This is a genomic window from Neobacillus sp. K501, assembly GCF_053749995.1.
This window is the reverse complement of record NZ_JBSLYA010000001.1, coordinates 692059-749729: the sequence shown is the minus strand read 5'-3', so window position 1 is coordinate 749729 and position 57671 is coordinate 692059. Positions and strand designations below refer to the sequence as shown.

General features: G+C 37.8%; 59 protein-coding genes and 1 pseudogene (2 of these 60 only partly in view). 34 read left to right on the top strand and 26 right to left on the bottom strand.

Features of this window, described 5'->3' with window-relative positions; all coding sequences use genetic code 11:
* Positions 1 to 966: the 3' portion of a lipoate--protein ligase gene (locus tag ACWM35_RS03710; protein WP_454815592.1), read on the top strand. Its footprint begins 21 nt before the window's first position; 966 of the gene's 987 nt are visible here — the last part of the coding sequence; its start codon lies off the left edge, out of view; the stop codon is at positions 964 to 966.
* A gap of 207 nt (positions 967 to 1173) precedes the next feature.
* A complete protein-coding gene (wecB, locus tag ACWM35_RS03705; protein WP_454815834.1) occupies positions 1174 to 2253 on the top strand; it encodes a non-hydrolyzing UDP-N-acetylglucosamine 2-epimerase in 1080 nt (359 codons plus the stop codon).
* A gap of 88 nt (positions 2254 to 2341) precedes the next feature.
* Here wecB and ACWM35_RS03700 read toward each other — a convergent pair whose 3' ends face one another.
* From ACWM35_RS03700 to ACWM35_RS03680, 5 genes are all read right to left on the bottom strand, one after another.
* A complete protein-coding gene (locus tag ACWM35_RS03700) occupies positions 2342 to 3238 on the bottom strand; it encodes an NAD-dependent epimerase/dehydratase family protein (RefSeq protein WP_454815590.1) in 897 nt (298 codons plus the stop codon).
* Positions 3239 to 3240: 2 nt separating this feature from the next.
* On the bottom strand, positions 3241 to 4068 hold the full coding sequence (locus ACWM35_RS03695; RefSeq protein WP_454815588.1) for a dTDP-4-dehydrorhamnose reductase family protein: 828 nt from the start codon (positions 4066 to 4068) through the stop codon (positions 3241 to 3243).
* The gene (locus ACWM35_RS03690) at positions 4065 to 5051 is read right to left on the bottom strand and encodes a polysaccharide biosynthesis protein (RefSeq protein ID WP_454815586.1); all 987 of its coding nucleotides are present in this window, start codon (positions 5049 to 5051) and stop codon (positions 4065 to 4067) included. The genes ACWM35_RS03695 and ACWM35_RS03690 overlap by 4 nt, the downstream gene beginning before the upstream one ends.
* 197 nt (positions 5052 to 5248) lie before the next feature.
* Positions 5249 to 6307 carry a CotH kinase family protein gene (locus tag ACWM35_RS03685; RefSeq protein ID WP_454815832.1) on the bottom strand — a complete coding sequence of 353 codons (1059 nt, stop codon included), beginning with the start codon at positions 6305 to 6307 and terminating at the stop codon, positions 5249 to 5251.
* Positions 6308 to 6384: 77 nt separating this feature from the next.
* On the bottom strand, positions 6385 to 7131 hold the full coding sequence (locus tag ACWM35_RS03680) for a sulfotransferase domain-containing protein (RefSeq protein WP_454815584.1): 747 nt from the start codon (positions 7129 to 7131) through the stop codon (positions 6385 to 6387).
* Positions 7132 to 7383: 252 nt separating this feature from the next.
* Here ACWM35_RS03680 and ACWM35_RS03675 point away from each other — a divergent pair, with 252 nt between their 5' ends.
* The 7 genes and pseudogenes from ACWM35_RS03675 (at position 7384) to ACWM35_RS03645 (ending at position 13695) form a co-directional block, all read left to right on the top strand.
* On the top strand, positions 7384 to 8400 hold the full coding sequence (locus tag ACWM35_RS03675; protein WP_454815582.1) for a glycosyltransferase family 4 protein: 1017 nt from the start codon (positions 7384 to 7386) through the stop codon (positions 8398 to 8400).
* Positions 8401 to 9114, top strand: a complete 714-nt coding sequence (locus ACWM35_RS03670; protein ID WP_454815580.1) for a glycosyltransferase — start codon at positions 8401 to 8403, stop codon at positions 9112 to 9114.
* A complete protein-coding gene (locus tag ACWM35_RS03665; protein WP_454815578.1) occupies positions 9111 to 10136 on the top strand; it encodes a glycosyltransferase family 4 protein in 1026 nt (341 codons plus the stop codon). Before ACWM35_RS03670 ends, ACWM35_RS03665 begins: the two co-directional genes overlap by 4 nt.
* Positions 10137 to 10308: 172 nt before the next feature.
* Positions 10309 to 11493, top strand: coding sequence for a sulfate adenylyltransferase (gene sat / locus ACWM35_RS03660; protein ID WP_454815576.1), 1185 nt, complete (start codon positions 10309 to 10311; stop codon positions 11491 to 11493).
* Positions 11490 to 11717 (top strand): annotated as a pseudogene (locus ACWM35_RS03655) (PHP domain-containing protein); the annotation flags it as partial. The gene sat and the pseudogene ACWM35_RS03655, both read left to right, overlap by 4 nt.
* A gap of 585 nt (positions 11718 to 12302) precedes the next feature.
* Complete coding sequence (cysC, locus tag ACWM35_RS03650; protein WP_454815830.1) at positions 12303 to 12950, top strand: adenylyl-sulfate kinase; 648 nt, start codon at positions 12303 to 12305, stop codon at positions 12948 to 12950.
* Complete coding sequence (locus ACWM35_RS03645; RefSeq protein ID WP_454815574.1) at positions 12928 to 13695, top strand: sulfite exporter TauE/SafE family protein; 768 nt, start codon at positions 12928 to 12930, stop codon at positions 13693 to 13695. Before cysC ends, ACWM35_RS03645 begins: the two co-directional genes overlap by 23 nt.
* A 144-nt stretch (positions 13696 to 13839) precedes the next feature.
* Here ACWM35_RS03645 and ACWM35_RS03640 read toward each other — a convergent pair whose 3' ends face one another.
* Positions 13840 to 14247, bottom strand: coding sequence for a hypothetical protein (locus tag ACWM35_RS03640; protein ID WP_454815572.1), 408 nt, complete (start codon positions 14245 to 14247; stop codon positions 13840 to 13842).
* Between the two features lie 268 nt (positions 14248 to 14515).
* Here ACWM35_RS03640 and ACWM35_RS03635 point away from each other — a divergent pair, with 268 nt between their 5' ends.
* From ACWM35_RS03635 to ACWM35_RS03610, 6 genes are all read left to right on the top strand, one after another.
* Positions 14516 to 14839: a hypothetical protein gene (locus ACWM35_RS03635; RefSeq protein ID WP_454815570.1), complete on the top strand. Its 324-nt coding sequence runs from the start codon at positions 14516 to 14518 to the stop codon at positions 14837 to 14839.
* 120 nt (positions 14840 to 14959) lie between these two features.
* Positions 14960 to 15841 (top strand): glycosyltransferase family 2 protein, encoded by an 882-nt coding sequence (locus tag ACWM35_RS03630; protein WP_454815569.1) that lies wholly within the window; start codon positions 14960 to 14962, stop codon positions 15839 to 15841.
* Between the two features lie 201 nt (positions 15842 to 16042).
* On the top strand, positions 16043 to 17599 hold the full coding sequence (locus tag ACWM35_RS03625; RefSeq protein ID WP_454815567.1) for a fatty acid--CoA ligase family protein: 1557 nt from the start codon (positions 16043 to 16045) through the stop codon (positions 17597 to 17599).
* A gap of 126 nt (positions 17600 to 17725) precedes the next feature.
* Positions 17726 to 18457: an AzlC family ABC transporter permease gene (locus ACWM35_RS03620; protein WP_454815565.1), complete on the top strand. Its 732-nt coding sequence runs from the start codon at positions 17726 to 17728 to the stop codon at positions 18455 to 18457.
* Positions 18447 to 18755 (top strand): AzlD domain-containing protein, encoded by a 309-nt coding sequence (locus ACWM35_RS03615; RefSeq protein ID WP_454815563.1) that lies wholly within the window; start codon positions 18447 to 18449, stop codon positions 18753 to 18755. The genes ACWM35_RS03620 and ACWM35_RS03615 overlap by 11 nt, the downstream gene beginning before the upstream one ends.
* Positions 18756 to 18855: 100 nt before the next feature.
* Complete coding sequence (locus tag ACWM35_RS03610; RefSeq protein ID WP_454815561.1) at positions 18856 to 20136, top strand: M48 family metallopeptidase; 1281 nt, start codon at positions 18856 to 18858, stop codon at positions 20134 to 20136.
* A gap of 22 nt (positions 20137 to 20158) precedes the next feature.
* Here the strand turns inward: ACWM35_RS03610 and ACWM35_RS03605 are convergent, their stop codons facing one another.
* On the bottom strand, positions 20159 to 22321 hold the full coding sequence (locus ACWM35_RS03605; RefSeq protein WP_454815559.1) for a glycosyltransferase: 2163 nt from the start codon (positions 22319 to 22321) through the stop codon (positions 20159 to 20161).
* A gap of 13 nt (positions 22322 to 22334) precedes the next feature.
* Positions 22335 to 22628: a hypothetical protein gene (locus ACWM35_RS03600; protein ID WP_454815558.1), complete on the bottom strand. Its 294-nt coding sequence runs from the start codon at positions 22626 to 22628 to the stop codon at positions 22335 to 22337.
* A gap of 225 nt (positions 22629 to 22853) precedes the next feature.
* Here ACWM35_RS03600 and ACWM35_RS03595 point away from each other — a divergent pair, with 225 nt between their 5' ends.
* From ACWM35_RS03595 to ACWM35_RS03585, 3 genes are read left to right on the top strand one after another with little or no spacing between them, the layout of a single operon-like run.
* A complete protein-coding gene (locus tag ACWM35_RS03595; RefSeq protein ID WP_454815556.1) occupies positions 22854 to 24119 on the top strand; it encodes a nucleotide sugar dehydrogenase in 1266 nt (421 codons plus the stop codon).
* Entirely contained in the window at positions 24116 to 25084 is a 969-nt protein-coding gene (locus tag ACWM35_RS03590; RefSeq protein ID WP_454815554.1) for an NAD-dependent epimerase/dehydratase family protein, read from the top strand. The genes ACWM35_RS03595 and ACWM35_RS03590 overlap by 4 nt, the downstream gene beginning before the upstream one ends.
* 29 nt (positions 25085 to 25113) lie before the next feature.
* Entirely contained in the window at positions 25114 to 25977 is an 864-nt protein-coding gene (locus ACWM35_RS03585; RefSeq protein WP_454815552.1) for a glycosyl transferase family 2, read from the top strand.
* 86 nt (positions 25978 to 26063) lie between these two features.
* Here the strand turns inward: ACWM35_RS03585 and ACWM35_RS03580 are convergent, their stop codons facing one another.
* The 4 genes from ACWM35_RS03580 to ACWM35_RS03565 all read right to left on the bottom strand — a co-directional run bounded on the left by ACWM35_RS03580 (position 26064) and on the right by ACWM35_RS03565 (position 31415).
* Complete coding sequence (locus tag ACWM35_RS03580; RefSeq protein WP_454815550.1) at positions 26064 to 27599, bottom strand: glycosyltransferase; 1536 nt, start codon at positions 27597 to 27599, stop codon at positions 26064 to 26066.
* Between the two features lie 18 nt (positions 27600 to 27617).
* On the bottom strand, positions 27618 to 29534 hold the full coding sequence (locus ACWM35_RS03575) for a glycosyltransferase (protein WP_454815548.1): 1917 nt from the start codon (positions 29532 to 29534) through the stop codon (positions 27618 to 27620).
* Positions 29535 to 29572: 38 nt separating this feature from the next.
* Positions 29573 to 31054, bottom strand: a complete 1482-nt coding sequence (locus ACWM35_RS03570; protein ID WP_454815547.1) for a glycosyltransferase — start codon at positions 31052 to 31054, stop codon at positions 29573 to 29575.
* Between the two features lie 127 nt (positions 31055 to 31181).
* Complete coding sequence (locus ACWM35_RS03565) at positions 31182 to 31415, bottom strand: IDEAL domain-containing protein (protein ID WP_454815545.1); 234 nt, start codon at positions 31413 to 31415, stop codon at positions 31182 to 31184.
* A 188-nt stretch (positions 31416 to 31603) separates the two neighbouring features.
* Here ACWM35_RS03565 and ACWM35_RS03560 point away from each other — a divergent pair, with 188 nt between their 5' ends.
* Positions 31604 to 32173 carry a competence protein ComK gene (locus ACWM35_RS03560; RefSeq protein WP_454815543.1) on the top strand — a complete coding sequence of 190 codons (570 nt, stop codon included), beginning with the start codon at positions 31604 to 31606 and terminating at the stop codon, positions 32171 to 32173.
* A 15-nt stretch (positions 32174 to 32188) separates the two neighbouring features.
* Here the strand turns inward: ACWM35_RS03560 and ACWM35_RS03555 are convergent, their stop codons facing one another.
* Positions 32189 to 32551: a hypothetical protein gene (locus tag ACWM35_RS03555; RefSeq protein ID WP_454815541.1), complete on the bottom strand. Its 363-nt coding sequence runs from the start codon at positions 32549 to 32551 to the stop codon at positions 32189 to 32191.
* A 286-nt stretch (positions 32552 to 32837) separates the two neighbouring features.
* Here ACWM35_RS03555 and ACWM35_RS03550 point away from each other — a divergent pair, with 286 nt between their 5' ends.
* The 5 genes from ACWM35_RS03550 to addA all read left to right on the top strand — a co-directional run bounded on the left by ACWM35_RS03550 (position 32838) and on the right by addA (position 42487).
* On the top strand, positions 32838 to 33797 hold the full coding sequence (locus ACWM35_RS03550; protein ID WP_454815539.1) for an LCP family protein: 960 nt from the start codon (positions 32838 to 32840) through the stop codon (positions 33795 to 33797).
* 45 nt (positions 33798 to 33842) lie between these two features.
* Positions 33843 to 34508 (top strand): TVP38/TMEM64 family protein, encoded by a 666-nt coding sequence (locus tag ACWM35_RS03545; protein ID WP_454815537.1) that lies wholly within the window; start codon positions 33843 to 33845, stop codon positions 34506 to 34508.
* Positions 34498 to 35052: a signal peptidase I gene (gene lepB, locus ACWM35_RS03540; RefSeq protein ID WP_454815535.1), complete on the top strand. Its 555-nt coding sequence runs from the start codon at positions 34498 to 34500 to the stop codon at positions 35050 to 35052. Before ACWM35_RS03545 ends, lepB begins: the two co-directional genes overlap by 11 nt.
* Before the next feature lie 180 nt (positions 35053 to 35232).
* A complete protein-coding gene (gene addB / locus ACWM35_RS03535) occupies positions 35233 to 38715 on the top strand; it encodes a helicase-exonuclease AddAB subunit AddB (protein ID WP_454815533.1) in 3483 nt (1160 codons plus the stop codon).
* A complete protein-coding gene (gene addA / locus ACWM35_RS03530) occupies positions 38708 to 42487 on the top strand; it encodes a helicase-exonuclease AddAB subunit AddA (protein ID WP_454815531.1) in 3780 nt (1259 codons plus the stop codon). The genes addB and addA overlap by 8 nt, the downstream gene beginning before the upstream one ends.
* Before the next feature lie 40 nt (positions 42488 to 42527).
* On the opposite strand, the gene ACWM35_RS03525 is transcribed toward addA, so the two are convergent.
* From ACWM35_RS03525 to ACWM35_RS03500, 6 genes are all read right to left on the bottom strand, one after another.
* A complete protein-coding gene (locus ACWM35_RS03525; protein WP_454815529.1) occupies positions 42528 to 42746 on the bottom strand; it encodes a spore germination protein in 219 nt (72 codons plus the stop codon).
* Positions 42747 to 42809: 63 nt separating this feature from the next.
* Positions 42810 to 43190 carry a spore germination protein GerPE gene (locus ACWM35_RS03520; RefSeq protein ID WP_454815527.1) on the bottom strand — a complete coding sequence of 127 codons (381 nt, stop codon included), beginning with the start codon at positions 43188 to 43190 and terminating at the stop codon, positions 42810 to 42812.
* Positions 43191 to 43201: 11 nt separating this feature from the next.
* Entirely contained in the window at positions 43202 to 43372 is a 171-nt protein-coding gene (locus tag ACWM35_RS03515) for a spore gernimation protein GerPD (protein ID WP_454815526.1), read from the bottom strand.
* Positions 43369 to 43980 carry a spore germination protein GerPC gene (gerPC, locus tag ACWM35_RS03510; protein ID WP_454815524.1) on the bottom strand — a complete coding sequence of 204 codons (612 nt, stop codon included), beginning with the start codon at positions 43978 to 43980 and terminating at the stop codon, positions 43369 to 43371. The genes ACWM35_RS03515 and gerPC overlap by 4 nt, the downstream gene beginning before the upstream one ends.
* Before the next feature lie 29 nt (positions 43981 to 44009).
* Positions 44010 to 44228, bottom strand: coding sequence for a spore germination protein GerPB (locus tag ACWM35_RS03505; RefSeq protein WP_454815522.1), 219 nt, complete (start codon positions 44226 to 44228; stop codon positions 44010 to 44012).
* A gap of 17 nt (positions 44229 to 44245) precedes the next feature.
* Entirely contained in the window at positions 44246 to 44470 is a 225-nt protein-coding gene (locus tag ACWM35_RS03500; RefSeq protein WP_454815520.1) for a spore germination protein, read from the bottom strand.
* A 168-nt stretch (positions 44471 to 44638) separates the two neighbouring features.
* On the opposite strand from ACWM35_RS03500, the gene ACWM35_RS03495 reads away from it, so the two are divergent.
* The gene (locus tag ACWM35_RS03495) at positions 44639 to 44995 is read left to right on the top strand and encodes a YisL family protein (RefSeq protein WP_454815518.1); all 357 of its coding nucleotides are present in this window, start codon (positions 44639 to 44641) and stop codon (positions 44993 to 44995) included.
* Positions 44996 to 45152: 157 nt separating this feature from the next.
* Here the strand turns inward: ACWM35_RS03495 and ACWM35_RS03490 are convergent, their stop codons facing one another.
* Positions 45153 to 45716 carry a DUF2777 domain-containing protein gene (locus ACWM35_RS03490; RefSeq protein ID WP_454815516.1) on the bottom strand — a complete coding sequence of 188 codons (564 nt, stop codon included), beginning with the start codon at positions 45714 to 45716 and terminating at the stop codon, positions 45153 to 45155.
* Positions 45717 to 45886: 170 nt separating this feature from the next.
* On the opposite strand from ACWM35_RS03490, the gene asnB reads away from it, so the two are divergent.
* Together asnB and ACWM35_RS03480 are read left to right on the top strand one after the other, a co-directional pair.
* A complete protein-coding gene (gene asnB, locus ACWM35_RS03485; RefSeq protein ID WP_454815514.1) occupies positions 45887 to 47734 on the top strand; it encodes an asparagine synthase (glutamine-hydrolyzing) in 1848 nt (615 codons plus the stop codon).
* 65 nt (positions 47735 to 47799) lie between these two features.
* Entirely contained in the window at positions 47800 to 49329 is a 1530-nt protein-coding gene (locus ACWM35_RS03480; RefSeq protein WP_454815512.1) for an alpha-amylase family glycosyl hydrolase, read from the top strand.
* Positions 49330 to 49374: 45 nt separating this feature from the next.
* Here ACWM35_RS03480 and ACWM35_RS03475 read toward each other — a convergent pair whose 3' ends face one another.
* On the bottom strand, positions 49375 to 50244 hold the full coding sequence (locus tag ACWM35_RS03475) for an SDR family oxidoreductase (protein WP_454815510.1): 870 nt from the start codon (positions 50242 to 50244) through the stop codon (positions 49375 to 49377).
* 141 nt (positions 50245 to 50385) lie between these two features.
* A complete protein-coding gene (locus ACWM35_RS03470; protein ID WP_454815508.1) occupies positions 50386 to 50877 on the bottom strand; it encodes a YajQ family cyclic di-GMP-binding protein in 492 nt (163 codons plus the stop codon).
* Positions 50878 to 50998: 121 nt separating this feature from the next.
* On the opposite strand from ACWM35_RS03470, the gene ACWM35_RS03465 reads away from it, so the two are divergent.
* A complete protein-coding gene (locus ACWM35_RS03465; RefSeq protein WP_454815506.1) occupies positions 50999 to 51862 on the top strand; it encodes a CvfB family protein in 864 nt (287 codons plus the stop codon).
* 70 nt (positions 51863 to 51932) lie between these two features.
* Positions 51933 to 52064 carry a DUF3941 domain-containing protein gene (locus ACWM35_RS03460; RefSeq protein WP_454815504.1) on the top strand — a complete coding sequence of 44 codons (132 nt, stop codon included), beginning with the start codon at positions 51933 to 51935 and terminating at the stop codon, positions 52062 to 52064.
* Positions 52065 to 52131: 67 nt separating this feature from the next.
* Here the strand turns inward: ACWM35_RS03460 and ACWM35_RS03455 are convergent, their stop codons facing one another.
* Entirely contained in the window at positions 52132 to 52992 is an 861-nt protein-coding gene (locus ACWM35_RS03455; RefSeq protein ID WP_454815502.1) for a DegV family protein, read from the bottom strand.
* Between the two features lie 115 nt (positions 52993 to 53107).
* On the opposite strand from ACWM35_RS03455, the gene ACWM35_RS03450 reads away from it, so the two are divergent.
* Positions 53108 to 53953 (top strand): YitT family protein, encoded by an 846-nt coding sequence (locus tag ACWM35_RS03450; protein ID WP_454815501.1) that lies wholly within the window; start codon positions 53108 to 53110, stop codon positions 53951 to 53953.
* A 48-nt stretch (positions 53954 to 54001) separates the two neighbouring features.
* Here ACWM35_RS03450 and ACWM35_RS03445 read toward each other — a convergent pair whose 3' ends face one another.
* The 3 genes from ACWM35_RS03445 to ACWM35_RS03435 all read right to left on the bottom strand — a co-directional run bounded on the left by ACWM35_RS03445 (position 54002) and on the right by ACWM35_RS03435 (position 55268).
* Complete coding sequence (locus tag ACWM35_RS03445; RefSeq protein WP_454815499.1) at positions 54002 to 54187, bottom strand: DUF3813 domain-containing protein; 186 nt, start codon at positions 54185 to 54187, stop codon at positions 54002 to 54004.
* Between the two features lies 1 nt (position 54188).
* Positions 54189 to 54341 carry a hypothetical protein gene (locus tag ACWM35_RS03440; protein ID WP_454815497.1) on the bottom strand — a complete coding sequence of 51 codons (153 nt, stop codon included), beginning with the start codon at positions 54339 to 54341 and terminating at the stop codon, positions 54189 to 54191.
* 114 nt (positions 54342 to 54455) lie between these two features.
* Entirely contained in the window at positions 54456 to 55268 is an 813-nt protein-coding gene (locus ACWM35_RS03435) for a Cof-type HAD-IIB family hydrolase (RefSeq protein WP_454815495.1), read from the bottom strand.
* Positions 55269 to 55475: 207 nt separating this feature from the next.
* On the opposite strand from ACWM35_RS03435, the gene ACWM35_RS03430 reads away from it, so the two are divergent.
* The 4 genes from ACWM35_RS03430 to ACWM35_RS03415 all read left to right on the top strand — a co-directional run.
* Positions 55476 to 56246 carry an alpha/beta fold hydrolase gene (locus ACWM35_RS03430; protein ID WP_454815493.1) on the top strand — a complete coding sequence of 257 codons (771 nt, stop codon included), beginning with the start codon at positions 55476 to 55478 and terminating at the stop codon, positions 56244 to 56246.
* Positions 56247 to 56264: 18 nt separating this feature from the next.
* Positions 56265 to 56573: a metal-sulfur cluster assembly factor gene (locus tag ACWM35_RS03425; protein ID WP_454815491.1), complete on the top strand. Its 309-nt coding sequence runs from the start codon at positions 56265 to 56267 to the stop codon at positions 56571 to 56573.
* A gap of 2 nt (positions 56574 to 56575) precedes the next feature.
* The gene (locus ACWM35_RS03420; protein ID WP_454815489.1) at positions 56576 to 56914 is read left to right on the top strand and encodes a DsrE family protein; all 339 of its coding nucleotides are present in this window, start codon (positions 56576 to 56578) and stop codon (positions 56912 to 56914) included.
* A gap of 187 nt (positions 56915 to 57101) precedes the next feature.
* Positions 57102 to 57671 carry the 5' portion of a TIGR04053 family radical SAM/SPASM domain-containing protein gene (locus tag ACWM35_RS03415; RefSeq protein WP_454815487.1) on the top strand. Its footprint extends 555 nt past the window's final position, so only the first 570 of its 1125 coding nucleotides appear in the window; its start codon is at positions 57102 to 57104; its stop codon lies off the right edge, out of view.

Sequence of the window (57671 nt, the reverse complement as noted above, 5' to 3'; positions counted from 1 at the left end):
GGGATAAATGATCCTCGGATTAACCTTGCGATTGAAGAATATGCGTTGAAAAATCTTGATATTAATGAAACGTATCTACTTTTTTACATAAATGAGCCATCCATTATTATTGGCAAAAATCAAAATACGATTGAAGAAATTAATACTGAATATGTTGATAAAAATGGAATTCACGTTGTTCGTAGATTGTCCGGTGGAGGGGCTGTTTATCATGACCTCGGAAATTTAAATTTTAGTTTCATTACAAAAGATGATGGCAATAGCTTTCATAATTTCCGCAAATTCACTGAGCCGGTGGTAGAGGCTCTGAAAAAGCTGGGGGTAAATGCGGAGCTTAGCGGTAGAAATGATCTCTTGGCAGAAGGAAGGAAAATTTCTGGCAATGCTCAATTCTCTACAAAAGGCAGAATGTTCAGCCATGGAACCCTTCTTTTTAATTCAGAAATGGACCATATTGTTTCTGCCTTAAGAGTTAAGAAAGACAAAATTGAATCAAAAGGAATCAAGTCTGTCCGCAGCCGTGTTGCGAATATTTCTGAATTCTTGACAGATAAAATCTCGATTGAGGAATTCCGTTCGTTACTATTAAAATACATTTTTGAAGGCAATGAGATTACTGAATATGTTCTCACTGCCGAAGATTGGGAGAAGATCCACCAGCTTTCCAAGGAGCGTTATCAAAATTGGGAATGGAACTATGGAAAGTCACCAAAGTTTAACCTCCAACATTCACACCGTTTCCCAGTAGGACAAATTGATGTCCGTTTGGAAGTAAATAAAGGAATCATTGAGAATTGTAAAATTTATGGTGATTTCTTTGGTGTTGGTGATGTAAGTGAGATCGAGGATAAATTAATGAATGTCCGTTATGAGAGAAGTGAGCTTGAAGCGGCATTAAAAGATGTTGATACAGCCTATTACTTTGGTAATATTACGAATAAAGAATTTCTTAACTTGATTTATTAGTGAGTAGTGCGGTGATGAAAATCACCGCATTTTTAATTTCTTATCAACAGTATTCTTATATATTTGCTTTTAAAAAATGTAAATTATGGTAAAGGATTAATTAATTCCTCATTGGTCGCATAAAATTAGTATTGCTTGTTGAAGGTTCTTTTAATATTGTATCTTTTTTTAGGCACAAGGGAAAGGAGATGAAATTTATTGAAAGTCATGACAATTCTAGGAACACGTCCAGAAATTATTCGATTGAGTTTAATTATTAAAAAATTGGACGTTCTAACAAATCACGTCCTTGTTCATACCGGACAGAATTACGATCGGTCTCTCAGCGATGTGTTTTTTGAACAATTAGGTATCCGACAGCCTAATTACAAAATTACACTTAGTTCTCATACCTTTGGGAAACAGGTAGGTTATATGTTTTCAGAAATGGAAAAAATCATTTCTCAAGAAAAACCAGAAAAGATACTTCTGTTAGGCGACACAAACAGTGCTCTTTGTGCATTACTTGCTGAAAGAATGGGAGTACCTGTTTATCATATGGAGGCAGGAAATCGCTGTTTTGATACCTCGGTACCTGAAGAGATTAATAGAAAAGCAATTGACTCCATTTCATCATTTAACTTACCTTACACATTGTTTAGTCGCGAAAATTTAATACGTGAAGGTGTTGCAAATCATCGTATCTGGGTTTCCGGTAATCCAATTTATGAAGTACTTCAATACTATAAAGAGGAAATTGACAAAAGTGAAATATTATCTAAGCTGAGTATTACAGCCAATGGATATATGATTGTAACAGCTCATCGTGCAGAAAATGTAGACAATGAAACACGACTCCGCCATATCGTAAATGCACTTCATCTAATTGCCGATCAACATAAGATTCTGATCATTTGCAGTGTCCACCCAAGAACTCGTGAACGGATGAAACAATTTACAATCAATACTCAACATCCACTTCTTCACTTCAGTGAACCATTTGGTTTTTTTGATTTTGTGCAGCTCCAAAAACATGCGCGGTGTGTGATAACGGACAGTGGTACTGTTCAGGAGGAAAGCTGTATCCTTGGGGTTCCTTCTGTGACGATAAGGAATAGTACGGAAAGACCTGAGACCGTTATTTGTGGCAGCAATGTGGTATCAGGTGTTCAATCCAATACTATTTTGGAAAGCGTAAACTTAATGCTTCAATCAAATCGTTCTTGGAAATTGCCTGAAGGGTATGATGATCCAAATGTATCAAATAAAGTGGTTAATATGGTTTTAGGGGGACTTCATCACGTTTAAGCGTCAAGATAACCTAAAGAAAACGCCTTTTAACTACCTAACGAGTAGTGGGAAAGGCGTTTTTTATGAAAACCAACAAACTATAAACCTATTGGTTTGCACGGTAAAATTGTAGTGTATCCTCCAATGACTTCTCAAAAGGAATAAGCGGTTCCCAGTTTAAAGCTCTCATCTTATCATTCTCCATTATAGGGCTAAATTGTTTTGACACAGTTTGTCCATTCTCTATCACCAACATGGTTTCTGTCAGTGATTGAAAGGTTTTTATAACCTCTCCCAATGAACGGGGAATGCCTGTACAGATCTCGTATTCATCTGCTGTGGTTTTCATTTTTAACAAGTAATCGTACGCACGCACTGCATCTCTTACATCTATAAAATCCCTTTTTGCTGACAGATCTGATACGTTAAGAGTGGGGGCGATTTTTCCTTGCTCTATTTCAGAAATTTTTTTAGCAAATACTGAACAAACTCCATTAGAAAGCCCTGGCCCGATGAGGTTAGATGGTTTAGCAATCGTGATATCCAACTTAAACAAATCTTTCCAGGAATCTGCCACCAAAGCTTGTAGTCCTTTGCTGACGCTATAAGGGTGAAGGGGACTCGATTTACTGCATGGATTAAATTGCAGAGCCGAACCTACAATTAGGGTTTTAGAGTCTGAACAATGTTTTCGAAGTGCCTCTAGCAAGTAAAGGGTAGACATAGTATTTGTCAAAATATAATAAGCTGGACTATTCCATGATTCTTCAACGGAATTCTTACCAGCTAGATGGAGGATAAAATCCGGCTTTATGTTTTTGATAAGATTGTTTACAGCCCGCTCATTTGTTAAGTCACATTTTTCAATAGAATGGTTTAAAGTCTTCTGGAATACAGTTTTGGTTCTAACAACAGCTATAACATCCAAACCTTTATTTGAAAAATAATCAATTGCATGCCGGCCGGTGAATCCATTCGCTCCAGTTATTAAAATTTTGGGCAAATTCACTCCTGATCCAACCAATCTCGTAATTCAACCAGCATTTGTTTGTAAACGGGAACATGATATATAAAGTCTTTGCGCGTATTTTTTAGCGTTTTATCAGATTTAATTGTTTCATCAGGAGTAATGACAACATCTTCCTTTTTAAACACTATTTTAAATAACTCCAGCAATTCATATTTTGATATTTTTTGAGGAGCAGTAAGATGGTATAAGCCTGTAATATTCTGCTCAATCATCTTATGAATCGCTTTAGCAAGCTCTAATGTAGTAACGCCATTCCAAAACACATTCACATATCCTTTAATTTCACCGTTTTGCTGCATAAACCAATTCATTAAACCGATCCCATTTCCTCTAATTTCGGGACCGACAATCGATGTTCGAATTGTTAAATGATTTGATCCTATTACTTCACCCAATGATTTCGTTTTGGCATAAACAGTTTGTCCGTCTAGAGGATCATTCTCCGCATAATCTCCTTTTATGCCTGAGAAAACACAGTCTGTGCTGATATGAATTAACCGCCCCCCGTAACGATCCATTAACTTTGCTAAAGTATGTGGTAATAAACTATTAACAAGAAGGGCACTTAATGGATTTTGACTTGCTTGTTCATTTAAAATTCCAACACAATTTATCACAACGTCTGGTTTTATAGAATCAATTATTTCTTCTAACATTCTTTGATCTCTGACATCCAGTAAAAACGTATCTGGTATAGAACTATCACGACTAGTTGAAAAAACTGTATATGTTGAACAATTTTTAAAATATTGTGCGATGATATGTCCAGCCATCCCGTTTCCACCTAGTACTAAGATCTTCATTCAATAAAGCCTCCTTTAATTAAGAGGTCTTTAATTTCGTCTTTAGACATCAGTGATTGATTGGAATGGTAATCTTTCATTGTAACAATCTGATAGTTTGCATAATGTTGCTTTAATTGCGGTATCTCAATGGTCGGAAGAATAACATAATAATCATTATCAAAATAGATTGTGTATTGACTTTCATATTCAGAAAATAGAATTTCATGAATTTTTTCTCCCGGTCTAATCCCAAGTTCAACAAATTCAACATCTTTTTTACCCATCAATTCAATCAGGACCTGTGCTAAATCGATGATTTTACACGTTGGCATTTTCATGACAAAGATTTCCCCGCCTACACTTTCATAAGTAGCCTTAAATAGAAGATTAATAGCATCTTCTAAGGTGAGAAAAAATCTTGTCATCTTGCTATCCGTTATCCCAACTTGATTTTTCAGCATAATTTGATCTTTAAATACATGGATGACACTTCCGTTTGTCCCCAGAACATTACCGCCACGTACACAAACAAATTTGGTACCAGATGAAAGCGTATTTGCGTGGATAATCAGTTTTTCCCCAATGGATTTGGTCATCCCATAAAAATTTGAAGGACTTGCCGCTTTATCAGTTGAAATATATATCACTGATTTCACTTGATTAACAAGTGCAGCATCGATGACATTTTGGGTACCAATTACATTCGTTTTTAATGCTTCAATTGGCTGGGCTTCACAGACAGGCACATGCTTTAAGGCAGCCAGATGAAAAATGTAATCGACACCTATACATGCCTTCGTTAGATCTTCCTTTTCTTTAATGTCTCCAATGATAAATGTTAATAATTTATTATCAAATTTCCTCTTCATTTCTACCTGACTAAATTCATTTCTGGAAAAGATTCGGATTTCCTTAGGGTTTTTGTTAAGTAGTTGTTTGACCAACTCATACCCCCAGGAACCTGTCCCTCCAGTAATAAGAATTGTCTTATTTTGAAACAATTTTATTCCTCCTCTTCCTTTTTTAAAAGAATTTTTAGTAGAGTTGTAGTTGGTTCACTAATTCAATTAGTATAATTTATGCTTATTGGAAGTGATGGTTCTAGACAGTTTTATTATTCTGAAAAAATATTTAAAAAGAATATTACGAGGTTGGGAATGAGGTGAAAAAAACCGATTTGATCGGGTCCATCGCTGTTCTATTTATCGAATTTTGTTAGCTGTTTTTTCAAATAACTGCTGCGGTTACGGATAAACTCCAAAATAAATTCAGGTTCACGATCGAATATACTGATTTTTTTCTGTTTATAAGGATCAACTAAAAAGGAAGGCCGTATAGCTTGTTGCAATGCAATAATTTTATTTTCTAAATAGTTAACTGTAAATCGCACCTCTAAAATTTCTTCCATTATATTACGGTATAGTTTGCGAAATTCAGGCACCTGCAAGATAAGAAATGTAAGATAATTCCCTGGAGGACCTTCTATGGGAACATAGTCTGAAAGCATAATACCCCCATTGACCTTCCGCCCCCAAGTTCCATCATAATCCCAAGGGATCACTTCATATAACCCGGTCTGACTATTGCGGTATAAAGCATAGTTGTGTGTGAACCCATCATTATTCATGGTACAAACTGCTCCACTAAGCCAGCGAAAATACTTTTCAATATTTAAATGCTCACTAATGGTTTGTGGAAATTTTAATAGCGGGGTTGTGTTTATTTTATCAATGAATTCACCAAGCTTTGCATCATCCTCCCAACTCCCGATTTTTCGTTCATAACCGGAGAGTTGTGACACTTTTAACTTATTGTCTCTCATTAAGGAAAAATTAGCATCATTGTTGACTGCATAATAAATCGGTCCGGGGGGGAGGCCTCTCTTTTTAAAGAACAGATCATCTACTGATTCCAATTGTAGATAGATACCTTCATGTTTGTCGTTTAGTGATAGATTTATATACTGGCTCTCCGGGGATAGGACTCCAATATCTTGGAAAAAATCGAGAGAAAGTTTATTGCGTATAAGCGAGGGGTCTTTAAATTCGGCATTTAAATGAATTTCCCGATAACCGTTAAAATATCTTGGTTCAACAAATTGAATCAAATATGGTTTTTTGCGGAATTTCCGTGTATAGGAACCTCTGTACGAAATACCAATATCATAAGTGTTTTTTTCTACTTTCAAAAAAGCGGGTACAGGCATATCATTCCACACATCATTCCGAAGATCCTCTAAATCCCTACTTTCTATCATTAAGTAATATGTTGGGATAACATTCGACACATATAATTGCTCCTCTCTTGTTTTTCATGTTAGGAAGGGTGCGTATATTACCAGTCGAAATCCTTTTCATAACCAAAATCAATTAATAATTTACCAGCTGCTTTTTTAAAAGCTTGCTTGATTTCAGAATCGAACTCGTCTCGCCATGAACCGATTTTTCCCTTGCGGAAAGTATTTGAGCTGTTAGGGTCAATATTACTCTCCATTTTTTTAGTTAAACTTTCAATAGATTCCGGCAAGGGTAATCCATCCCAAAGATAATTGATGATTTTAACCAAGGCAGCTTGTCTCGTTTCCTTTGAAAGCATTAGTTCTTCAAAAGAAATGGCTAAAATATTCGGTACCTCGATCCATTTATAAAATGGCCGATTCCAAGCATCGAAATTTGGCCATTTACCATCTACGCCTTGTATCAAAGCCATGATTCGTTGTTTATGGGTGACCTTTTCTTGATTAAAATCATGGTAAAGTGGATGTTCTTGCCACTTTGCAGGAATAAAATATGCCAAAGAAATTAGGACATCGCGTGGATCGCGATATATAAAGATATGCTTAAGGTCCAGTCTTTTTAACATATAAGCGTATGTTTCGGAGTAGAACATATGGCCAACCCCAAATTCGTTTGGCTGTAACAAACCTAGACGGTAAAAATGGTCTTTAAAAATCGTGATATCCTGAACAGGATGATCAATGAAGAATTTCTTTTCGGCATTCCAAATATCATTGTGAACATTTGGGAGTCCATTAAGAATTTGATGCATTAAATGGGTTCCGCTCTTAGGAACCGTCGACATTAGGAATGGTGGTAATGATTGATTGATCTTTTTCAGGTAGTATCCCTCCCTTTTTGGTCAGTCTGGCAAATTTAATTATCAATGTACAGGCACCAAACTCATTACTAGTATACGAAGAGCAACAAGAAATGTTTTTGATTTAATAAAATATGGGTTAGGACACAAAAAGTTTTTTGTGGGCAGAGCACCATACACAGATAAAATAATTCCCATATAATAATTGGAAATCGAAAAAAAGGTAGGAGGAGAGTCATGAAAGTGGTCATTCCCGTAGGAGATTTGCATATTGGCGGGGGATGCAAGGTACTTGTTGACATAGCTAATGCGTTGAAGGCCCGTGGTCATGAAACAGAAATTGTTATGCCCGAGACTGGTACTGTGAAATATGATGTCCATTGTAAATTAACCATAATTCCAGAATTGTCTAAGGAGTACATTCCCTATGGAGATATTATTCTCTCTAATTTTTACACAACGGTTCCACCAGCGTTTGAGGCTTGGCCGAATCAAACAGTACGCTTGAGTCTAGGATTTGAACCCTATTGGGTTCCTGACAGAGACGGAGCACTCAGCACCTATCAATATGATATTCCTATTATTAGTATATCAAACTGGTTAGATGAGCAAATTTTTAACCATGTCAACAAAAGGAGCAAAGTGATCAACCTTGGAATTGATCCTGATATCTTCTATCCCAAAACAGAGCCAAAGGAATTTGATCGAAACACCCCAAAGGTGATTCTATATATTGCCCGAGACCCAGGGGATTATCAATTAAAGGGGTTTCAGGATTTTGCTGACGCCATGGAAATTGTCAAGAAAGAGTATCCTTGGCCTTTTATTGTGCACTTAATTTGTCCAGAAAGAGAGCTTTCCTTATCAGGTATTCCTTATAAAACTTTTTCCTCTCAAGATGAAAAGGAGATGGCCGAGCTATATCGTAATGCAGATTTATTTGTTTCTTCTTCTTGGTTTGAAGCCTTTTCCTTACCACCGCTTGAAGCGATGGCATGTGGAACGCCTGTTATAACGACAGACTCTGGCGGTGTGTTAGACTTCTGCAATGACTTAGAAAGTGCCTTCATCACATTACCAAAAAATCCACAATCACTTGCATCAGGTATTCTATCCGTCATGTTCAGTGATATATTAGCAAAAAAACTGATTGAGGGTGGTTTACAAAGTTCTCGAAAATATACAAAGTCACGATATTTACAGGCAATCATAGAGAAATTAGAATTTATTTATCAAAAAAGGACGGAATCATAAATGAAAAAAGTATCCATTATTATACCAGTTTATAATTGTCCTTTTGTTGATCAAGCAATAGAAAGTGCCTTGAGGCAAACCTATCCAAACATTGAAATCATCGTAGTCAATGATGGATCAACGGAACATCTAGAAAAATTTGAACCATACCGAAATAAGGTTCATCGTTTTATTGATAAATCAAATGGTGGTACAGCCAGTGCATTAAATACTGGAATCCAAAATGCAACGGGTGATTACTTCTCATGGCTTAGTTCTGATGACATGTATGAACCGCAAAAAATTGAAAAACAGCTAATGTTTATGAAAGAACACAAAGCCAAAGCAAGTTATACTAATTATGTTTATATTGATACGAACAATACCATTTTAAGTGGAACGGTAGGCTTGAATTATCCAAACCGAGTTCATTTCCTTGAACAAATGAAAAAAGGCTGCTTTATAAATGGATGTACGGTTATGCTTAAAATGAAGATTTTCTCCAAGGTTGGTTTATTTGATGAATCTCTTCCCTATACACAGGATTATGATATGTGGCTGCGTGTTCTGAAAGAATGTCATTTTCTTTATTTGGAAGAACCGCTTGTTTTATATCGTGTCCATGAGGGCATGGGGACAAAAAAACATGAACAAGAAATCCTAAAGGAGATTGAATTAGTTAGACAGAAGCACCGGACAGCATTAGATCAATTGATTTTGGAGGAGTTACAATGAGAATTACTTTTCCGATTTTAACACTTTGCAAAGGTGGTGCCCAGCGAATGCTGGCGGAATTGGTAAATGGCTTAGTAAAGAAAGGTCATAAAGTAACCATTCTTATGCCGCCACATGGTGATCTTGAGTATGAGATTCAAGGGAAAATTATTCGAACGGCTTCATACGAAATTTTAGAAACAGATTATCCTAAAGGTGATCTCATAGTTTCTAACTTTTATACTCTTGTTCCAACTGCTCAAAAGGCAAGTGAAAATGGGAAGGGAATTCATGTCCGTTTGAGCTTGTGTTATGAGCCAACATTTCTACCAAATAATGATATTACCTTTCGAACCTATCATATGCCTAACCTATTAGTATTATCTAAATGGCAGCAGCAAATCATCTATTTAAACCATGGAGTAAAAGGGCATATTGTTCCAGTAGGTGTCAGTTCAGCATTTAGAAATCTGCACATTCGCAATCCCAATCATCCCCTGCAAATATCAGCAATCGTAAGGATACCAGAAGGGGGTTACTCCTGGCATCGCGAACAGGAGTATTTGATTGAGCAGTTAAAATTAGTAAAACAGCAATACCCTCAGGCGATTATCAACTTATTTTGTCCTCCAAAAGAATTAGCATCTTCCTTAATTTTGCAGAAATTAAAAAACAGCGGTATCTTTCGTTTTTTTACTCCGGGAAATGACACTGAGTTATGCTACCACTATAACCATACTGATATTTTTGTGATATCGTCAACGTATGATACGGCCAGCCTGCCAGGTCTTGAAGCGATGAGATGCGGTGCAGCTTTGGTAACCACCTATGCCGGGGGTAATCTCGATTATTGTCGTCATGAAGAGAATTGCCTGCTATCCTATCGTTATGAGAATCGTTTGTTCCAGGATATTATACGCCTTATTAACGACAATGCCTTAAAGAGCAGATTAGCACTTGCAGGTGAACGGGAGGCAGCTAATTGGACGTGGGAAAAAAGCGTAGCCGCATTTGAAGAAGCTATAACAAAAATTCAAAACTAAAAAAGGGGTGGGGAAAATCTAATCGTTTTTCCCCTGCTTTTTTTAGCATTTTGCCTATTTTCTTTTGAATTAGTCACTAACCCTTTCTTATATCTCCTTTTTGAATAATTTAATATAGTAAAAATCGAACTCTAGTAAAATTTCCTCCAAAAAATGAAAGGAAGTGTATTATGTGAATCAATATATTCCACCACGGGGCAATCTAGTGAATCTGGAATTATCTCTGGAAGAAAAGAAAGAAATTGAGAAAAGACTTGTAAAAAGTAAAAGCCTTGTTGTTGACAGTAGGGTTCAGACCGATTTACTTCTTCTTGCGACAGGTGTATATAGTCCTTTAAAAGGATTTATGGGGAAAGCAGATTATTTGCACGTAATAAATGATATGCATCTAAGTAATGGCACCCTGTGGAGTCTGCCAATCACTTTACCCGTTGATATAGAGACAGCTAATTTACTCATTGAAGGTGAAGAAATAGGTTTAACCGACGAGAGTGGGAAGCTCCTCGGTATTTTATATTTAGAAGAAAAATATCTGTACGATAAAGTAAGAGAAGCTGAGCTTGTTTATCAAACAACAAATGAAAAGCATCCTGGAGTGGCCAGATTGCTAAGTCAGGGCGAAGTGCTCCTCGCTGGAGAAATCAGACTTATTGAACGCCCACCCTCCCCGTTCCCCAGTTATTACTGCGATCCCGTAGAAATGAGACGGATAATAGCAGAGAAGGGATGGAAAACAGTAGTAGCTTTCCAAACCCGTAATCCGATCCACCGAGCTCATGAATACATCCAGAAATGTGCACTTGAGCTTGTGGATGGTCTCCTCATACACCCTCTCGTAGGGAATACAAAGGCGGATGATGTCCCAGCCAATGTTCGGATCCAAACCTACGAAGCACTTCTACAGCACTACTATCCGTTAGAACGGACTCTGCTCTCTATCTTCCCCGCCTACATGCGGTATGCTGGTCCTCGTGAGGCAGTTTTCCACGCCATTTGCCGAAAAAATTACGGTTGCACTCATATCATTATTGGTCGCGACCATGCTGGGGTTGGCAATTTCTATGGAACCTACGATGCCCAGAAGTTACTCTTATCGTTCCCCCTAGAGGAGCTGGGAATCATCCCACTTTGTTTCGAACATTCTTTCTATTGCCAGGCATGCGGAAGTATGGCTTCAAGTAAAACATGTCCGCATTCAACGGATCAGCGGCACATACTAAGTGGAACGAAGGTTCGCGAGATGCTTCGCAGTGGTCAGGAACTGCCTGCCGAGTTCACCCGGAGGGAAGTTGCCGAGATCCTCAGACAAGCCTACAGTAACGGGCACAGTTCAAAGGAAAGGGATGATGTTGGATGAAAAAGGACTTATTACAAGTTATAAAGACAGGTTATTTTGACCTTCATCTTCATACAACGGCTTCCGACGGAATATATTCTCCTCGTGATCTCATAAAAATGGCAAAAGCTGCTGGATTAAAAACGATTGCCATTACGGATCACGATACTCTCGAAGGGATCGAAGAAGCGCGGCAAGCAGGACTTGAGTACGGTGTTAACATCATTGCTGGAATTGAATTAAGTACAAAATTTAAAGGGAGAAACGTTGATATCCTTGGCTACTATGTGACTGAGAACAAGGAATTAACGGAGCATTTATCCCGTATGCGCGAAGGTAGGGAGAAAAGAGCACTCCGTATGATTGAAAAGTTCACGGAATTAGGAATGCCATTTTCTTTGGAAGATGTAAAACAATTTAGTAAGGGTAATGTCATTGGAAGACCACATATTGCCAAGGCTGTCGTTCAAAAAGGTTATGTATCAGATTACCAAACTGTATTTAATGAATATTTGGCGGACGGGAAGCCTTGCGCTTTGGACAAGTTGACTCTTTCCGTCGAGGAAGGAATCGGTCACATTCATAGGGCAGGCGGTATAGCTGTATTGGCGCATCCAAAGTTGCTGGGTGATGATGAAATCGTACGTGAATTATTGAAATTTCCATTTGATGGAATCGAAGTGTGGCATCGGAAGCAGAACAACGATGACAATGCCAATTATCAGCAGATAGCAAATGAATTTAAGCTAATCATGACAGGCGGCTCTGATTTTCATAATGATGAACATTCATTAGGGCAATTCGGATTTGTTTGGCAAACAGTAAATCATGTGGAATCAAAGCCTATTAATGTCATGTGGCAAAAAACGAAAATTGAGAAGGTAGACCGTAACCAACTTAATGGTCATAAAAGCTTTATCATATGGCTTACAGGGTTATCTGGAGCAGGAAAATCGACACTAGCTATAGAGATTGAGAAGGAATTATTTCAGCGCTCGATTCGGTGCGTTTTGCTTGATGGCGATAATATCCGCCATGGATTAAATAAAAACCTTTCCTTTAAACCCGAAGATCGAACTGAGAACATTAGACGCATCGGGGAAGTGTCCAAGTTGTTTGTGGAAGCAGGGATGATCGCAATAGTTGCCAGCATTTCTCCTTATATAGCGGATCGTGCCATGGTTAGATCTCTTGTTTCGGAAGGGGATTTTATTGAGGTCTACGTGAAGTGCTCAATCGAAGAGTGTGAGCGAAGAGATCCAAAGGGCTTGTACAAAAAATCCAGGGCGGGTGAAATTATAAGTTTTACTGGTATTAGCGCCCCATATGAGCCTCCTATCAATCCTGAAATTAAAATTGAAACGGATAAGCTGTCCATAATGAAAGGGTTAGAAGAAGTTTTGCAATACATGCAGGTTAAAGGTTATTTACCACCCCAGGGGGTGGGGAAAGCAAATGGATCCATGGATTACGATTAGCGGGCTGTTCGTTGGGATACTCGTGGGGGCAACCGGTATGGGGGGAGGGATCATTATGACCCCTCTACTTCTTTTCGGGTTTGGTGTGTCGCCGGCAGTTGCAATCGGTACTGATTTGATCTTTGCTTCAGTTACAAAGTCGTTTGGAGCATGGCAGCATTGGAGGCAAAAAACGCTTGATTTCCCTTTACTTCTTCGAGTCGCCCTAGGAAGTATTCCTGGGACAATGGCAGGTCTTATTTTGATCTATTTACTGAAAGAAGACGAAGCAACTTTAAATAATTTTGTAACAAAAAGCATCTCTGTTGTATTCATTCTTATATCCATTGTAATGCTTCTACAGCTGTATACAAAGAAATATAAATTACCTGGTAAGAGTATATTAGAAATGAAAACCTCCGTTTTGATATTAATAGGATTCATAACAGGACTTCTGGTTGCCGTTACTTCAGTGGGAAGTGGAACTCTGTTTATTGCCCTATTATTATGGCTTTATCCCTGGAAAGCTTCTGCATTGGTCGGTACAGACCTATTACATGGGGTGCTGATTACTGGATTGGCTGGATTAGCCCATCTATACCTGGGCACGATCGATTATGTTCTAGTTGTTCAATTAATAGCGGGTTCTATTCCCGGAGTTTTAATAGGAAGCAGAATAACACTCAAATTACCGGATTTGTATATTCGGCTTATGTTGATCACCATGATGCTCATTACTTCTCTCATTCTTCTTTTTTTTCGCTGATACAGTACTCGACCAACATGTATTTTGTATATAATCCTGCCCTAAAATATCTCCGCAATTATGTCGAAAAGAAGCTGGAGAAAAAGAAACGCTTTTCCCTAGCTTCTTTACTAAAGACATTTTAATTCAGGCACTTCTTGATTCTTATAAAATTGCTGTTCCTGAAAACGTAATTGGACCAGTAGCAGCAGCCTGGTTAAGAAGGGCATTTGTTACTTCGGCTGTAATTCTGTAACTATGATATCCAACAGGAGCATCTAGATCTACTATTTGGAAGGTTGCATTATTCACTTCATTTACAGCGAGAGTATTAACACGGACCGTGCCGATCACAGCAGTATCCCGAAAAATACGAATTACTACTTGGGGGAGCCCTAAAGTGGAAGAAATTTCTACAGTGCCAATTAATAATACATCCGTACCTGGGTCAAGCACAGCTAGTCCAAAAGCAGCTAATGTAATATTGGAGGGTGCTTGCGGAATTGGACGGTTTAGGGATTGGCTAAAGTTACTAGGTACACTCGCGTTAAAGTCCACAATTTGTCTAGGCAAAACATACACCTCCTTTGTAAAAGGATTGGCTATCAATAAATCATATGAGTATTTTTGTATTTTGCCTGTGTACTCTACCATTTTTAGATAAATAGGCAAAAATATAAAAGAATAGTAGCCTTATTGCTAATATCAAAACAAAGGATAGAAAATAGGAATAAAAAATGTGAAAAATGTACCTTAACCGTATGCATTAGCCTGTACATCTACGATTATTCAAAATAGTATATAGAGTACTTTAATTTAAAATTGAAGGGGATGAGAAAATTTGGCTAGTAGCTCTTCTACAGGAAATGGGAACACAACTGGTACAGAATCAACTAATCCAAGAAGACGCCGCCGACATGAAGGGGATATTGTCAATTTGCGATTTAACCCAACGAACGATGATTTATTGTCTGTATTTGTAGGTGGAAGTATTTTCCCATGTATGATTCCTCCTATCTTTCCTGGACCGTTTCCAACACCAACACCTTCACCGGTACCTGATGCTACCGCATTTATGAATTGCCTATTAGTAAATGGTTTCGAAATCAGATATATTGAAGTATTAACACCAACTGATATATTTGTAACTCTAGTAAGAAACTAATTGCTAACGAAGAGATGGTGAAGCTAAACCAAATATTATGCCTTTGGTTTAGCGTCTACATAAACATCTGATTCTCTTAAATTTGGTTTACTGCTATTTGAAAATGAAAGAAGTGATCAAATGAGAAATACTGATTATCCATTAGTATCATTAGTTATTCCAGTCAAAAATGAGGGCTGTAATATAAAAAACACTATTGACTCCGCCCTACGGGTTAAAACAGCGTACCCATTTGAGATTATCGTAGTAGATGATGGATCAACTGATAACGGTTGTGACTTTATTCCAGGCTTTGCTAGCAGTCAAATAAAATTAATCACTACTAAGGGAATTGGTGCAGCAGGCGCAAGAAATTTAGGGGCACAACATGCAAGCGGAGATTACCTTATTTTTTGTGACGCCCATCTATTCTTTGAAGATGACTGGATAGACGGCCTGGTTGCTCCAATTCAAAAAGGTTTAGCTGACGGTACAACTCCTGGGATCGCCAATGCGGATTATCCAATATCTACAGGTTTTGGCCAATCCTTAAATGAAGCACTAGAAGTAAAATGGCAATTGAATAAAGAAACTATTTCTCCAACAGCAATTCTACCAGGTGGATGCTTAGCAATATCAAAGAAGGTGTTTACAGACATTGGTGGCTTTGATAGTGAATTTAGAGTTTGGGGATATGAAGATGTAGAGTTTTCAATAAAAATGTGGCTATTTGGATATAGCTGTTTTGTCCAGCCATCTGTTAAAGTTTTACATGTTTTTCGAAGAGCCCACCCTTACAAGGTAAATTGGGATGATTTTTATTTTAATATGATGAGAATGGCGTATAGCCATTTTTCTGAAGACAGAATCGCAAAATGCAGAGTACTAATTAAACATAGCAATCCCGAAATTATAGAATCAGAGGTTCTAAAAACAAACGTTATAAAACAACGTGAGATATATTTTAACCAACGAAAGTACGATGATAGCTGGTATATGAGGATATTTGGAATTAATTATTAATTATTCTACACAGTAGCATTAAAAAATTTAGATCAATTACCATTTGACCATAAGAATTTAGTACGAGGAGACTTTGCGTTTTTCATTAATAAAGTTGAGTAATATTTTTCATTCTTTATACTTGAATACTTAAAATTCTTTAAATATAATATATTTAGAAAATTAAAATGAATGATTATTCATTCAAAGGGGAGGGTTATGATGAATTTATCATTAAAAATGCATGAAACAGCGAAAAGTTGTCCAAGTAAAACAGCCTATTATTTTATGGGGGAAGGAAAATCATATGCTGAGCTTGATGGGGCGATTACAAAATTCGCTTCAGGGCTAGAAAAATTAGGGGTAAAACAAGGTGATCATGTTGCATTACTTTTGGGGAATTCCCCTCACTTTGTTATAAGTCTTTATGGGGCATTACGGTTAGGGGCGACCGTAATTCCTGTCAATCCGATTTATACTGCCGATGAAATTGGCTACATATTGAATAATGGCGATGTAAAGGTGGTTGTCGCTCTTGATATAGCCATTCCGTTAGCAGAAAAAGTCCATGCATCCTTACCGAAGGTGGAGAATTTTATTTTCTGTGAAACCAGTGAGAATGGGATTGCTAAACATGTAAACGAAAACCTTACGCTGCTCTCAAAAATGAAATCGTTTTCAGAAGTAGTGGCATCCGGGGACTTGAGTTTTAAAGGCCCAGAGTTAAACGATGATGATGTCGCGATCATTCTTTATACTTCTGGTACGACTGGTAAACCAAAGGGTGCAATGCTTACCCATAAGAATTTATTTAGTAATGCCAGTGATGTTGGCGATTATTTACAAATGAATGCCCAGGATCGTGTGATTACAACTTTGCCAATGTTCCATGTATTCTGTTTGACTGTCGCGTTAAATGCTCCATTATTGAGAGGGGCTACCCTGTTAATTGCTCCTAGGTTTAGCCCTAAGGAAATCTTTGAACTAGCAAAAGAATATGAAGCAACTGTTTTTGCAGGTGTTCCAACAATGTATAATTTCCTTTATCAATATCCTGAAGGGAACACTGAGGATCTAAAAACTTTACGTCTTTGTATTTCCGGAGGTGCCTCCCTTCCAGTTGCATTGCTTAATAATTTTGAAAATAAATTTAATGTTCGAATTTCTGAAGGCTATGGTTTATCTGAAGCTTCACCTGTTACCTGCTTTAACCCGCTAGACCGTCCAAGAAAAGCTGGTTCTATCGGGACATCCATCATTCATGTAGAAAATAAAATTGTCAATGAGCTAGGTGAAGAGGTTCCAGCAGGTGAGGTTGGCGAATTAATTGTTAACGGTCCTAATGTGATGAAGGGTTATTATAAATTGCCTGAAGAAACAGCTGCAGCTATCCGTAATGGCTGGCTTCATACGGGCGATTTAGCACGAGTAGATGAAGAAGGCTATTTTTATATCGTCGACCGGAAAAAAGATATGATCATTGTCGGCGGATATAATGTATACCCTCGTGAAGTCGAAGAGGTTCTTTATAACCATCCTGATATTGTTGAAGCAGCTGTACTTGGAGTACCTGACTTAAATCAAGGGGAAGCCGTCAAATGCTTTGTGGTCAGTAAAAATCCTTCTCTTACCGAAGAACAATTATTAGATTATTGCCGGGAACATTTAGCAAAGTATAAAGTTCCTTCATCCATTGAGTTCTTAGAAGAACTTCCTAAAAATACAACTGGGAAAATTCTAAGAAGAGCATTGAAAACTCAGGTGACGCAAACTGTTTAAATAGGGTAAAGGAGCTAAACACTAGGGAAAACATGGCCGCATTGAAAGCCATGTTTTTTTCTATCTAATTTTCAAATAATTTGTTAAAATTTATTTTTAATGAATATTGTACAGAGGTGAATAAAGTTGACAGAATTGGCAATAGGAAAAGAATCTTCAGAATTTAGAAAAGGACTGCAAGCAGGAGTTAGCATCGGCATTGGTTATTTTCCGATTGCCTTAACCTTTGGGCTTCTGGCCAAAACCACAGGGTTATCTCTTTATGAATCTGTTTTAATGAGTTTGATTGTTTATGCAGGAGCATCCCAATATATTTCATTAAGCCTTCTCGCTTATGCTACCGGGATATTTGAAATTATCTTTACCACTTTTATTGTAAACATTCGACATTTTCTCATGTCAACGGCGTTAAACGAGAAGAGTGAAGAGGACAAACTGGCTAAAAAGCTGTTCTATTCCTTTGGGATTACCGATGAAACCTTTTCGGTCTTAGCTACAAAAGAAGGAACTCTTTCAACGAGTTTTATTTATGGAGTGAATATACTGGCATATTCCAGCTGGGTAATTTTCACGGGCGTTGGTCATTTAATCGGTGCAGCTCTTCCGGAAGTGCTGCAGGAGAGTATGGGAGTGGCCCTTTATGCCATGTTTGTTGGATTATTAGTTCCTTCGATGAAAAAAAGTGTAAAAGTGGTGTTTTTAGCCGCACTGGCAGCCATTTTTAATACCATTTTTACAATCGGTGAAATGATGGCACAAGGATGGGCGATTGTGACATCGACAATTATTTCAGCGGTTCTAATCGAATGGATTGAAATGTTGAAGGGAAAGCATCGAGGTGTAAAAGATGAAAAGTGAAATCGTTTGGATGATCATTGGAATGGGCTTGGTGACTTATTTACCAAGAATGCTGCCATTTATTTTGTTTAAGGGGAAGGAACTCCCGCCCTTTATTCAAGGGGTATTAAAAAACGTCCCGTATGCAACATTAGGTGCCTTAATCTTTCCCGCCATACTCTTCCTTCAAAAAGATGATATTTTGTATGGAATTTTAGGAGCAGCTGCAGCCTTTTTAGCAGCCTTTTTAGGTGCAAATGTTATCATAGTTGTATTAGGCTCAATAACTGTTCTTGCTATATATTCGTATTTTGTTTAAGCCGGTGCGTACTGGCTTTTTTCCTTTCTATGGTTCTAAATCATTGGTTTTTAACTAAACTATGAATAGGGAGTTGTACAAAAAGGGGGACAAAACAAACATGGTTAGGAAAATGGGATTCTATGCGGTTTTGGCCTATGTAATATATGGGTTATTTTTTTATTGGTACTTATTTTACTTTGCAGATTCAAGCCTGCCCTTTGAATTTCAAGGGTCGAAAGCAGATCCTGCCACGTTTTTAAATGCAAGGGAATTGATGCTGAGTGAAGAGTACTCAAAAATTAGAAATTTATTATTTTTTCTATCCACTCCGTTTGAATGGCTTTTCTATTTCTTAATATTGCTATTTGGTTTTTCCAAAGCGTTCAAGCGTTGGGCAGATAATTCATCTAAGTACAAGCTGCTGCAAACAGCGATTTATCTTATTTGGCTTTCGTTTTTTGCCTTTGTGGCAACCTTACCATTAAGCTACATAAGCTATTCCTTATCTAAATCGTATAATATCTCTACGCAAACTTTTTCATCGTGGATGAAAGATGAATTAATTGATTTTTGGATCAATTACGGAACCTTATTGATCATTGTCTCTGTTGTTTATTGGCTAATGAGAAAAAGTGCAAAGCGCTGGTGGCTTTATGCTTGGGCTTTATCGGTTCCATTTACTTTATTTATGATGTTTTTACAGCCTATCGTGATTGACCCATTATATAATGATTTTTATCCTTTGAAAAATAAAGAGCTTGAAACCAAAATATTAACAATGGCCGGGAAGGCAAATATACCTGCTGAGCATGTTTTTGAAGTAAATATGGCAGAAAAGACAAACTCTTTAAATGCTTATGTGAGTGGGATTGGCTCGAATGCACGAATAGTCCTTTGGGATACGACATTAAATCGCTTATCCGATGACCAAATATTATTTATCATGGCCCATGAGATATGTCATTATGTTGAAAAGCATATATATTTTGGGATTGCCTTATATCTTCTACTCTCTTTGCTTGGTTTGTATCTCACCTATCGGATCATGAATTGGACGACAGCGCGCTTTGGAAAAGAGTTGAAAATTACAGAAGTGCGAGATATACGATCCCTGCCACTGTTTTTAATGATTCTGTCCATGCTCATGTTTGCCGCCAGTCCATTTTCAAATCTAATATCCCGCTATGAGGAAAAACGTGCGGATCACTATGCAATTGAGATGACTAAAAATCCGAATGCAGCAATCACTTCTTTCCAAGAGTTAACTCGGTCTGGATTAAGTGAAGTGGATCCGCCGCTTTTAGTAAAAATCTTCCGTTACAGCCACCCAACAATGCTTGAGCGTATCTCGATGCTGGAGGAATATGAAATCAAACAACGAACAAAATCGAATGAATAAAGACCCTAATTAGGGTCTTTATTCATTCCTGAACTAATGAGTACAAATAATTCTCCAATTCTTTAATCGACTTCTCTAACGAAAATTTTTTTGCCGTTTCAATACCACCTTTTATAAGGTTTGCTCTTTTAACATCATTATCAAGCAGTTCTATGATGGCTTTGGCAAGATCGTCTGGATCCCCAATGTTTGTCAGCATGCAATTATAGCCGTCCACTGCATATTCCAAGACTCCAGGGTTACGAGTAGAAATTACTGGACAACCGCATGCCATAGCCTCTAAAGCTGGTAAACAAAATGACTCGTAATAGGAACCACAAACATATAGATCCGAAGTACGATATATTTCACCCAGTTTTTCTTGCGAAGGATGCAAATATAATGTTTCTTTAAAATTAGATTCTGGAGGAATTTGTGTAACCCAAACAGGTTCAATGTCATACCCGCTTTGTTTAACAATCTTAATAGAAGTTAATATATCGAATATCCCTTTAAATCGCCACTGTTCCGGTCCTACAAATAAAACACGAGAACGTACATTTTTCCTCATTTTTTCCTTACTTGGATAAAAAACTGAACTATTTAAGGCATTGTTGATGACCTGAGGCTTTCGATTAACATTTTTTTCAATTCTAGCTGCTAGCGCAGATGAAACGGCAATAATCGGAATAGGAACAGACCAGGAGGACTTAATTTCTTCCTTTGTCCTCTGATTAAAGTTGTCAAACTCAAATAGAAAAATGTCCCCCTGTTCAAAATGAATGATAGGGGCTATTTTTGCTTCATATAATTCCCACATTTGCTTCCAAAATGTTGTTACAATGATATCTGTTTGAGGGATTGCGGCATCAAGCTTGATACCATTTCGTACCTGAATGTAGTTTGCCTGAATATCCATCCAATTCGGTTTCGGATCATAGCAGACTATATTCACCTGATGTCCGCGGATAACTAGCTGATTACTATACTCGATGATCATTTTCACGCCGCCGCAGATTTTCATGTGATCCATAATGAAGGTTATTTGTAACGGCTTAGTTCCTGCTCTTTGTTTGAAATGCTGGTCAATTTGCGCAGCTGAGGGTAAGCTTTCTAATTTTTCAGCTCGCCTTCTTTGTTGTAGTAAAGCTGTTAATGAATGCTTATATTGAATAATACTTGGATGATTCGGCTGAAATTTGGATGCCTTCTTATTGTGTTCATAGGCAAGTTCTACCATATCCATTTCAGTGTAGCAGATACATAACATCAAATGGGGAAGCCATGACCAACAGGCATGATTCATGCGTCCCCAATTATCAGAAGGCTTTTCAAGCTGGGTGGCAAGCTGATACCAGAAAATAGCCTGAGAAGGTTGCTTTCTTTTTAGGAGTAAATACCCCATTCTACAGCAAAATTCAGCTCGTGGTGAATCGTATTCGAACGACTTTAATATATAGTGTAATTCATTCTCTTGATCCCCCAACTGATGATAGCTATCAGCAAGCGAACCGCAAGCCGAAATATTATCTTCAGACCAACCTTTTTTTGTTTGTAAAAATTGTTGGTAGACCTCAATGGCTCGTTCGTAGTTTTGATGATCAAAAAGTTCATTTCCATAATAGAACAGGTCTCTTGGGGAGAATTCTTCCCCTTTCGCTAGGCGTTGTTCATAAATTCTAAGGTTACGGTCATAATCATGATGAAGGCTAGAATGTGTGATGGAAATATCACTATCAAGTATTTTTCCAGTAACCTCCAAATATTCATGGACAGGACCATACCACTGAAAGTTCTTCTCCTTTTTTACAAGGCGGTTTCGCCTTAGACTGGAAATGGGATTTCCGTTGCTATCAATCTCAAGGATATAATTCATACTTACAGAATCAATGCTCGGATCGAGTGACTCTTTTAACTTTTTAAATTTACGGCGATCTTCCTCTTGTAATACATCATCGGCATCAAGCCATAAAAGATAATCCATTTTAGCATGACGAAAGGAGAAATTACGAGCAGCTGCAAAGTCATCGACCCATCTGAATTCGAACATATGGTCTGTATATTTTCTAATAATCTCCTTTGTTGCATCTACCGAACCGGTGTCAACAATAATAATTTCATCGACTATGTCTTTTACTGAGTCCAAACACCTTCCAAGGGTATCCTCTTCGTTTTTAACAATCATGCAAAGGCTGATGGTAATCAAGTTCATCCTATCCTTAATGATCTTTCTTTTTATCCTTCTTTGAACCGGAACGTAAGTTAATTTCTTGCTCATTTACTGTTAACTTGCCTAAGTCAAAATCAAAGTTAATGTCAGGCAATACTCCACCTGCAGCACCAGTACCTCCTGTGGCAAAATTAAAATTTATGACCACATTCACTTCCTGTTTGCAGCTGCAATCTTTTTCTCCGCAATCTGAACACTCTTTTGATTTGCAAATACATTGATGATGTCCACATTCCTTGCACTTTTTAGGTCCTTTAGGGGAGATAGGGGGTTTAGGGCTCATTTTATTGTCTCCTTTCAGATAATTTCTAGGTATTATATGAACAAGAATTTAATCATGAATAGATAATAAGCCCAATCACTTTTAAAACTTTTAGTCAGACAACCCAAGAAAATATAGTTTGAATAGGTTGGTTCCCTATACCCATCCTTTCATTTATTCATATCCTGTATTAAATGTTTTGAATTAAGTAATGGATACGTAAATAAGGGAGAAAGGAATGACAGGATGAAGGTAAGGTATGAAAAAATTGCGGTAATTGGACTTGGTTTTGTTGGACTTCCACTTGCCATTCATTTTGCTGCATCAGGGTTTTCCGTAATTGGAATTGATAAAGATGTGGAAAAAATCAATCATCTTACTGCTGGAAAAAGCTATATTCCCGATGTGACGGATCAAATATTACAAAGTGTGACCCAATCTGGTTTATTTACTGCTTTTACTCTTGAAGATGCTGTAAAACATTTTAGACAAGCATCTCACTGTATTGTTGCAGTGCCAACACCGCTGTCAGAAAATCAAGAACCTGATCTAGGGGCATTGCTTGCGGCAACAAACTATATTCAAAGGGAAGTTGTAACGGGTCAGACCATTATTTTTGAAAGTTCTACTTATCCTGGAACATTAGAGGATGTAGTTTTACCCATTCTCCAGAACACGGGGATGGAGGTGGGGAGTGATTACTATTTAGGGTATTCTCCAGAACGAATTGACCCTGGTAACCGGAATTATCCATTAAGGTCGATCCCAAAGGTAGTCAGTGGTCAAACCGATAGGTGCAGAAGAAAAGTGATTGATTTATATGAGCAGGTTTTTGAAAAAGTCATCCCTGTTAGTTCTCCAAAAGTGGCGGAAATGTGCAAATTGTTTGAAAACACACAACGTCTTGTAAACATTTCACTTGTAAATGAAATCTTTTCATTGAGTCGCAGGCTCGATGTGGATTTTTATGAGGTTCTGCAAGCTGCAGGAACAAAACCATTCGGATATACTCCTTACTGGCCTGGTCCAGGAATTGGTGGTCATTGCATTCCAGTAGATCCAGTATATTTTCAGTGGAAGTTTAAGCAACATGGAATGAATAGCAGATTAATTCAAGCTGCTCAAGAGATTAATGAGGAAATGCCATTAGAGATTGTTCAACGCATAACTGAAATTGTCAAAAGTAAGTCCGCAAAAATTCTGCTAATTGGCATGACTTATAAAAAGGATGTTAATGACTTACGGGAATCCCCGGCTTTAAAAATTTTTACTATATTGATGCAAAAGGGGTATGAAGTAAGCTATTATGACCCTTATTTCCAATCCATTTCTATCAATCAAATAGACTACCAAGCTGTAAAGCTGTCAAAGGAACAAATCAAGCAATCAGCTGCAATTGTTATTTTAACGGATCATAGTAATATTGATTGGAATCTTATTCGTTACAATGCGAATGAGATTATTGATACAAGAGGAATTTTGCATTTGCAAGAAAAGAAGGGGAGGCTATGAGCAGTCGACAACTTCGATGTCTCATTACCGGCGGTGCTGGATTCATTGGATCGCATTTGGCAGAGGCACTCGTGAAGAGAGGGCACAGCGTTACGATCATTGATAATTTATACACTGGAAAACACAAATATCAGGAACAATTATTCCAGAAGGTTCCTTTTATTCATGCAAGTATTCTTGATAAAGAAACAATTGAGAAACTCATTTCAAATCATGATGTGGTGTTCCATCTTGCTGCAATTCTTGGTGTTAAAAGCACAATGGATAAAAGCGTTGAGCTCATCGAAACGAATCTTGAAGGAACACGGAACATTTTACAGGCAGCTAGTAAATATCGCTGCAAAGTTATCTTTGCTTCTACCTCGGAGGTTTATGGAAAAGGTACACCACCGTTTTCGGAGGAAAGCAATCGTTTGTATGGTCCCACTAGTAAGCTGCGCTGGTGCTACGCTGTTTGTAAAACATTAGAAGAAACACTTTGTCTTGGTTATGGATTGAATGGGTTGCCTGTCACCATTGTTCGTTATTTTAATATATACGGTCCACGAGCTAAAGAAGGGGCATATGCAGGTGTGATACCTCGTTTTATAAGTGCAGCTTTAAAGGGGGATCCCATTCAGGTTTATGGAGATGGGACACAAACACGCTCTTTTACTTATGTCAGCGATGCAGTGGAAGCAACAATCAGAGCAATAGATGATCATGCGAATAATGAAATAATAAATATCGGAACCAGAAATGTACTGAGTATTGGAGATATAGCGACAATCATTCGTACTATTAGCCAATCATCTTCTCCGATTATTCATGTTCCATTTGAACAAGTCTTTCCGAGCGGATTTGAAGAAATTCCGAATCGCTATCCGGATACAACGAAATTAAAAAAACTCCTATCTTTTGAACCCGCTACCTCTTTGACAGAAGGTTTATCAGAAACAATCCAATGGTTTCGAAAGGGAATTTAAGTAAGGCCTAGGAAGAAGTGAGATAAAACGTGCTTGATAAATTTGAAAAAATAAAAATTCACTACAATCAATTGGAAAGGTTTCAATTTCCTTCTCCAGAACCTTTTATCTTAAAAGTACAATGGGAAGGGGTAGAATTTGATTTTTTAATCAAGATGAAGGAGCTGTCCTCCCATTTAATTATTTTAGGCTCAGGTGCGATGAATTATCAAGAAAAAAGGGTAAAACCCCCTTATTTTCAGAGACATTCCTGGATCGATGATCTTGAGGATTCAGTTATTTTTTATAATGATCCGACACTTTATTTAGGTGAGGAGCTCCTATTGGGGTGGGGACAGGGGACCTTCGATCGATTTTATCTTAACGATATAGCGGACATTTTAGAAATTCTTATAAAAAAATCTCAGGTACCGTTCAAAAAAGTACTATTTTACGGTTCGTCTGGAGGTGGCTTTATGTCTTTGATTCTAGCAGGATTCTTGAAGGATTCGTCTGTTCTCGTTAATAGTCCTCAAACCTGCTTGACCCAATGGTTAAAAGTCCCTGTACAGCAGGTTTTCAATCGCTCTTACCCCAAAATGTCTGAGCAGGAAATTATGAATAAATTTCCAGATCGTGTCAATGTAATCAAGTTTTACTATCAAAAGAAGTATGTACCGAAAATCTTCTATTTGCAAAATGTTTATTGTGAGCTCGACGTAGAAAATCATTTGATACCGTTTATGCAAGGGCTCAGGAAAATGGGACCAGATTGTGTTGTCAATCCAGTTAAAATAGATTTATATTATAATGTACAGCCTGGTCCTGCCGTCCTTCCGGAAATTGGTGGTCATGGAGCGTTAGGGAAAGAGGAGACGATTAACTATATTAATAAAATAAAAACGGAGTTATAACCTAATATAAGTAAAGCAGGCTGCAGCCTAAATGGATGGACCATTTTGCTGCAGCCTTATTTATGTTTTTATCCTTGATTTCGTTGTCACAACCGTGAATCAAGCAAGTGGGCAATCGCTTCTAAGTGGTCACCAATAATCCTTAAAACTGCTTTTGGATAGCCAGTTTTCGAAAAATGTTGATCAGGACGTATTCGATTTGGCTGCATTACATCGACAAATTTGACATTTGAAATTTTAAAACCTTGTAAAATTGACTTTACTTGTGCAAGACATGGATTTTGCAAGGAATCCCATCCGATCCCCTCGAGACAGGATCTACTTATTGCGTGGGGGACTGCTATGAGGGAGCCAACTCCTAGTTCCTTACGGTTACAGGCAGTATTCAACATGTATTTGTATAAATTTACAACATAGAGGGGAAAGTATTCAAGGTTTAAATCGTTGAGTGCTACATCATTCCCATTTGAAATAGATAGGCTAAAATGATGAAGATATTTGGCTGGTATAGAAAAATCAGCATCAACAAAAAGGAGAATATCCCCCTTTGCTTCTAGTGCCCCGACTGCGCGCCCTAAATCATGGCCTAATGCTTCTTGAAAAACAATTACGGTTGCCCCAAGCTGTATGGCAAGTTTTTCTGTTTGGTCTGAGGAACCATTCACTACGACAATAATCTCCCATGGTTCCAATTTCCTTGCCTCTTGGATGACTGCTGCAATGGTTGCTTCCTCGTTTTGTGCAGGGATAATCACAGATAACTGTTTTCCATTATAAATAGTGGAATGCATTCCCCGGCCTTGGATAATACGAGTCTTACTTGAGGCTACTTTTGTGTATTCAGATACACTTTTATAGCTTTTTAACTTTTTAATAATATCCCTTTGTCTCCCGCCATCATGATATCCTCCTCTTTTTCCATTCCTTTTCAGGAATAAAGCCAATGCCTCTAGATGTTTTTCCATGTGATGTATTTCTGGTTCAGTTAGTGGGATTGTATAATGTGATTCTTTAGAACTATAAAGATTACCCGGAAAAGGGGTGGAACTCATCATACCCAGGCGAATTTTAAATCCGTAATCTAAGATTTTCATCTGGGCAGCTGCTAGATTTTTAAAGCTTTCGTAGCCGAGGGTCTGGACTACTTCTTGTGTGAAGGCATGTGGAAGGGTTAGGAGGGAATCAATAGTAAGGTTACGATATCCTAGGCAATCATTTAGAATCTGTCTCCAAAGGGTATATGCATCAGGCCATTGCTTTACTTGTTTTTGTAAAAAAGATTGTGTCAGAGTACTCAGAACGACCTGTGCATGACCCTCTTGGATTGGGGTAAGAAAGGAAAGGAGTCGCTCTTGCTGATAGAGAATATTTCCATCTAAAATAAGTAAAGTATCCCCCTTTGCTTTTTTTATCGCTTCTACATATCCCATATTCATGGAGGGATCCTTTTCTAGGATGATGATGCAGCCGTTTTGTTTTGCGAACTGCCTCATATTTTTGTTCCCATTTTTTTCAGACAGGACCACTATTACTTCTTTTGGTGCAATCGCCAAAGCATTTTGAATCGTATTCGGGCCTGTAGTATCCGAACAAATTATAATGATAGATAGATTTTGGCCCATATCTCTTGTCCCTCCATTCTATTTCTTTGTTGATCCTAAATGGATATTTAAAGGACTCCACTCATTTTTATTTATATGCTCAATAAGATAAGATATTGCTTCTAAGTGGTCACCCATGATTCGGAGTTCTGCCTGTGTTTGTCCTTTAGTTGATGCTTCAACAAAATAAATAATATCGCCTTTTGATGATAGTGCCCCGATGGCACGGGCTGTATCAATATCAAGTTTATCTGGATATTCAATTACTGTAGTTCCAAGTGTTTTGGAGATAGTTACTGTATCATCGTTTGAGCCTGATGCAACAACAATTACTTCTAATGGTTCTATTTTTCTGGCTTCCCGGATTACTTTTTCAATGGTTGCTTCGTCATTTTGTGCTGGAATAATGACTGATAGCTGTTTTCCATTATAAAGGGAGGAGTTTATTCCCCATCCTTTCGAGATTGAAGAATAATTGGTATATTCCTTCTGATAGTAAGGGTATGAGGAGCTTTTGGCTAACCAATTTATAATCGTATTTCTATTTCCACCACCGGTACAGTTGGCTAAATGCTGTTCTGGCCGAAGTTTGTTCGGTCTTAAAACATCTACAGAATGAGGACAGGCAACATTGAAGCCATTAAGTAAGGCTTTGATTTGGGCGAGGCTGGGACAAACTAAAGTTTCAAAACCGATATTTTCTAAGCATGGTCTGCTAATTGCATGGGGGACAGCAATAAGGGAGCCGAAGCCTAGCTCTTCCTTTTGGCAAAGAAGGTTTAACCCATATTTAAATGCACTTACAATATGCAGCGGGTAACGGATAGGTAAGTATCGATTTAAATCGTTAAGTGCCATATCTGTTCCTTTCATGACTGCTTCGGCAAAAGGATATAAGTCACTGGCAGGGATGGAGAAATCTGCATCGATAAACAAAATAATATCTCCTTTAGCCTCCATAGCACCTATAGACCGGCCGACATTATGCCCAAGACGTTCATGATATTCAATAACTGTCGCTCCAAGCTGGTGAGCAATAGAAGCAGTTTTATCATTAGAACCATTTACCACAACTATGATTTCCATCGGACTTATTTTCCAGGCTTCCTTAATGACCTTCTCAATCGAATCTTCTTCGTTTTGTGCCGGGATAATAACTGACAATTGCTTCCCGCCGTATAAGGAGGATGTTGCCTTTCTTCCTTTATTATAGCTTGGATACTTTTTATTCTTCTTCAATTGCATAAGGATATCTATTCTCTTGCCTCCATCTGAAAATCCTCCTCTTATCCCCTTATAATGCAGCCATTCTGTTAATGCTTTGAAATAGGTACTGTAATTTGTTTGATCATTGTTAGAGATAGGTTGTATTTTAACTGTTGGTAGCTCCATTGCAGATATACGGCTAATTTTCCACCCCTGGTCAATGATTCTCATTTGAAATAGAAGAGGATTTACAAGCAGTGATTGACCAATACAGCTTACTACTTCTCTTGTAAAAGCGTGGGGAAATGTAAGAAGGTTATCCAAGTTTAAATCTTTTCTCTCTAACACTTCATTTAAGATTTGATTCCAAACCATGAAGGGACTAAGCGTTTGTTTTTCTTTTAAATTATTATCTAGATTATTTAAGACAACCGACGCTTTTCCAGTGAGAAGAGGCTCGATGAATTCTGATATTTTTGCTGGGGAAATGATCCTATCTCCATCTAAAAATAGCAATATATTTCCTTTAGCGGCATTAACACCGAGAACTGGTCTTGTATTCTCATTTAGCTTTTTATCCTTCATAATCACTTTACAACCAAGTTTTTTCAATTCATCCATTTTGTCAGAAGATTGGTCGGCCACGACAATTATATCTAGGGGATTTAGCTTCCTTGCATTTAAGACCACTTTTTGTAATTCTTCTTTATTACTCCAAAATGGAATAATAATAGATAAGGTTATATCCATTAGCGGATCGCCTCTTTCATAACTTAAAATCTTCTTTACTACTGTAAATATTCGCGTTTTCTCTCACCGTCAGTAAATCCCCCGCGTTCATTTGTTTTCTTGAGTAGATAAGCTAGTGCCTCTAACTGATCCCCGAGAACTTGATCGATATTTACAGTACTTTGACTGAAATGAATCATCTTAGATGGTGGAACTGACTGGATACTAATTCCTTTTATGATTGCTTTTAGCTGTGCAAAGGAGGGTGAAATGAAGGTCTCATAACCTATTGTCTTAAAAACCTTTTTATGAATTGCATATGGAGTGAAATGGAGGCTACTATTGTATAAATCTGGACGATTTACAGCCATATTTACAAAATATTGTCCAATACTAATTGAATCATCTGGATCAAAGGAATCCAGTAGTTTTTTTCGATCAGTCAATGCAATATCAGCACCTTTTTCAATAGTAAGAAGGAATGGTACTAAATCTTTGGCCAAGAACAGTTCCTCGCTGCTAACGAACAGGCAAATATCCGCGCTTGCGTGGTAGGCACCGACAACTCTGGCAGCCATTAGACTGAAATTCTCATGAATAACAATCACTGCCGTGCCTGTAGCCTCTGCTTGCGCTACGAACTCGTTGCTTACTTTATTAACTACTAAGATAATTTCGTCCACTCCTGCTAATTTTACTTGTTCAATGATCGGAAAAATCAATTGATTTTCATCATGAATATCGATAATGGCACTATACTTAGCATTTTTATTAAAGTTTAATGGATTCGTAAGTAGCTTATAAGCTATCTTTCCGTAATGGTTTTTATGAAAGTGTCCTCCCTGTACTCCCAATTTATTAGTTATATAAGAAATTGCACGCAGATGATCTCCAATAATTCTGCTTGTGGTAATAGGGTAACAGGTATTAGGATCTAACTTGCTATGGACTGGCCGAATTCTGTTTGTTTGAATGACATCGACTGACGCCGGTGCACAAATTCGAAGTCCGTGTTTAACAGCCATAGCCTGAAAAAGAATTGGGTCAGCGAGATTCTTCCAGCCAATTTTCTTAATCGATTTGTGCCTTACTGCATGCGGTACGGCGAGCATGGAGTTGAGGGATAGATTGTTTTTCTTTAGGTAGTTATTCACAGCCAATTTGCAAACGGTCGTAAAATGGGGACAATTTCTCTGCTTAGTCAAATACGAAAGATCATTCAGTGCTATATCGAATCCTGCTTGAATCGCGTCAATAAAGGGGATTAGTTCTTTATAAGAAATAATAATGTCCCCATCTAAAAATAATATGATATCACCTGAAGCATACTTGAAACCAATTGCTCTTCCGACATCATTTCCTAATGCTTGTTGATAATGCACTATTTTAGCGCCATAAGAATTTGCGATTTCCTCAGTTCTGTCATTTGAGCCATTGACTATCACGATTATTTCAAGTGGGTTTAATTTTTTGACTTCCTTCAATAAAGGACCAAGTGTATTTTCCTCATCTTGTACAGGAATAACAACGGATACACTCACAGTTTTAACCTCCTGCCGTCTTGTCCATATCCTGAAATAACAAGCGGATGTAACATATTGTATGTTTAAATATCTTTTATGTGCTACCAAAGAAAAAACCGCCGATTTCCGACGGTTCTCATGCGTTTTATGTTCCAAATCGCTTATTTAGATCTCTGAGTTGAAGTGACAAATGGTAAAAGGAGCTTTTGTCCCGATGGTCAATGGCAGTATCAATTTTGCTTAATAACTTTTCTTTTTCCACTGTTAATTGGATTTCAGATAAGAGCATTTCAATGTACAAATCCTGGACGAAATTCTCTTTCCTTTGGCGTTTCATGGCAGCAATTTTCATTAATTCCGTGTATGACTTCTCGTTCATGAAAATCACCTCAGATGCTTTTTAATATTATATGGGATATTTCTGATATTATCAATGAATATTTACAATTTTCCGAAAAGGGAATCCAAGGAAGTTTGTGAATAAATTCGCAACAATATAGAAATGTTCATCTCCCTTTACCAAAAAGTGTTATGATGAAGGAAATTGCTTAATAGGAGTTGAAGATATTGAAGCACAAGCAAATTGAAGAATATGAGGTAAACCCATATACCATGTTTATTAAACCAAGTGTATATGGCAGTAAAATTTATTCGCAGATTTTTGAAGTGGAGGATGTATTCTTATCACCGTTCAAGCCGCTTGATATCATCAGAAAAAGCTGTGAGTATTTCGGCAGCGACTATGAAGGCAGAAAGAATGGTACTAGACAATTAATGGGGATTACCCATAAGAGTCCAATTGCCATTGATCCAACAAACCGCATATTTTTCTTTCCTACTACATCGCCGAACAGACAAGAATGTATTTGGATTTCAAATGAACATATCGATACATATGAACGAATTAGTCCTCAAGAAACATTAATTACTTTCCATAACAAACAGTCATTTCCATTCCCTGTACCATTCAGTTCGATTAATAATCAAGTCCTAAGAACATCACATTTTGTTAAGAAGTTAATGCATAGAATTGAATATCATGAGAGAAAATCATTTTATTTGTTTCCAAGACAGATGTCTGTAGAGGCATCAGAAACCGCTTCTAAATATGGGAGAAAAAATATCCCTACAAAGTAAGTGTGATTCATAAGACTAACGGGACTGATGTTTTAAGAAATAAGCTGCCATTAATTCTTGGACTTTATTTCGTATTCGGGGATTAAAGTAATTATGATTTTCTTCATAGCCCTTATATAAAAAAGTATACATCGTAAATGCATCGTCCCGTTTTGTTTCTATCACTTGAAGTTTGTTCTTTTTCATATATTGTTTAACCTCTACAATTTCCTTCTGAATGATCTTCATTGTTTCTTCAATTAACTCTAAATAAGGCTTCTTTAATTTAAATGGACTTTTCTCTATAACGTCTAAATCCCGATTTAAAACAATAAGAACCATCGGCAAATAGATGGCTTTTTCCATAATGTTTCGATCTTCTTCAGGAATACGGGTCATCTTATTACAGGCTCCTTTCTTTAAGAATAGAACATTTGTTCCTATATAAGTATCATACTAAATAAATATCTAAAACGCAATGCAAAAAAGCTTGCGTTTTTTTCTGTCCAGCTCCTAAGACTAGAGGCTCTTCCACTTTTATTCTTGCAAAAAATGGTACAGATATGAGAAAGTTTTGATAGAAGGATATTATCTAGGGAAAAATGAAAAAATGTAGAAACTTTGGAGTGATAAATACTGTCAAATGTATTGGAATAAAAATATTACACAGATGGGTGAGTCATGTATGAGATCTGATAAGCATCATAAAAAGAAAAAAATAAGATGGACACGTGTGTTTCTAGTCATGTTTTTACTTATTGGGGCAGGGGCTGGCTATACTTATTATCAATATAAACAAGGAGTAAACCAATCATTAGACCAAATCAATGATGTAAACAAAGAGAATAATGTAAACAATGTAGTTTATGAATTTGAAGGAAAAAAAGATCAATCCGGCGCGACAAATATTCTCTTATTAGGCAGCGATGCAAGGGAGAATGAAAAAAAATCACGGGCAGATACGATCATGATTGCCCATTATAATGAAGATAAAGGGACCTATAAACTTACCTCTATTATGAGGGATATCTATGTTACTATACCCGGTCATGGTAAGCATAAGATAAATTCAGCATTTACTCGCGGGAGCGGGGGACCAGAGCTCGTGAGGCAAACGATTAAGGAAAACTTCGATATTGACCTGCAATATTATGCCATAGTTGATTTTGAAGGGTTTGTCCAATTAATCGATGAAGCTTTTCCGAATGGTGTTGAAATAGACGTTGAAAAGAAAATGGAAGCGTATGTAGATACGCCACTTGAACCAGGATTGCAAAGATTAAATGGTGACCAAATGCTTAGCTTTGTCCGTTTTCGACATGATGCGATTGGAGATTTTGGAAGGGTTAAACGCCAGCAGCAAGCATTGCAGGCAATTGGTGAGCAGCTTTCAGGGATTCAAACGATTGCGAAACTGCCTAAATTAGTAGGCGTTGTAACCCCTTATATTAATACGAACATGGATACTGGAGATATATTATTTATGGCAAAGGATTTCCTCTCAAAGGACAGAGGGGCAGTTGAAACATTTAGAATACCGATTGATAATGGTTATAAAGATGATACCATTAAAGGAGAAGGGGATGTTTTGGTTTTAGATTTAGAGAAAAATAAAGAAGCATTCCATCAATTTATCGAGCAATAACATTTCGGAAAATTGTATTTGCAAGAATAAAAGGAGCATACTCGTATGGACTTTGAAGCAATCAAGGTATGGTTTACACTTGAAAATATTATGGAGCTAATTCAGAGGTATCGGTCTTTTGGGCCGATACCGGGAATTTTGCTCCCGATGCTAGAGGCATTTTTACCGTTTCTGCCATTATTTATTTTTGTGATGGCAAATGCGAGTGCTTTTGGATTATGGTTAGGATTTTTATATTCCTGGCTGGGTTCTTGTGTAGGTGCCTTGCTGCTTTTTTTGCTCATACGGAGGTTTGGACAAAAGCGGATTTTTGCCTTTCTATCAAAACACCCAAAAGTCCAAAAAATGATGGATTGGGTTGACCGCCATGGCTTTGGTCCGCTTTTCTTGCTGCTATGTTTTCCATTTACACCATCAGTCGTTGTCAATGTAGTAGCGGGGCTTTCAAAAATCAGCATATATCAATACATGCTAGCAGTGTCTATCGGTAAAATGGTGATGATCTTTACGATTAGTTTTGTGGGTTATGATTTGCGTTCATTGATTACTCAGCCTTATCGTACAGCTATTGTCTTTTTAGTTATATTTATTCTTTGGTATGTTGGCAAAAGAATCGAAGTAAGAATGAATAAAGCGATTGAAAATGCCGATAATGAAGAATTAGATAGAAGAAAAGAGTTGGAGAAAAGGAGGAGATTAAATGAAGATTGAATGGAAAAAAGAAGGCATCGAATGGGTAAAAGCATTTGCAATTGGAATTATTATTTTTGCTTTTATTCGAACCTTTTTCTTTTCAAATTATATTGTTGACGGGGAATCTATGATGCCTACACTTCAGGACGGAAATAAACTTGTTGTTAATAAGCTTGGCTACCATATTAGTGAATTAAATCGTTTCGACGTTATTGTCTTCCATGCGAACGAAAAAGAGGATTTTGTTAAACGGATTATCGGGCTGCCAGGGGATAAAATTGTCTATAAAAATGATCAATTATATATTAATGGAGAAAAATACAAGGAATCGTTTTTATCTATATATAAAAAGGAAATTCCAGGTATAAAGCTCACTGGGGACTTTAGCTTAAAGGAAATTACCGGTGTAAATATTGTACCGGAGGGCAAATTATTCGTTCTCGGGGATAATCGACTTGGAAGCTGGGACAGTAGGCACTTTGGTTTCATTTCAGTCGACCAAGTAGTAGGAAAAGTAGACCTCCGCTACTGGCCGTTAAACGAGCTCGATGTCGAGTTTTAACATAGCGATTTTAAAGCAAGCACGAACAAATCGTGCTTTTTATTATGGCCAAAGTTTAGAATAAGGATTACCAATTTTGGATTTAAGCTCTTGATGCTATTCCAAACGTTTGTGCCCATATTATGATAGAATAAAAGACAAGATTATTAATGTAAGGTAAGCGGAAAGCGAGGTAACATCATGTCTTTAAGAATGATCACTGGGAGAACCGGCAGCGGAAAAACTAACTTGTGCCTAGATGAAATAAAAAATGCTCTGATCGCAAATCCGGATGGAAAACCAATTATTTATATCGTTCCTGAACAGATGACTTTTTCGAGTGAATATCACTTGGTAACTGACCAAACGATAGGCGGTATGATACGAGCGCAGGTGTACAGCTTCTCGCGATTAGCTTGGAGGATTCTCCAAGAGACCGGGGGCATAAGCCGTTATCATTTAAGCAGTGTTGGTTTAAACATGTTAATTCGGAAAATTATTGAAGATCAAAAGGATCATTTGAAATTATTTCAACGGGCGGCAGATAAACAAGGCTTTGTCCAGCAAATAGAGCATATGATAACCGAATTTAAGCGCTATTGTATTAGACCTGAAGAACTTATATTAGCAAACAGTGAAGGGACTGCGGCAAAAGTCTTACAAGACAAGCTGACCGATTTAGAATTAATTTATCGAAAATTTGAAGATGAGGTCTTTGGTAAATATATTGACTCAGAGGATTATTTTCATTTGCTTTCCGAAAAAATATCAGGATCAGTCTACTTAAAAGATGCCGAAATCTATATAGATGGTTTTTATAGCTTTACACCACAAGAATACATGGTCTTAAAAGAGTTAATGAAGCATTGTAATCGGGTGACCATTGCCATAACTTCCAATCAATCACATTTTGAAACTAGTCCGGATGAGCTTGATTTGTTTCGATTAACAAGTGAGGCATGTTATTCCATTATAGAAATAGCGAAAGCTGAAGGGATTGAAATAGAAGAACCAATTCTTCTTTCAGAACAGCAAAAATGGAGTCAGACATCGTTACAACATTTAGAGGAAGAGTTTGATTCCCGTCCGGCAATCCCTTTTCATGGACAAACTGCGATTCATATTGGTCATGCTGCTAATCGCCGTGCAGAGATTGAAGGAATCGCACGGGAAATTCGTCAATTGGTCCGGACAAAAGATTTTCGCTATCGAGATATTGGGTTATTGATCAGAAATGGAAATGATTATCATGAACTTATTGAGCCGCTATTCACTGATTATCAGATTCCCTTTTTTATCGATCAAAAGAGGACGATGTTGAACCACCCTTTGATCGAATTGATTCGTTCAAGTCTAGAAGTCATTAATTCCTTTTGGAGGTACGAGCCTGTCTTTAGAGTGATAAAAACAGAATTAGTATATCCATTGCAGGAAAACGCAGGCCGAATGCGAGAAAAAATGGATAAACTTGAAAACTATGTTCTTGCACACGGGGTCAAGGGGAGTAAATGGACGAAAAAGGAGCGATGGACATACAGACGTTTTCAAGGCTTAGAATTTGAGGCAAATGTTCAAACAGATGCTGAAAAGGAGATAGAGCAGCAACTCAACGAGTTAAAACTCATGATTTCAGCTCCACTTCTACGTTTGTCAAGACGTTTGAATAAAGCTGATACGGGTCGAAAACTCTGTGAAGCGATCTATTTATTTTTGGAAGAGTTAGATGTTCCAGCAAAACTGGAAAGCTGGAAAATGGCAGCCGAGCAAAAAGGTAATCTTGTAAAAATGCGAGAGCATGAACAAGTATGGAATGCCGTTATTGATTTATTAGATCAGTATGTTGAAATCTTAGGAGATGAATCGATTTCCTTAAAATCCTTTACCGCTATTTTAGATGCAGGCTTTGAGTCCCTTCACTTTTCCTTAATACCACCGGCTCTTGACCAGGTAATTATCGGGGATTTAGAGAAATCAAGGCTTTCAGATCTTAAAGCAGCTTTTGTAATTGGATTAAACGAAGGGGTATTACCAGCGAAAATCGCAGACGATGGAATCTTGCTGGATGAAGATCGAGAACGGCTGTTAGCAGCGGGTATAACAATCGCTCCAAGCAGCAGGACCCGCTTGCTTGATGAGAACTTCATCGCCTATAAAGCACTAACTACACCAACTGAGTTGCTTTATGTCAGCTATCCACTTGCGAATGATGAAGGGAAAGCATTGATACCCTCTTCCTATATTAAGAGACTTAAAGATATGTTCCCAGACGTAAAGGAACATTCTTATGTAACAGACCCATCTGAGTTAACGAAAGAGGCACAGCTCCAGTTTGTGGCAAATTTACCAACGACCCTCTCGTACTTAAACACTCAGCTGCAATTGAAAAAACGTAATTATCCTATCGCAGATGTATGGTGGGATGTATATAATTTATATCTTGATAGTGATTGGAAGGGGAGGGCTGAAAAAGTTTTCTCAAGTCTGTTTTACTCCAATCAAACCGTAAAGTTATCGAAAGAGACAGCGGATGAATTGTATGGTGACACCATTCAAGCTAGTGTTTCTAGGATGGAGCTGTTTAATGGTTGTGCATTTTCTCATTTCGCTCAACATGGACTAAAGCTTCGTGAAAGGCAAATTTTCCGATTGGAAGCACCTGATATTGGGGAATTATTCCATGCAGCATTAAAGCATATTTCAGATATCGTAAATGAGCAGAAAATTTCCTGGGCTAATCTTACCAGGCAGCAATGTGGTGACTTGGCCAGAGAGGCAGTTGAGAAGTTAGCACCAAAGCTGCAAAATGAAATCTTACTTAGCTCCGAGCGGCATCATTATATTAAACGTAAATTAGAGCAAATCATTACCCGTGCTTCACTTGTATTAAGTGAACATGCGAAAGTGAGTGGATTTTCTCCCATCGGTTTGGAGTTGAGCTTTGGAAGAAATGGACAATTGCCGCCACTCACCTTCTCATTGAAAAATGGGAAACGAATGGAACTAGCTGGTCGTATCGATCGGGTTGATCAGGCAAAGGCTGACAATGATCATATCTATTTACGGGTTATCGATTATAAATCGAGTGAAAAGGATGTCAATTTAAGTGAAGTATATTATGGACTGGCTTTACAGATGTTAACCTACTTGGATATCGTCATGACACATTCAGATGAATTAGTGGAAATGAAGGCGAGCCCTGCAGGAGTTCTCTATTTTCATGTTCATAACCCAATGGTAAATACGAAAAAATTATTGACGGTAGAAGAACTTGAAAAAGAAATTATGAAAAAATTTAAGATGAACGGTTTAATGCTGGCAGATCAAAATGTCATTAGAATGATGGACCAAACGCTCGAATCTGGGGATTCAAGTATTATTGCAGCCGGGATTAAAAAGGATGGAAATCTTTCGAAAAAATCTAAAGTTGCAAGTATCAATGAATTTGAGGAACTAAGAAAATTTGTCCGTGGGTTATATCAGAAAACAGGAGAGAACATCATCGATGGACAGGTTGAAATTGCTCCATTTAAATTAAAGGATAAAACACCTTGCACCTTTTGTGCTTTTAAATCGGTGTGTCAATTTGATGAATCGATCGAAAACAATCATTACCGAATTCTTTCTCCACAATCGAATGATTCCATCTTTGAATTAATTAGGAAGGAGGCGGAAGGGAATGAGTAGTTATGTGATTCCACCAAAGCCAGAAGGAGCAACTTGGACAGAGGATCAATGGAAAGCGATCATGGCAAAAAATAAAGATATCCTCGTAGCAGCAGCTGCTGGATCCGGAAAAACAGCGGTATTGGTCGAAAGAATTATCCAAAAAATTCTATCAGAAGAAGAACCAATAAATGTTGATGAATTGCTGGTGGTTACATTTACAAATGCCTCCGCAGCCGAGATGCGACATCGAATCGGAGAAGCATTAGAAAAGGCAATTAATCAAGACCCAAGGTCAAGGCATTTAAGAAAACAGCTAGGTTTACTCAATAAAGCATCGATATCGACACTTCACTCCTTTTGTATGGAGGTCATCCGCAAGTACTATTACCTAATAGATGTAGATCCAGGTTTCCGGATTGCAGATGAAACAGAGGCCCAATTAATCAGAGATGAAGTAATGGATGAACTTTTTGAAGAGGAATACGGAAAAAAAGATAATGAGCCATTTTTTAAATTGGTTGATTCGTTTACAAGTGACCGCAGTGATGCAGCGCTGATGGAGATTGTCCGCTCTATTTATGATTTTGCCCGTTCCAATCCATTACCGGAGCAATATTTACAATCAATGATTAACATGTATGATGTATCGAACGTGACGAATACTGAGGAGCTTCCTTTTATCCAGGCGCTCATGATAGATATTGAGCTTCAATTAGAAGCAGCCAGGGAAATGATTAAACGGGGATTAGAATTGACAAAACTTCCTGGTGGTCCTGCACCAAGAGCAGATAATTTCTTGGATGACCTAAATGTCATTGATACACTAATCCGTGCGAAGCAGGAATCATGGACAACTCTTTTTCAGGCGATGCAGACATGGTCCTTTTCGAGAGCAAAGCCTGTTAAAGGTGACGATTATGATAAAGAATTAACAGAAAAAGCACAGAAACTCCGCGATAAGGCAAAAAAGAAAATTCAAGATCTTAAGGATGAATTATTTTCTAGAAAGCCAGAGAGTTTCTTACATGATATGGTGGAAATGAGTCCGCTCATTGTTACGCTTGTTCATCTTGTCAGTACTTTTTCCAATCGTTTTGCAAAGGCGAAGCGGGATAAAGGGCTTGTAGACTATGCGGATTTGGAACATTACTGTTTAGAAATATTAACGGGAGAAATATCACCCGAGGGAGAGTTTCTTCCTTCAGAAGCAGCCAGCGCCTATCGTGATCATTTTAACGAGGTATTCGTGGACGAGTATCAGGATACAAATATGGTCCAAGAAACGATTTTAAAACTCGTTTCAAAAGAAGATGAACAGAATGGCAATAGGTTTATGGTCGGGGACGTCAAACAGTCGATTTATCGTTTTCGCCTTGCAGAGCCTAATCTATTCTTAGGAAAGTATCAAAGGTTCAGGCTGGATGGCGAAAACGCGGGGTTAAGAATTGACTTAGCACGAAATTTTCGCAGCCGTAAAGAAGTGCTGGAAGGAACGAACTACTTATTCAAGCAAATGATGGGCGTAAAGGTTGGAGAGATTGAATATGATGAGGCAGCAGAGCTGAGACCTGGAGCTCCTTATCCTGAAGATGAGCCCTATCCAGTAGAGCTTTTGCTAATCAATCAAAATAATGACGTGAAGGAAGGAGCAATAGAGCAAGAGGGGGAGAATGAACCAGATCCTTTCCTTTTTGATGCTGTCGATTTAGAAAAATCACAGTTAGAAGCAAGGGTGATGGCGGCAAAAATCAAAGAATTAATAGCTGAAGGAACTCAAGTTTATAATCCCAAAACGAAATCTTACCGACCAATTATGTACCGTGACATGGTCATTTTACTCCGCTCGATGACATGGGCTCCGCAAATCATGGAAGAGTTCAAACAACAAGGAATCCCCATTTATGCGAGCCTTTCAACTGGGTATTTTGAAGCAACAGAAGTGGCGATCATGATTTCACTCTTACGGGTCATTGATAATCCGTTTCAAGATATTCCCTTGGCCTCAGTGCTGCGGTCACCAATCGTTGGACTCAATGAGGAGGAATTAGCGGTTGTTCGTCTTCAAGCGAAGGGGACCTTTTGGGATGCTGTTAGAGCATTTTGCGGGAGTACACCAACGGAAAGAACAGAGGAATTCTATGAAAAAATCCGCCGTTTTTATGACCGATTGGAAGAATGGCGATCAATGGCTAGACAAGGGGCGCTTTCGGAATTAATTTGGCAATTATACAGGGATACACAATTTTATGACTTTGCCGGAGGTTTGCCAGGTGGAAAGCAACGGCAAGCTAATTTAAGAGCCTTGTATGATAGGGCACGTCAATATGAAAAAACATCATTCAGGGGATTGTTTCGCTTTTTACGGTTTGTTGAACGAATGATGGAAAGAGGCGACGATCTTGGTGCAGCCAGAGCACTTGGTGAGCAAGAAGATGTCGTCCGCATGATGACGATTCACAGCAGTAAAGGTTTGGAATTCCCAGTCGTGTTTATTGCAGGGTTATCGCGGACCTTTAATATGATGGATATTCGTAAATCTTATATGCTCGATAAGGACTTTGGATTTGCAGCCAAATATGTTAATGCAGCTAAACGGATTACCTATCCTTCACTGCCGCAAATTGCTTTTAAAAGGAAAAAGAAAATGGAAATGCTTGCCGAGGAGATGCGCGTTCTCTATGTTGCATTAACAAGAGCTAAGGAAAAGCTATATTTAGTTGGAACATTAAAGGATGCAGATAAAACAATCGATGAATGGAATGAAGCGGTTACAAATCAAGAGTGGCTCCTCCAGGATTATGAGAGGGCCGCAGCAAACAGCTATATAGATTGGATTGGACCAGCGTTAATCAGACATCAAGACTGTAGTAATTTAAGGAAAGAGGGAAATACTGGCTCTCTTGTTTCCGAGGAGATTACTTGTCATCCATCATCATGGAAAGTTTCACTCCTGTCTGCGGAAGAAATTAAAAATCAAGAAATGGAGACAGCGATTGAAAAGGACGATTACCTTGACTTAGTGGAGAAAAAGGAAAAGGTTCCGTTCCAATCTCCATACGAAGCAGAAATTAAATCACGCTTAACCTGGGAGTATGCATTTAATGAAGCAGCGTTGCATCGCTCCAAACAATCGGTATCTGAAATAAAACGGCAAAGAGAGATATCTGATGAGCATAGTGGTACAGAGCTGATCAGTAAATTTAAAAAATCCATTATTAAACGGCCAAAGTTTATGCAGGAGAAATCGTTAAGTCCTGCTGAGCGTGGGACGACGCTCCATATGGTTATGCAGCATGTGGATTTAACAAAGCCAATTAGCTTGACCTCGATTGAAGATCAAGTGAAGTGGATGGTAGACAATGAATTACTAACCCCCGAACAGGCGGAGGTAGTCGATTCAAAGCTAATTTTTGAATTCTTCCAATCTGAATTAGGAAAGAGAATGACTAACGCAATAACAGTGAATCGAGAAATTCCATTTACCCTCGCGTTACCTGCCTCTCTTGTCTATCCTTCTTGGAAGGGTGATGATGAATCAATATTTGTACAAGGGATTATTGATTGTGTTTTTGAAGATGAAAAGGGACTCGTCCTGGTCGACTTTAAATCAGATGGCATAACCGATCGTTATAAAGGCGGTTTCGAGCAGGCAAAACCTATCCTTGAAGAAAGATATAAGCTGCAAATTAATCTATACACAAAAGCATTAGAACAAATCTGGAAAAGAAAAATAAATGAAAGATATTTATTTTTCTTTGATGGTGCACATAGTTTACAACTGGAAAAGTAAAATAGAAAACGACATAACCGCGTCTTGGTTATGTCGTTTTTTAATTATTCCCGGCAATTGGCTGATCGACCAAATTGGTATCAAGTACATTGGTGCCACTTAAACCACTGGCTGTGATAATAATCGCTCCTGTATTAAAACCCCCTGATCCCGCAAATGTTTTTGCGGCACTTTTAGGAGAGATATAGACCGTATCTCCAAATTGGACAATGCCTCCACTTACATTAATGATTTGTACTGGGCCAATAATCGCTGGCATGAAAAAACATCCTTCTCTATAGGAACTTCAATTAATACTATTTAGCATATGCCTAAGACCTTGTCACTGTTCATCCTCTTTATGGAATAGCTGCCTAATATGTTTTACTCTGGCTTCAAGTGAGACCATTTCACTATTCCCCACCTGAAGGATGGCAGCTGAAGACATTGCTAGGATAGAAATATTATTAACCTTAATTAATGGCTTTAAATTTTGAACAGACATTTTTAGCTGTTCCGTTATAGGTTGAAAAGGAATGGGCTCTGTGAACACAGAGTATGCAGAAAAATTCCCTTCATTCCCATAAAACACATCTGCCTCCCGTTGGACCGCTAAGGCACGAGAAGCCCCGTTAATGATTTTTGAATCACCCAGCTGGATCGTAGAGGAAAAAGATGCTGAAGTTATTTTAAGTACATCGACAACAGAAGTTCTCTGAAGCATCAGAATCCCTCCTAAAAAAGTGGAACAAATGGTCCAATTATGAGTGACTCCGGTGGTGTGTCAAAAGTAGAGGCTAATTGAATGGTTTCAGTATCTCCTACTAGGACTAAAGAAGAACTGGCGACTCCAAGAATACTGATGGTATCGACATGAAGATCGCGATTATAGACCTCAAAGATCATTGGGTATTCATTCCTTTCACATTCTCTGGAAGATGATTTATAAAAATCATCATACCGTTTTTAATTTCTTTCTTTAACAAGTCAATAATGGTCCCCTCAGGATTAGAGTGACTATCATGCTCTTTACCAGCTGAAGTTTTTAAATGGAAATCAATCCTGCTTGGCAGTTGTTTAATAATATCTTGTTTAATAAATTCTAAATAAGAGCCATCCAAACGAACATTTAATTCTTTTAACATTTCTTCATATACTATTGGAAGTTCTGTCTCTAAATACCGATATATTGTTTCTTCAATGACCATCGATCGCTGCATTTTTACTTTTGGCGAAACAGGTGTAGCTACTGATTGATTTTGAACGGCAAAGTCCTCTATAGAAGACAAATCTGAAGGATTTAAGCCAATGTTTAACGTTCCCTCAAGGGTTTCAACCTTTAATTGATCAAATTTATATTCAATCTTATCTACTTGAATATGGGGCTTTTCCTTTAATTGTTTTATTTCTTCGTGCATTTTTTGAATCGTTTTTTCCAGAGCAGCAATTTTATTTTCCTGTGATTGTAGGGTCAGCTGTACCCATTGAAAAAATTGAGAATAATCCTGATACATACCATCACCTCACTGTGTATCAACTACCCCTATTGCGAGCTTGTCAAAGGCACGGCAATACTAGAGTGCATCCCTCCTGAAGGAGCAGCTCCAGCCATAGGAGCTGGCTCGGTAAACCCCCCTGTATTATATAGATGAGTAGAAGGTTTGATCATTCCAGCACTGCCAATTTGCAGGACAGAAGAATTCGTTATACTATCAATCTTAATAAAATGGATTTGAATGGACTGCTGGATATAAAAATTCATGCTTAACCACCTATTCCTTATGCATTAAGGAAATTTCCTTGATCGATGATATCTGAATCGTAAGTGTTCGTATTACTTAAATTATTATTATTCACTCTTAAACTTTCACCTGTATTAAAGGAACCAGCACCAGAGAAAGTTTTTGCGGAAGAGAACGGCATAATCTTGTAAACATCACCTATATGAAAAACCGAGCTGCTTCCAATTGAAATGACCTGTGCAACTCCCACAATTGCTGGCATAAACAACACCCTTTTCCTTTATTCTCCTATTATCTTATGTATGGGTTTGGGTAATGTGATACATTCGCCTAAAAAGCTTCGCTGAAAGGTTTAATTATTTCGTATTTTAATGGTGGCTATGTTATGATATTGTCGAATAATGTGTTTATACATAAGGAGGAACATTGAATGATTCATGGTCATATTACGGGATGGGTTTTAGCGCTCATTTTATTTGTAGTTGCACTTTTCTTAATTAAAGGCGGAAAGGCAAAAGGTGCTAAAATAGTCCAAATGATTTTAAGAGTGTTATATTTGGTCATTCTTGCTACTGGGATTTTGATGCTAACTCAGGTTCATAACATCACTCTCATGTATATATTGAAAGCCATCGTTGGTTTATGGGTAATTGGACTATTTGAAATGATCTTATCCCGTACAATTAGTGGAAGAAATACGAAAGTATTTTGGATTCAGTTTGTCATCGCATTAGCCTTAGTATTATACTTAGGATTCTCCTTACCTATGTCTTTTCTAAACCCATAATAAAAAGCGGAAGTGCCTTGTCCAGGGGCGACAGGCATAAGACGAGCCGTCAAGAAGGTCGCTTTTTGACCTTCTTGACGGATTGGCTTATTACCCCGAGCCCCTAGGCGCTGAAGCTGGATTAGAAAAAAAGCTGCTAAAATTTAGCAGCCTTTTTCTATGAGATGATTTTCTCAATCACTAGTCGTTTGCCTGTATTTAACGTAAATTCAAAGCGATCATTTACCTTTTCAAAGTAGCAAAAATGATGTTGGACATTACATATTTGTTCTTGATTATCAAAGACAATAAAATTAACCCCATCTTTCCGATTGTCATCTGATAAGAAAGATAAGTGGTTATAACAATAGATACAATCATAAATGGAAAAATCAAGTGAATTTAAAGTAGTGACAAATTGAATAAAGGCATCATCATTAATCCCCTCTAATAATCTTTCCAATGAGTAAATTAAATGTTTCCTTATCCTAACTTGATCATGGTCCCGAAGCATGATTAATTCGTTACCGCACCGTATCTTTCCTGATTCCATTAAGATTCCTTTCCTCCAGCGGTTCAATCGAAAGATTTCAATTTCTTGCTGAAGGTAATCATCCATCATCGCTGCTTCTTCTGTTTCCTCATCGAAAAAGATCCATTGATCGTTAATTTGTTCAACAGTTCCTTCATTATAAGCTCTTAATTGAAAATCATATAGTCTCATTCTTTGCTGTCGATTCATGTTTAACCTCCGTGCCAAATGCTTTCATTTTCTTTGTAGACATCTTTGATAAATTTTATAACTTGTTTATCTTTAAATTGGACAATTTACCAATTTTTCTGGGCTGAATAGAATAAAAGCATGTAATGAACATCCAGTACAAACGGTAACTGGAGAGAGGAGATTGATTTATGTGCGGAGTATCTGGTTGGGTGGATTTTTCAAAAGATCTTAGATTTGAAAAAGACATCATTGAGAAAATGACAAAAACCCTTGCAAAGAGAGGACCCGATGAAACAAATCTTTGGACCCAAACTCATGTTGGTTTTGGTCATAAGCGGCTGATTGTTGTTGACCCTGAAGGCGGAAGACAGCCAATGACAAAACAAAAGGAAGGTAATAATTACACCATTTGTTACAATGGTGAATTGTACAATACTGAAGATATCCGCAAAGTTCTCCTTACTAAAGGATATTCTTTCAATGGTCATTCTGATACAGAAGTTCTGTTAACTGCCTATATAGAATGGGCGGAAGAATGTGTCAATCATTTAAATGGAATCTATGCATTTGCGATTTGGGATTCACTGAAAGAACAGCTCTTTATCGGCAGGGATCGATTAGGGGTAAAACCGTTATTCTTTACGGAAATGAATAAGGGGATCATCTTTGCCTCCGAAATCAAGGCAATCTTAGCAAATCCAGGAATGAAAGCAGAACTGGATCGTGAAGGGCTTGCTGAGATTTTTGGGATGGGACCCTCAAGAACACCTGGTTCAGGAATTTTCAAAGGAATTAAAGAGTTAAAGCCTGCCCATGCTCTAACTTTTTCAAAAAAGGGATTGAAAACTTGGCGCTATTGGAATGTAGAGAGCTGCGAACATAAGGATAATGTAGATGAAACGGCAGAAAAGGTCCGTTTTTTAGTTACAGATGCTGTTACTAGACAACTAGTCTCCGATGTTCCATTGTCTACCTTCCTATCAGGGGGTCTTGACTCAAGTATCATTACCGCGATTGCAGCCAAAGAATTTGAGAGCAGCGGAAAAGGGCAGCTTCATACTTATTCCATTGACTATGAAGGAAATGATCAGTTTTTTAAAGCGAATGAATTTCAGCCAAATTCTGATGAAAAATGGATTAAGCTTGTCTCAGAGCAATTTAATACAAAACATCATTTTAAAACTATTTCTCAGCAACAATTAGTGAAGGATTTAACAGAAGCCGTCCATGTACGGGATTGCCCTGGGATGGCCGATGTTGATTCTTCCTTACTCTGGTTTTGTAAGGAAATAAAAAAAGACTTTGTTGTCAGTCTTTCTGGTGAGTGTGCCGATGAAATATTTGGAGGGTACCCGTGGTTTCATCGGAAGCAAGATTTGGAGCGGCCCGGATTTCCATGGATGCGTTCTGTCAATGAACGGAATCAGTTATTAAGGGCAGATTGGCAGAAAAAATTGAAATTGAAGGATTATGTATTGGATAAATATAATCAAGCAATCGCGGAAACACCAAAATTAGCTGGAGAAAGTGTAGAAGAAGCGAAGCGGCGGGAGCTTTTTTATATTAATATGACTCATTTTATGACGACATTATTAGATCGCAAGGACCGGATGAGCATGGGGGCCAGCCTTGAGGTTAGGGTACCATTTGCTGATCATCGTCTCGTTGAATATGCATGGAACATTCCATGGGAAATCAAAATGTATGGAAACAGGGAAAAGGGACTTCTCCGCAAAGCATTTGAAGGGTTTCTACATGAAGAGGTTCTTTATCGCAAGAAGAGCCCTTATCCTAAAACACATAATCCGGAGTATACGTTTGCTGTTCAGAAGCTGATGGAGGAAATCACATTGGATAAGTCATCCATTCTCTTTGAATTGTTTGATCGTCAGTTACTGACAAATTTAGTTCAGTCAGGAGGGAATTCCTTCAAAGAACCGTGGTTTGGGCAATTAATGACAGGTCCGCAGTTACTGGCATACTTTGTCCAGCTTCATATCTGGTTTAAAGATTATAATATTAATATAGTGAATTAACCACAGTATAATATTTGGATTCGTAGGATGATTAGATTAAAATGAGTGTAGAGAAGGGGATGAACATGAAAAAAACTTTTATTACACTCATTTTAATTACTTGTTTACTTTTAGCTTTAAATCCAACTGATGCTTTAGCCCAGAAAGAAGAGCGGCTTTGGCAGGAAGAGACGGTATATTCATTAATGGTTGATCGCTTTAACAATGGCGATACGAAAAATGATCACGATGTGAATACGCAAGATCCTTTAGCCTATAACGGGGGAGATTTCCAAGGGATTATCGATAAATTAGAGTACCTACAGGATATGGGATATACTGCCATACGTCTGACGTCGATTTTCGATAACACAGATGGCGGCTACCATGGTTATTGGATAAATGATTTCTATCAAACGGACGAGCATTTTGGCTCTGTAAAAACATTTAAGAAACTAGTGAATGAAGCACATAAACGAGATATGAAGGTCATCATTGATTTTGTTACGAATAATGTTTCCGAGGATCATCCATGGGTGAAAGATTCGGCAAAACAGGATTGGTTCCATCCTCAACAAGGAATTACTAATTGGGAGGATCAGCAAGAAATGGAACAAGGATGGGTGAATGATCTTCCTGATCTTGACCAAAGCAATAAAGAAGTAGAACAGTATTTAATTGAAGCAGCGAAATGGTGGATAGAACAAACTAAAATTGATGGTTTTAGTCTCCCAGAGGTAAATCATGTGCCAATCAGTTTTTTACGTAATTTTTCAGATGCTGTAAAAAAAGAAAATGATGGATTTTTACTCGTTGGTATCCCTTCAACAAAGGGGAGGCTAGATCAGAAGCAATATGAAAATGCTGGAATCGACAGCATATTTGATTACAAGAAGAGTAATGAACTACGTAATGTCTTTGCCCGCACTGATCAATCGTTTAAACCGCTTTACTCAAATATCGACAAGGAGCAGGGTCCGCCATTAACTGTAAACTTTTTTGATAATGAGATAACGTCTAGGTTTACATGGGACATTGTTGAGAATCGACATTTTCCAGGAGCTCGTTGGAAAACGGCTTTAGCCTATACATATACTGTCCCGGGAATTCCCTTCGTTTATTATGGAAGCGAAATTGCCTTAAATGGTGGGGAGACTCCCGATAATCGGAAGCAAATGAACTTTAGAACTGAAAAAGAGCTTATTGATTTTATTACAAAGCTTGGCGAATTAAGAAATCAGCTTCCCTCTTTGACAAAAGGTACGATGGAAATGCTTTATGAACAGGATGGAATGGCTGTTTATAAGCGTGTATACCAAAATGAAACGGCGGTTATTGCCGTTAATAATACCAGTGAATCACAAACAGTTACATTAACGGATGACCAGCTTGAAGGTGGAAAAGAGCTTCGTGGATTACTGAAAGGTGATCTTGCTCGCAGCGAAGAGAATCAATATGACATCATCATTGATCGTGATGAAGCTGAAATTTATGTATTAGCTGATAAAAGCGGGATCAATTGGACCCTAGTTGGATCACTAATTGTTGTCTATCTTTTATTTATGATTTTCCTTTTTCAGATTCTTAAGAGAAGGAAAAAGAATCAAGTAGAATAAATAAGAAATGAGCTTCCTTACTTAATATAAGGAAGCTCATGTTCTTTACCCGTTAATAACTGTACCCCCATTTACGTGCAGTATTTGTCCGCTTACATAGGATGAGTCATCGGATGCCAGGTAAATATAAGCTGGAGCGAGTTCATATGGCTGGCCAGCTCTTCCAAGAGGCGTACTAGTGCCAAAAGTGGCAACTTGATCTTCCGTAAAGGTCGAAGGGATAAGTGGTGTCCAAATTGGACCAGGGGCAACCCCGTTCACTCTAATACCTTGTGGTGCTAGTGATTTGGCCAAAGAACGTGTGAACGTAACGATTGCCCCTTTTGTGGCGGAGTAATCGATTAATTGATCATGCCCTTCATAGGCAGTTATCGAAGCTGTATTAATGATGACTGCCCCATTTTTTAAATGAGGAAGGACCATTTTTGCCATATAAAAATAAGAAAAGATATTTGTTTTAAACGTTTTTTCCAACTGGGCTGAAGTAATATTTAATAGGCTTTTCTGAGGGTGCTGTTCGGCAGCATTGTTAACTAAAATATCAATTGTCCCAAATTGCTTTATCGTCTTATTGACGATATCTTTACATACATCCTCACTTCCAATATCGTCGGCAATGAGCAGACATTGTACTCCTTCCGCTTCGACCAACTTCTTTGTTTCTTCGGCATCCTGATGTTCATTTAGGTAGACGATAGCTACATTCGCGCCTTCTTTGGCAAAATAGATGGCCACTGATTTCCCAATACCGCTATCACCGCCAGTGATAATGGCCGATTTTCCTTTTAGTTTTCCAGCGCTTATATAGTTCGGATCGATTGAAATCGGATGAGGGGTCATCTCACTTTCAATTCCAGGCTGTTGATTTTGATGTTGGGGTGGAAATGCCTTTTTTTGCTGCTTTTGGTTATTCATCCAATCTACCTCCACTTTTTTGTCCAAATTAGTTTTGGGGAAATTGAACGAAATTATGAATGAAAAAAGCCGAAGGATGAATTTCCTTCGACTTCAAAAATTTTGTCTAGCTCCAGCGCCTAGGAGCTACCGCTTTTCTGATTAACGATAATTTATAAATTGGACATCAACGGTTAGGTCTGCTTCACGTACCAATGAAATAATCTTTTGCAGATCATCACGGTTTTTACCACTTACGCGGACTTGATCATCCTGCACCTGGCTTTTTACCTTAACACCGCTATTTTTAATAATCGTATTAATTTTTTTTGCATTTTCCTTATCGATGCCTTGAACAAGCTTTGCTCTTTGACGGACGGTTCCGCCAGAGGCTTTTTCAACCTTACCATAATCGAGGTTTTTGATCGGAAGCCCTCTTTTGATCATTTTGCTCATCAAGACGTCTTTAAGTTGATCCATTTTATACTCATCGTCCGAAATGAGAACAAGTTCTTCTTTATCCAGTGTGACATCACTTTTACTGCCTTTAAAATCATAACGAGTTTTTATTTCCTTCATTGTTGCCGTAATAGCATTTGTGACTTCAGAAAATTCCACTTTGGATACAATATCAAATGAACTATCTTTAGACATAATAATACCTCCAATAAATAATTTTAACAGTATGTAGATTTCCTGCTAAAGTTTCCCTTTATGGCTTCATTATAGTAAAATATAGCAAGTCAAACAACCACCTACAAAAAGGGGAATAATAATGGATTTAAAAGAACTGATTGGTCAAACAACTACTTTAACCGTTGCACGTATAGCTGATTTTGGCTATTTTTTAACAAATGGGACAGAAGATGTATTACTCCATATAAATGAATCAGATCGGGAATATGAGCTTGACGAAGAGGTAGAGGTGTTTCTCTTTAGCGATTCGCAAGGAAGATTATCTGCTTCTACAACCATTCCGGAAATTTCTATTGGCCGATATGCTTGGGTCAAAGTGGTCGACACAAATCCTAGGATTGGCGTGTTTTTAGATATTGGTCTGAAAAAAGATCTACTACTAGGTGCAGACGACCTTCCGGTTCATAAGACGGTATGGCCTGCTGTAGGTGATCTGCTTTACATCACCTTAAAGGTTGATCGAAACAATCTGCTTTATGCAAAGCTGGCCACCGATCCGATTATTCAATCAATATCCACCGAAGCAACCCGGAAAGATTTTAATAAAAATATTCAAGGTCACATTTATCGAACTGCAAAGGTTGGAAGCTGGGTTTTTACCATTGAGGGCTATAAAGGTTTCATCCATGAGTCACAACGTACAATTGAGCCGCGCTTAGGTGAAAAAGTTGAGGGAAGAATTATTGATATAAAAGAAGATGGAACCATTAATGTTTCTCTACTTGCACGAAAGGGAGAAGCTCAGGATCTTGATGCGGAACGCATTTATGAATATTTAATGAGTCGGAACGGTGCAATGCCTTACAATGATAAAAGTATGCCTGAAGATATTCAAGAACGGTTTCAATTAAGTAAAGGTGCTTTTAAACGTGCGCTTGGAAAGCTGATGAAAGAAGGGAAGGTCTATCAGGAAGGTAGCTGGACATATGTAAAAAAAGATTAACGTTCATATTACATACTCCCTATCCAAATAGCAGACAATAAACTGTAGAAATTTTGAAAGGGGTAAGGATATGCCGCATACATCTGATAATGATAAAAAAGCCCAAGATCATAATGCCATGAGACACGAAAAAAACATGATGCGTGAAAAAAATCGCCAGGCTGGAAAAAATCAATATTCAAAGAAAACAGATCATAAATAAAGAAAAGCTCCAGCGCTTAGGTGCTGGAGTTAGACAAAAAAATAAGCGGGAGCCCGCTTATTTTTTATTATGATGGGAGTTTATTTAAAAAGAAGATTGAAATCGTCCCTGCACCGGTATGCGCTCCAATTGCCGAGCCAATGGATGAAATATAAACCTCTTTTGGATGTAACTCTTCTTCAATCATTGCTTTCACTTCTAATGCTGCCTCTTCGGTATCAGCATGACTGATTCCAACAATCTGTTCGCTATATGCCTCGCCGCGTTCTTTCATTAATTCAATTAAACGTCGATAAACCTTCTTTTTTCCGCGGATTTTTTCAATCGGTACCAGTTTTCCATCTTCAACATTAAGGATAGGTTTAATATTCAGCAGTCCTCCTAAAAAGGCAGATGCTTTGGAGACTCGGCCACCCTTTGCTAAATAGTCTAAGTCCTCAACCGTAAACAGATGTTCCATATGTTGGCTACGGAACCTGATAGCCGTTAAAATTTCTTCTTTAGAGGCATTTTCCGCCGCAAGCCTTGCTGCTTCTTGCACGATAAGCCCAATACCAAGGGAAGCACATTTTGTATCGACAATCGTTAAATTAAAGTTTGGATATTTTTCCTTAACTTGGTCAAGAATCATAACAGATGTCTGATATGTACCTGATAGTTCAGAAGAAAAAGCAATATAAATTCCATCTTCATTATTTTCAGCCATTTTTGTAAAGACATCTTCAAATAATTGAGGAGAGACTTGTGAGGTTTTTGGAACTTCACCATTGCGGATGGCATCATATACTGCTTTCGAATCAATCGTCTTGACATCTTCATATTCTTCTCCGTTAATATGAACCTTTAATGGAAATAATGTAACGTTAGATTCTCCGTAGTATTCTTTTGGTAAATCGCATGCGCTGTCAGCTAGTATTTTTACTTGCATTTAGCTCACCTGCTTTCAAGCTTTTATTGTTTTATTGATAGTATCAGTTTATCGGTTTCACTAAAAAAAAACAATGAACAAATACTTATTTGATAGATGTAAGGGAGATGTTGTGATGCTTTGGCTTCAGGCAAAAAAAGTTGTGATTGTCATTGTGGGGGCATTTTTAAATGCTTTAGCAATAAATTTATTTTTAATACCTGCAAATGTGTATTCAAGCGGGTTTACTGGAATTGCGCAATTACTTTCCAAAATTTTAAGTGAACAAACACCGCTTAATGTATCAATGGGACTATTATTATTGTTATTAAACATTCCGGTAGCCATTCTTGGCTGGTTAAAGGTAGGAAAATCCTTTACGGTGTACAGCTTTTTAAGCGTGGCACTTTCCTCCTTATTTTTAGAATTAATCCCGATAAAAGAGGTTTCCAATGATATCCTTCTTAATGCCGTATTTGGCGGTGTCATCTTAGCGGTTGGGGTCGGATTAACATTAAAATGGGGGGCTTCGACCGGGGGGTTAGATATTATTGCAATGGTATTATCGAGAATGAAAGATAAACCGATCGGAACGTATATGTTTACCCTAAATGCTATCATTATCGTTACCGCAGGTTTCCTATATGGCTGGGAAAAAGCTTTATATACCATTGTATCCCTTTATGCTTCGACAAGAGTCATTGATGCGATTCATACAAGGCACCACAAACTAACAGCGATGATCATTACGAAAAAATCGGATGAATTAAAGAAAGCTATTCATTCGCAGCTTGTTAGAGGGATTACGATGATTCCTGCAAGAGGGGCATTTTCAAATGAAACGAAAGATATGTTGATGATTGTAATCACTCGCTATGAATTATATGATTTAGAGAGAATTATTAGGGAAACTGATCCGAATGCTTTCACCAATATTATTCAAACGACTGGGATCTTTGGATTTTTCCGAAGGGATAAATGAGAAAAGCTGACATGGGTTTATGTCAGCTTTTCTCTCTGTTTGACTTTCTTATTTCACTTGCTCAAGCTCAGTTTGCATTTCTTGGAGCTGACTTTGCTCTGCGACTGTGGAATTGGCAAAAGCAGAACTAAGAGCATTTTTTGCTTTCGCTATGGCAGAATCGCGGTCAGCTGGGTTGGCTGTTTTGGCCATCTCAACAAATCTTCGTGCTTCCTGGAACAACTGGTTGCCCATATTATATTCCTCCAAGCGAGGATTCTTGCACATTGGACATTTTCTGAGCTTCTGCTTCAGCATATGTCATGTGATAAGGAATTCGTTCATCGTGCTTGCTAACGGTATCCTTTCCTTGCTGGACAAAGCGTTTGGATTTGTTTCGTTTACCCATTCGAATCCCTCCAATGTAAAGAGCTTGGTGCGAATCAGCTAAAGCTGCCTCACAAAAATAGTATGCTCAAATTAAAAACATTCAATAAGGTAAACACTGGTTTGATCCAATGAATTATTTAATCTTTAACAAGTCAGCCAAAAATACGCCAACTCCATCTTCTTCGTTGGTGAGAGTTACTTCATTGGCAATATTCTTTGCTTTATCAATCGCATTTCCCATGGCAACACCATATCCTGCATACTCGAGCATCTCTAAATCATTGTCCTCATCACCAAAAGCGATAACTCTTTGTTTAGGAATGCCGAAATAATCCGCTGCTTTTTTCAATCCGACGGCTTTGTTCAAACCGACTTTAATAATTTCCACGACATGCCATGGTGCTGCCCAGCTGCGGTGGTCAATCACCTCTGCATGGACTGCTGAAAGATGGTCGCGAATAACTTTTAGCTGATCCTCTTCGGTATGAATTAACATGCTAGTCGGAGAGTCTTTTAGGAATTTTTGTAAATCCCCTGTAGTAACATTCGGGTTACCCATACTGAAAATATCTAAAAGTTTCTCATCATGATAGTGGAAATATACATCATCAATCACTTCAGCAATGATATTGTGAAAGTGAAAAGAACGGCAAGCTTCAACAATATCCTTTGCTACCTTAATATCAAGCGGCTCATGATACATTCCAAATCCTGGGTTTCGTGGGTGGTGCATAAAAGCACCATTAAAGTTGACGATTGGCGTATCTAATTCTAATTCGTGATAATATTGCTCACTTGAGCGATAGGGTCTTCCAGTAGCAATCATTACGATATGCCCCTCATTCCTGGCTTTTCGCAGGATCTCCTTTGTTTTTAAAGAAATCGTTTTATCATCCTTTAATAACGTCCCATCAAGGTCAAGTGCAATTAAGTGTCTCTCTGTCATATGGACTCCTTCTTTATCTTTTGTCATGTTTGTAAATCATACTTTTAGAAAATAATGTTTCGAAATGTTACACTACAATAGAGTAGCTTTAAAAACTATTCTTTCTATAAGTCCTATGTTAACAATTTTATACCTAAACTGTAAAAAAATTCACACCTTAACGTTAAGAGAATTTATATAATGAGGTTTCAGGAGGTTCAATCCAAGGTGATCATCGTAGAAAAATATTTATTGAGAAATATCCCCCTTTTACATCTTGTTCAAAAGGGGAAGCAGCAAGAGAAGCTTCCAATGATTATTTTTATTCATGGTTTTACAAGCGCGAAAGAGCATAATCTCCACTATGCGTATTTATTAGCAGAAAAAGGTTTTCGAGTGATTCTTCCAGAAGCTTTATATCATGGAGAAAGGGAAGAAAATATTTATTCGGAAATAGAGCTGTACAGCTATTTTTGGAAAATTGTTATCCAAACGATCCATGAATTAGAAGATGTTAAGGAATACTATGTTCATGAGGGCTTAGCTGATCAAGAACGAATTGGACTCGCTGGTACGTCTATGGGCGGTATTGTAACACTTGGTGCCTTAACAAAGTATAGCTGGGTGAAAGCAGCGGTCAGTTTAATGGGGATGCCGGCTTATGAAAAATTTTCTCAATGGCAGATGGACCTTTTACAAAGTCAGGGTTTCAAACTTCCTTTTACTGAGAAACAGATTAGTGAACAATTAGCTGTCCTTCAAGATTATGACTTGAGTCTTCAGCCGGAAAAACTTGAGAACAGGCCATTATTATTTTGGCATGGAAAAAAAGACCCAGTGGTCCCTTATCATTTAACGTATCAATTTTATCAAGAGATTAAGGATGATTACCATAAACAGCCAGACCTACTACATTTTATCTCAGATGAAAAAGCTGACCACAAAGTTAGCAGAGAAGGACTGAAGGAAACGGTAGAATGGTTTGGAAAACATTTATAAATAATAGGAGTGAAGAAAATGAATGAAGATTTAAAAGAAAATATACTAGGTGCTCTAGAGCTTGTCATTGACCCAGAATTAGGTGTGGATATTGTTAATTTAGGTTTAGTGTATAATACAGAGATGGACGAAGAGGGAAATGTGACGGTTACGATGACCTTAACTTCAATGGGCTGTCCGCTAGCGGGAACGATTGTTGACCAAGTAAAAAGAGCGTTAGCAGATATTCCGGAAATCAAGGATGTGGAAGTGGATATTGTCTTCAATCCGCCATGGAATAAAGATATGATGTCTCGTTATGCAAAAATTGCTCTAGGGATTCGTTAGAAATGAAAAATAAAGTAATTTTAGTAAGTTCAAATCAGCTTGGACGAGGCGACCAAGTATTGGGTGAAAATATTCTAGAAACCTATTTCACGTTGCTAAAGCAAAGGGATGAATTTCCAGCTGCTGTATTTTGTATGAACAGTGGTGTACTTACAATGACTGGGGATTCATTCGTATCGTTACATTTACAAGAGCTTGAAGAAAAAGGTGTAGAGATTTTAGCATGTAAGACCTGTGTGGATCATTACGGTGTTGCTGAAAAATTAACTGTAGGTAAAATAAGCGGAATGGCAGATTTTATCGAATTGTCCAGTAGATTTGAAGTGATTACGATTTCATAAAACAGCAGAAAACTCTGCTGTTTTTTGTTTTTCTCCACAATCTGCTTTTACTCTATTATCTTCACAAAAAGGACATATATAACGGGAGTGCTGTGAGGTAGTTCACTTTTTTAGAATATAAACAGCATTATAATACAAGTATTAAGGCTGTTTGGATTGAAATAGCTGGTTTTAGGAGGCGTTTCATATGGCTTTTGGCCGAGATTTTAATAAAGATCCATTTATCGTGATATGGGAGCTTACACGTGCATGTCAATTAAAGTGTCTTCACTGCCGTGCAGAAGCACAATATCGTAGGGACCCTCGTGAGCTATCGTTTGAAGAAGGTAAACAATTAATTGATCAAATATATGAAATGAATAATCCGATGCTTGTATTTACTGGCGGCGACCCGTTAATGAGGGAAGACGTTTTTGATATTGCTAAATATGCTGTTGAAAAAGGTGTTAGGGTCTCCATGACTCCAAGTGCAACCCCTAATGTGACGAAAGAAGCGATTGAAAAGGCAAAGGAAGTTGGCCTTTCCCGTTGGGCCTTTAGTATTGATGGCCCGACTGCTGAGGTGCATGACCATTTCCGTGGAACAGCTGGATCATTTGATTTAACGATGGAAAGAATAAAATATTTACATGAACTGGAGATTCCGATTCAAATCAATACCGTTATTTCAAGATATAATATTGAGTATCTCGATGAAATGGCAGCAATGGTTGAGGATTTAGGCTGCGTATTATGGAGTGTATTCTTCCTTGTGCCG

Bases quoted from the DNA above. Each gene is read 5' to 3' on its own strand.
- wecB (WP_454815834.1), top strand. From the start codon at position 1,174: ATGACAATTCTAGGAACACGTCCAGAAATTATTCGATTGAGTTTAATT.
- ACWM35_RS03695 (WP_454815588.1), bottom strand. From the start codon at position 4,068: ATGAAGATCTTAGTACTAGGTGGAAACGGGATGGCTGGACATATCATC.
- ACWM35_RS03685 (WP_454815832.1), bottom strand. From the start codon at position 6,307: ATGATAGAAAGTAGGGATTTAGAGGATCTTCGGAATGATGTGTGGAAT.
- ACWM35_RS03680 (WP_454815584.1), bottom strand. From the start codon at position 7,131: ATGTCGACGGTTCCTAAGAGCGGAACCCATTTAATGCATCAAATTCTT.
- ACWM35_RS03675 (WP_454815582.1), top strand. From the start codon at position 7,384: ATGAAAGTGGTCATTCCCGTAGGAGATTTGCATATTGGCGGGGGATGC.
- ACWM35_RS03670 (WP_454815580.1), top strand. From the start codon at position 8,401: ATGAAAAAAGTATCCATTATTATACCAGTTTATAATTGTCCTTTTGTT.
- ACWM35_RS03665 (WP_454815578.1), top strand. From the start codon at position 9,111: ATGAGAATTACTTTTCCGATTTTAACACTTTGCAAAGGTGGTGCCCAG.
- ACWM35_RS03645 (WP_454815574.1), top strand. From the start codon at position 12,928: ATGGATCCATGGATTACGATTAGCGGGCTGTTCGTTGGGATACTCGTG.
- ACWM35_RS03630 (WP_454815569.1), top strand. From the start codon at position 14,960: ATGAGAAATACTGATTATCCATTAGTATCATTAGTTATTCCAGTCAAA.
- ACWM35_RS03625 (WP_454815567.1), top strand. From the start codon at position 16,043: ATGAATTTATCATTAAAAATGCATGAAACAGCGAAAAGTTGTCCAAGT.
- ACWM35_RS03615 (WP_454815563.1), top strand. From the start codon at position 18,447: ATGAAAAGTGAAATCGTTTGGATGATCATTGGAATGGGCTTGGTGACT.
- ACWM35_RS03610 (WP_454815561.1), top strand. From the start codon at position 18,856: ATGGTTAGGAAAATGGGATTCTATGCGGTTTTGGCCTATGTAATATAT.
- ACWM35_RS03600 (WP_454815558.1), bottom strand. From the start codon at position 22,628: ATGAGCCCTAAACCCCCTATCTCCCCTAAAGGACCTAAAAAGTGCAAG.
- ACWM35_RS03595 (WP_454815556.1), top strand. From the start codon at position 22,854: ATGAAGGTAAGGTATGAAAAAATTGCGGTAATTGGACTTGGTTTTGTT.
- ACWM35_RS03590 (WP_454815554.1), top strand. From the start codon at position 24,116: ATGAGCAGTCGACAACTTCGATGTCTCATTACCGGCGGTGCTGGATTC.
- ACWM35_RS03580 (WP_454815550.1), bottom strand. From the start codon at position 27,599: ATGGGCCAAAATCTATCTATCATTATAATTTGTTCGGATACTACAGGC.
- ACWM35_RS03575 (WP_454815548.1), bottom strand. From the start codon at position 29,534: ATGGATATAACCTTATCTATTATTATTCCATTTTGGAGTAATAAAGAA.
- ACWM35_RS03565 (WP_454815545.1), bottom strand. From the start codon at position 31,415: ATGAACGAGAAGTCATACACGGAATTAATGAAAATTGCTGCCATGAAA.
- ACWM35_RS03555 (WP_454815541.1), bottom strand. From the start codon at position 32,551: ATGACCCGTATTCCTGAAGAAGATCGAAACATTATGGAAAAAGCCATC.
- ACWM35_RS03550 (WP_454815539.1), top strand. From the start codon at position 32,838: ATGAGATCTGATAAGCATCATAAAAAGAAAAAAATAAGATGGACACGT.
- ACWM35_RS03545 (WP_454815537.1), top strand. From the start codon at position 33,843: ATGGACTTTGAAGCAATCAAGGTATGGTTTACACTTGAAAATATTATG.
- lepB (WP_454815535.1), top strand. From the start codon at position 34,498: ATGAAGATTGAATGGAAAAAAGAAGGCATCGAATGGGTAAAAGCATTT.
- addB (WP_454815533.1), top strand. From the start codon at position 35,233: ATGTCTTTAAGAATGATCACTGGGAGAACCGGCAGCGGAAAAACTAAC.
- addA (WP_454815531.1), top strand. From the start codon at position 38,708: ATGAGTAGTTATGTGATTCCACCAAAGCCAGAAGGAGCAACTTGGACA.
- ACWM35_RS03525 (WP_454815529.1), bottom strand. From the start codon at position 42,746: ATGCCAGCGATTATTGGCCCAGTACAAATCATTAATGTAAGTGGAGGC.
- ACWM35_RS03520 (WP_454815527.1), bottom strand. From the start codon at position 43,190: ATGCTTCAGAGAACTTCTGTTGTCGATGTACTTAAAATAACTTCAGCA.
- ACWM35_RS03515 (WP_454815526.1), bottom strand. From the start codon at position 43,372: ATGATCTTTGAGGTCTATAATCGCGATCTTCATGTCGATACCATCAGT.
- gerPC (WP_454815524.1), bottom strand. From the start codon at position 43,980: ATGTATCAGGATTATTCTCAATTTTTTCAATGGGTACAGCTGACCCTA.
- ACWM35_RS03505 (WP_454815522.1), bottom strand. From the start codon at position 44,228: ATGAATTTTTATATCCAGCAGTCCATTCAAATCCATTTTATTAAGATT.
- ACWM35_RS03500 (WP_454815520.1), bottom strand. From the start codon at position 44,470: ATGCCAGCAATTGTGGGAGTTGCACAGGTCATTTCAATTGGAAGCAGC.
- ACWM35_RS03495 (WP_454815518.1), top strand. From the start codon at position 44,639: ATGATTCATGGTCATATTACGGGATGGGTTTTAGCGCTCATTTTATTT.
- ACWM35_RS03490 (WP_454815516.1), bottom strand. From the start codon at position 45,716: ATGAATCGACAGCAAAGAATGAGACTATATGATTTTCAATTAAGAGCT.
- asnB (WP_454815514.1), top strand. From the start codon at position 45,887: ATGTGCGGAGTATCTGGTTGGGTGGATTTTTCAAAAGATCTTAGATTT.
- ACWM35_RS03480 (WP_454815512.1), top strand. From the start codon at position 47,800: ATGAAAAAAACTTTTATTACACTCATTTTAATTACTTGTTTACTTTTA.
- ACWM35_RS03475 (WP_454815510.1), bottom strand. From the start codon at position 50,244: ATGAATAACCAAAAGCAGCAAAAAAAGGCATTTCCACCCCAACATCAA.
- ACWM35_RS03470 (WP_454815508.1), bottom strand. From the start codon at position 50,877: ATGTCTAAAGATAGTTCATTTGATATTGTATCCAAAGTGGAATTTTCT.
- ACWM35_RS03465 (WP_454815506.1), top strand. From the start codon at position 50,999: ATGGATTTAAAAGAACTGATTGGTCAAACAACTACTTTAACCGTTGCA.
- ACWM35_RS03460 (WP_454815504.1), top strand. From the start codon at position 51,933: ATGCCGCATACATCTGATAATGATAAAAAAGCCCAAGATCATAATGCC.
- ACWM35_RS03455 (WP_454815502.1), bottom strand. From the start codon at position 52,992: ATGCAAGTAAAAATACTAGCTGACAGCGCATGCGATTTACCAAAAGAA.
- ACWM35_RS03450 (WP_454815501.1), top strand. From the start codon at position 53,108: ATGCTTTGGCTTCAGGCAAAAAAAGTTGTGATTGTCATTGTGGGGGCA.
- ACWM35_RS03445 (WP_454815499.1), bottom strand. From the start codon at position 54,187: ATGGGCAACCAGTTGTTCCAGGAAGCACGAAGATTTGTTGAGATGGCC.
- ACWM35_RS03440 (WP_454815497.1), bottom strand. From the start codon at position 54,341: ATGGGTAAACGAAACAAATCCAAACGCTTTGTCCAGCAAGGAAAGGAT.
- ACWM35_RS03435 (WP_454815495.1), bottom strand. From the start codon at position 55,268: ATGACAGAGAGACACTTAATTGCACTTGACCTTGATGGGACGTTATTA.
- ACWM35_RS03425 (WP_454815491.1), top strand. From the start codon at position 56,265: ATGAATGAAGATTTAAAAGAAAATATACTAGGTGCTCTAGAGCTTGTC.
- ACWM35_RS03420 (WP_454815489.1), top strand. From the start codon at position 56,576: ATGAAAAATAAAGTAATTTTAGTAAGTTCAAATCAGCTTGGACGAGGC.